The 57,671-nt window shown below is 30.4% G+C and carries 57 protein-coding genes (1 of these 57 running past the window's edge); 36 read left to right on the plus strand and 21 right to left on the minus strand.

The features are described 5' to 3' along the window. From CX675_RS20065 to CX675_RS01140, 4 genes are all read left to right on the plus strand, one after another. Positions 1 to 1,830 (plus strand): class I tRNA ligase family protein (locus CX675_RS20065; RefSeq protein ID WP_240723556.1); only part of this gene is annotated, 1,830 nt, incomplete at its 5' end. Between the two features lie 234 nt (positions 1,831 to 2,064). After that, complete coding sequence (locus CX675_RS01130; protein WP_130733375.1) at positions 2,065 to 2,664, plus strand: hypothetical protein; 600 nt, start codon at positions 2,065 to 2,067, stop codon at positions 2,662 to 2,664. An 82-nt stretch (positions 2,665 to 2,746) separates the two neighbouring features. After that, positions 2,747 to 3,160, plus strand: coding sequence for a hypothetical protein (locus CX675_RS01135; RefSeq protein ID WP_130733376.1), 414 nt, complete (start codon positions 2,747 to 2,749; stop codon positions 3,158 to 3,160). 226 nt (positions 3,161 to 3,386) lie between these two features. Next, positions 3,387 to 4,085: a zinc metallopeptidase gene (locus CX675_RS01140; RefSeq protein ID WP_130733377.1), complete on the plus strand. Its 699-nt coding sequence runs from the start codon at positions 3,387 to 3,389 to the stop codon at positions 4,083 to 4,085. Between the two features lie 77 nt (positions 4,086 to 4,162). On the opposite strand, the gene CX675_RS01145 is transcribed toward CX675_RS01140, so the two are convergent. The 3 genes from CX675_RS01145 to CX675_RS01155 form a co-directional block, all read right to left on the minus strand. Further along, on the minus strand, positions 4,163 to 4,633 hold the full coding sequence (locus tag CX675_RS01145) for an Lrp/AsnC family transcriptional regulator (protein WP_130733378.1): 471 nt from the start codon (positions 4,631 to 4,633) through the stop codon (positions 4,163 to 4,165). Positions 4,634 to 4,725: 92 nt separating this feature from the next. After that, positions 4,726 to 6,096 carry a saccharopine dehydrogenase family protein gene (locus CX675_RS01150; protein WP_130733379.1) on the minus strand — a complete coding sequence of 457 codons (1,371 nt, stop codon included), beginning with the start codon at positions 6,094 to 6,096 and terminating at the stop codon, positions 4,726 to 4,728. A gap of 177 nt (positions 6,097 to 6,273) precedes the next feature. Then, positions 6,274 to 8,874: a zinc-dependent metalloprotease gene (locus CX675_RS01155; RefSeq protein WP_130733380.1), complete on the minus strand. Its 2,601-nt coding sequence runs from the start codon at positions 8,872 to 8,874 to the stop codon at positions 6,274 to 6,276. 155 nt (positions 8,875 to 9,029) lie between these two features. Between CX675_RS01155 and CX675_RS01160 the strand changes: the two genes are divergently transcribed. Both CX675_RS01160 and pckA read left to right on the plus strand, forming a co-directional pair. Beyond that, positions 9,030 to 9,413, plus strand: a complete 384-nt coding sequence (locus CX675_RS01160) for a DUF423 domain-containing protein (RefSeq protein WP_130733381.1) — start codon at positions 9,030 to 9,032, stop codon at positions 9,411 to 9,413. Positions 9,414 to 9,486: 73 nt separating this feature from the next. Beyond that, positions 9,487 to 11,112 carry a phosphoenolpyruvate carboxykinase (ATP) gene (pckA, locus tag CX675_RS01165; RefSeq protein ID WP_130733382.1) on the plus strand — a complete coding sequence of 542 codons (1,626 nt, stop codon included), beginning with the start codon at positions 9,487 to 9,489 and terminating at the stop codon, positions 11,110 to 11,112. A 91-nt stretch (positions 11,113 to 11,203) separates the two neighbouring features. On the opposite strand, the gene CX675_RS01170 is transcribed toward pckA, so the two are convergent. Both CX675_RS01170 and CX675_RS01175 read right to left on the minus strand, forming a co-directional pair. Then, entirely contained in the window at positions 11,204 to 11,962 is a 759-nt protein-coding gene (locus CX675_RS01170; RefSeq protein WP_130733383.1) for a uroporphyrinogen-III synthase, read from the minus strand. Positions 11,963 to 11,972: 10 nt separating this feature from the next. Then, positions 11,973 to 12,641: a DUF4271 domain-containing protein gene (locus tag CX675_RS01175; protein ID WP_130733384.1), complete on the minus strand. Its 669-nt coding sequence runs from the start codon at positions 12,639 to 12,641 to the stop codon at positions 11,973 to 11,975. Positions 12,642 to 12,745: 104 nt separating this feature from the next. Here CX675_RS01175 and CX675_RS01180 point away from each other — a divergent pair, with 104 nt between their 5' ends. The 3 genes from CX675_RS01180 to CX675_RS01190 are packed head-to-tail and all read left to right on the plus strand — an operon-like array spanning position 12,746 to position 15,251. Then, complete coding sequence (locus tag CX675_RS01180) at positions 12,746 to 13,471, plus strand: polyprenol monophosphomannose synthase (protein ID WP_130733385.1); 726 nt, start codon at positions 12,746 to 12,748, stop codon at positions 13,469 to 13,471. Further along, the gene (locus CX675_RS01185; RefSeq protein WP_130733386.1) at positions 13,471 to 14,814 is read left to right on the plus strand and encodes a dihydroorotase; all 1,344 of its coding nucleotides are present in this window, start codon (positions 13,471 to 13,473) and stop codon (positions 14,812 to 14,814) included. Before CX675_RS01180 ends, CX675_RS01185 begins: the two co-directional genes overlap by 1 nt. A gap of 2 nt (positions 14,815 to 14,816) precedes the next feature. Next, positions 14,817 to 15,251 (plus strand): DUF4296 domain-containing protein, encoded by a 435-nt coding sequence (locus CX675_RS01190; protein ID WP_130733387.1) that lies wholly within the window; start codon positions 14,817 to 14,819, stop codon positions 15,249 to 15,251. Here the strand turns inward: CX675_RS01190 and CX675_RS01195 are convergent. Further along, the gene (locus tag CX675_RS01195; RefSeq protein WP_130733388.1) at positions 15,205 to 16,197 is read right to left on the minus strand and encodes an NAD-dependent epimerase/dehydratase family protein; all 993 of its coding nucleotides are present in this window, start codon (positions 16,195 to 16,197) and stop codon (positions 15,205 to 15,207) included. The genes CX675_RS01190 and CX675_RS01195 overlap by 47 nt on opposite strands. Before the next feature lie 138 nt (positions 16,198 to 16,335). On the opposite strand from CX675_RS01195, the gene tyrS reads away from it, so the two are divergent. After that, complete coding sequence (tyrS, locus tag CX675_RS01200; RefSeq protein ID WP_130733389.1) at positions 16,336 to 17,643, plus strand: tyrosine--tRNA ligase; 1,308 nt, start codon at positions 16,336 to 16,338, stop codon at positions 17,641 to 17,643. Here the strand turns inward: tyrS and CX675_RS01205 are convergent, their stop codons facing one another. The 5 genes from CX675_RS01205 to CX675_RS01225 all read right to left on the minus strand — a co-directional run bounded on the left by CX675_RS01205 (position 17,644) and on the right by CX675_RS01225 (position 25,176). Next, a complete protein-coding gene (locus tag CX675_RS01205; protein WP_130733390.1) occupies positions 17,644 to 18,624 on the minus strand; it encodes an acyl transferase in 981 nt (326 codons plus the stop codon). Between the two features lie 147 nt (positions 18,625 to 18,771). Next, entirely contained in the window at positions 18,772 to 20,508 is a 1,737-nt protein-coding gene (locus CX675_RS01210; RefSeq protein ID WP_130733391.1) for a T9SS type A sorting domain-containing protein, read from the minus strand. A 107-nt stretch (positions 20,509 to 20,615) separates the two neighbouring features. Next, positions 20,616 to 20,969, minus strand: a complete 354-nt coding sequence (locus CX675_RS01215) for a T9SS type A sorting domain-containing protein (RefSeq protein WP_130733392.1) — start codon at positions 20,967 to 20,969, stop codon at positions 20,616 to 20,618. 149 nt (positions 20,970 to 21,118) lie between these two features. Beyond that, complete coding sequence (locus CX675_RS01220; RefSeq protein WP_130733393.1) at positions 21,119 to 22,261, minus strand: hypothetical protein; 1,143 nt, start codon at positions 22,259 to 22,261, stop codon at positions 21,119 to 21,121. Between the two features lie 143 nt (positions 22,262 to 22,404). Beyond that, on the minus strand, positions 22,405 to 25,176 hold the full coding sequence (locus tag CX675_RS01225; protein WP_130733394.1) for a TonB-dependent receptor: 2,772 nt from the start codon (positions 25,174 to 25,176) through the stop codon (positions 22,405 to 22,407). A 176-nt stretch (positions 25,177 to 25,352) separates the two neighbouring features. Between CX675_RS01225 and CX675_RS01230 the strand changes: the two genes are divergently transcribed. Together CX675_RS01230 and CX675_RS01235 are read left to right on the plus strand one after the other, a co-directional pair. Continuing rightward, the gene (locus tag CX675_RS01230) at positions 25,353 to 26,036 is read left to right on the plus strand and encodes a response regulator transcription factor (protein WP_130733395.1); all 684 of its coding nucleotides are present in this window, start codon (positions 25,353 to 25,355) and stop codon (positions 26,034 to 26,036) included. Next, positions 26,036 to 27,076, plus strand: coding sequence for a cell wall metabolism sensor histidine kinase WalK (locus CX675_RS01235; RefSeq protein ID WP_130733396.1), 1,041 nt, complete (start codon positions 26,036 to 26,038; stop codon positions 27,074 to 27,076). The genes CX675_RS01230 and CX675_RS01235 overlap by 1 nt, the downstream gene beginning before the upstream one ends. Here the strand turns inward: CX675_RS01235 and CX675_RS01240 are convergent. Beyond that, on the minus strand, positions 27,059 to 28,105 hold the full coding sequence (locus CX675_RS01240; protein WP_130733397.1) for a glycosyltransferase: 1,047 nt from the start codon (positions 28,103 to 28,105) through the stop codon (positions 27,059 to 27,061). The two genes, CX675_RS01235 and CX675_RS01240, sit on opposite strands and share 18 nt — an antisense overlap. 12 nt (positions 28,106 to 28,117) lie before the next feature. Beyond that, positions 28,118 to 28,939 (minus strand): UDP-2,3-diacylglucosamine diphosphatase, encoded by an 822-nt coding sequence (locus CX675_RS01245; RefSeq protein ID WP_130733398.1) that lies wholly within the window; start codon positions 28,937 to 28,939, stop codon positions 28,118 to 28,120. Positions 28,940 to 29,093: 154 nt separating this feature from the next. On the opposite strand from CX675_RS01245, the gene trmB reads away from it, so the two are divergent. Genes trmB through CX675_RS01260 form a run of 3 tightly spaced genes read left to right on the plus strand, consistent with a single transcriptional unit; the run spans position 29,094 to position 30,750 of the window. After that, positions 29,094 to 29,771 (plus strand): tRNA (guanosine(46)-N7)-methyltransferase TrmB, encoded by a 678-nt coding sequence (trmB, locus tag CX675_RS01250; RefSeq protein WP_130733399.1) that lies wholly within the window; start codon positions 29,094 to 29,096, stop codon positions 29,769 to 29,771. Beyond that, entirely contained in the window at positions 29,772 to 30,401 is a 630-nt protein-coding gene (locus tag CX675_RS01255; RefSeq protein ID WP_130733400.1) for a LysE family transporter, read from the plus strand. Position 30,402: 1 nt separating this feature from the next. Then, positions 30,403 to 30,750, plus strand: a complete 348-nt coding sequence (locus CX675_RS01260) for an MGMT family protein (RefSeq protein WP_130733401.1) — start codon at positions 30,403 to 30,405, stop codon at positions 30,748 to 30,750. Here CX675_RS01260 and CX675_RS01265 read toward each other — a convergent pair whose 3' ends face one another. Continuing rightward, on the minus strand, positions 30,751 to 32,082 hold the full coding sequence (locus CX675_RS01265) for a PAS domain-containing sensor histidine kinase (protein WP_130733402.1): 1,332 nt from the start codon (positions 32,080 to 32,082) through the stop codon (positions 30,751 to 30,753). Positions 32,083 to 32,085: 3 nt separating this feature from the next. Continuing rightward, a complete protein-coding gene (locus CX675_RS01270; RefSeq protein WP_130733403.1) occupies positions 32,086 to 33,435 on the minus strand; it encodes a sigma-54 dependent transcriptional regulator in 1,350 nt (449 codons plus the stop codon). A gap of 227 nt (positions 33,436 to 33,662) precedes the next feature. On the opposite strand from CX675_RS01270, the gene CX675_RS01275 reads away from it, so the two are divergent. The 8 genes from CX675_RS01275 to CX675_RS01310 all read left to right on the plus strand — a co-directional run bounded on the left by CX675_RS01275 (position 33,663) and on the right by CX675_RS01310 (position 42,577). After that, a complete protein-coding gene (locus CX675_RS01275; protein ID WP_130733404.1) occupies positions 33,663 to 34,904 on the plus strand; it encodes an efflux RND transporter periplasmic adaptor subunit in 1,242 nt (413 codons plus the stop codon). 18 nt (positions 34,905 to 34,922) lie between these two features. Next, positions 34,923 to 35,624, plus strand: a complete 702-nt coding sequence (locus CX675_RS01280) for an ABC transporter ATP-binding protein (RefSeq protein ID WP_130733405.1) — start codon at positions 34,923 to 34,925, stop codon at positions 35,622 to 35,624. A 174-nt stretch (positions 35,625 to 35,798) separates the two neighbouring features. Next, positions 35,799 to 38,225, plus strand: a complete 2,427-nt coding sequence (locus CX675_RS01285) for an ABC transporter permease (RefSeq protein ID WP_130733406.1) — start codon at positions 35,799 to 35,801, stop codon at positions 38,223 to 38,225. Further along, complete coding sequence (locus tag CX675_RS01290) at positions 38,218 to 39,525, plus strand: TolC family protein (RefSeq protein ID WP_130733407.1); 1,308 nt, start codon at positions 38,218 to 38,220, stop codon at positions 39,523 to 39,525. The genes CX675_RS01285 and CX675_RS01290 overlap by 8 nt, the downstream gene beginning before the upstream one ends. Before the next feature lie 196 nt (positions 39,526 to 39,721). Next, on the plus strand, positions 39,722 to 40,864 hold the full coding sequence (locus CX675_RS01295) for an Mrp/NBP35 family ATP-binding protein (protein ID WP_130733408.1): 1,143 nt from the start codon (positions 39,722 to 39,724) through the stop codon (positions 40,862 to 40,864). Between the two features lies 1 nt (position 40,865). Continuing rightward, positions 40,866 to 41,105, plus strand: a complete 240-nt coding sequence (locus tag CX675_RS01300; protein WP_130733409.1) for a NifU family protein — start codon at positions 40,866 to 40,868, stop codon at positions 41,103 to 41,105. Between the two features lie 84 nt (positions 41,106 to 41,189). Then, on the plus strand, positions 41,190 to 42,248 hold the full coding sequence (locus CX675_RS01305) for an NAD(P)/FAD-dependent oxidoreductase (protein WP_130733410.1): 1,059 nt from the start codon (positions 41,190 to 41,192) through the stop codon (positions 42,246 to 42,248). After that, entirely contained in the window at positions 42,248 to 42,577 is a 330-nt protein-coding gene (locus CX675_RS01310; RefSeq protein ID WP_130733411.1) for a 2Fe-2S iron-sulfur cluster-binding protein, read from the plus strand. Before CX675_RS01305 ends, CX675_RS01310 begins: the two co-directional genes overlap by 1 nt. 32 nt (positions 42,578 to 42,609) lie before the next feature. Here the strand turns inward: CX675_RS01310 and CX675_RS01315 are convergent, their stop codons facing one another. Beyond that, the gene (locus tag CX675_RS01315; RefSeq protein WP_130733412.1) at positions 42,610 to 42,957 is read right to left on the minus strand and encodes a DUF6686 family protein; all 348 of its coding nucleotides are present in this window, start codon (positions 42,955 to 42,957) and stop codon (positions 42,610 to 42,612) included. Between the two features lie 5 nt (positions 42,958 to 42,962). Continuing rightward, the gene (locus CX675_RS01320) at positions 42,963 to 43,853 is read right to left on the minus strand and encodes a DUF6607 family protein (protein ID WP_130733413.1); all 891 of its coding nucleotides are present in this window, start codon (positions 43,851 to 43,853) and stop codon (positions 42,963 to 42,965) included. Positions 43,854 to 43,968: 115 nt separating this feature from the next. Here CX675_RS01320 and CX675_RS01325 point away from each other — a divergent pair, with 115 nt between their 5' ends. From CX675_RS01325 to CX675_RS01355, 7 genes are all read left to right on the plus strand, one after another. Continuing rightward, positions 43,969 to 46,038, plus strand: coding sequence for a TonB-dependent siderophore receptor (locus CX675_RS01325; protein ID WP_130733414.1), 2,070 nt, complete (start codon positions 43,969 to 43,971; stop codon positions 46,036 to 46,038). Between the two features lie 24 nt (positions 46,039 to 46,062). Then, positions 46,063 to 46,677, plus strand: coding sequence for an HmuY family protein (locus tag CX675_RS01330; protein WP_130733415.1), 615 nt, complete (start codon positions 46,063 to 46,065; stop codon positions 46,675 to 46,677). 405 nt (positions 46,678 to 47,082) lie between these two features. Then, positions 47,083 to 47,445 carry an S-adenosylmethionine decarboxylase family protein gene (locus CX675_RS01335; protein WP_130733416.1) on the plus strand — a complete coding sequence of 121 codons (363 nt, stop codon included), beginning with the start codon at positions 47,083 to 47,085 and terminating at the stop codon, positions 47,443 to 47,445. 2 nt (positions 47,446 to 47,447) lie between these two features. Next, positions 47,448 to 48,671, plus strand: coding sequence for a DUF4178 domain-containing protein (locus CX675_RS01340; RefSeq protein WP_130733417.1), 1,224 nt, complete (start codon positions 47,448 to 47,450; stop codon positions 48,669 to 48,671). Next, positions 48,668 to 48,853: a hypothetical protein gene (locus CX675_RS01345; RefSeq protein ID WP_130733418.1), complete on the plus strand. Its 186-nt coding sequence runs from the start codon at positions 48,668 to 48,670 to the stop codon at positions 48,851 to 48,853. The genes CX675_RS01340 and CX675_RS01345 overlap by 4 nt, the downstream gene beginning before the upstream one ends. A gap of 8 nt (positions 48,854 to 48,861) precedes the next feature. Continuing rightward, the gene (locus CX675_RS01350) at positions 48,862 to 49,074 is read left to right on the plus strand and encodes a DUF350 domain-containing protein (protein WP_130733419.1); all 213 of its coding nucleotides are present in this window, start codon (positions 48,862 to 48,864) and stop codon (positions 49,072 to 49,074) included. After that, positions 49,067 to 50,578 carry a polyamine aminopropyltransferase gene (locus CX675_RS01355; protein ID WP_130733420.1) on the plus strand — a complete coding sequence of 504 codons (1,512 nt, stop codon included), beginning with the start codon at positions 49,067 to 49,069 and terminating at the stop codon, positions 50,576 to 50,578. Before CX675_RS01350 ends, CX675_RS01355 begins: the two co-directional genes overlap by 8 nt. On the opposite strand, the gene CX675_RS01360 is transcribed toward CX675_RS01355, so the two are convergent. The 3 genes from CX675_RS01360 to CX675_RS01370 form a co-directional block, all read right to left on the minus strand. Further along, positions 50,575 to 51,477: a metallophosphoesterase gene (locus CX675_RS01360; protein WP_130733421.1), complete on the minus strand. Its 903-nt coding sequence runs from the start codon at positions 51,475 to 51,477 to the stop codon at positions 50,575 to 50,577. The genes CX675_RS01355 and CX675_RS01360 overlap by 4 nt on opposite strands. Positions 51,478 to 51,703: 226 nt before the next feature. Next, the gene (locus CX675_RS01365; protein WP_130733422.1) at positions 51,704 to 52,486 is read right to left on the minus strand and encodes a DUF3050 domain-containing protein; all 783 of its coding nucleotides are present in this window, start codon (positions 52,484 to 52,486) and stop codon (positions 51,704 to 51,706) included. A gap of 121 nt (positions 52,487 to 52,607) precedes the next feature. Then, positions 52,608 to 53,786 carry an acyl-CoA dehydrogenase family protein gene (locus tag CX675_RS01370; protein WP_130733423.1) on the minus strand — a complete coding sequence of 393 codons (1,179 nt, stop codon included), beginning with the start codon at positions 53,784 to 53,786 and terminating at the stop codon, positions 52,608 to 52,610. A 354-nt stretch (positions 53,787 to 54,140) separates the two neighbouring features. Here CX675_RS01370 and CX675_RS19675 point away from each other — a divergent pair, with 354 nt between their 5' ends. The 6 genes from CX675_RS19675 to CX675_RS19690 all read left to right on the plus strand — a co-directional run bounded on the left by CX675_RS19675 (position 54,141) and on the right by CX675_RS19690 (position 56,786). Continuing rightward, on the plus strand, positions 54,141 to 54,317 hold the full coding sequence (locus CX675_RS19675; protein ID WP_165395942.1) for a hypothetical protein: 177 nt from the start codon (positions 54,141 to 54,143) through the stop codon (positions 54,315 to 54,317). Positions 54,318 to 54,443: 126 nt separating this feature from the next. Next, entirely contained in the window at positions 54,444 to 55,508 is a 1,065-nt protein-coding gene (locus CX675_RS01375; protein WP_130733424.1) for an AraC family transcriptional regulator, read from the plus strand. 538 nt (positions 55,509 to 56,046) lie between these two features. Continuing rightward, positions 56,047 to 56,238 (plus strand): hypothetical protein, encoded by a 192-nt coding sequence (locus CX675_RS01380; RefSeq protein ID WP_130733425.1) that lies wholly within the window; start codon positions 56,047 to 56,049, stop codon positions 56,236 to 56,238. Positions 56,239 to 56,257: 19 nt separating this feature from the next. Beyond that, the gene (locus CX675_RS19680; RefSeq protein ID WP_165395943.1) at positions 56,258 to 56,404 is read left to right on the plus strand and encodes a hypothetical protein; all 147 of its coding nucleotides are present in this window, start codon (positions 56,258 to 56,260) and stop codon (positions 56,402 to 56,404) included. A 20-nt stretch (positions 56,405 to 56,424) separates the two neighbouring features. Beyond that, positions 56,425 to 56,580, plus strand: coding sequence for a hypothetical protein (locus tag CX675_RS19685; protein WP_165395944.1), 156 nt, complete (start codon positions 56,425 to 56,427; stop codon positions 56,578 to 56,580). Between the two features lie 56 nt (positions 56,581 to 56,636). After that, the gene (locus CX675_RS19690) at positions 56,637 to 56,786 is read left to right on the plus strand and encodes a hypothetical protein (protein ID WP_165395945.1); all 150 of its coding nucleotides are present in this window, start codon (positions 56,637 to 56,639) and stop codon (positions 56,784 to 56,786) included. Between the two features lie 29 nt (positions 56,787 to 56,815). On the opposite strand, the gene CX675_RS01385 is transcribed toward CX675_RS19690, so the two are convergent. Then, positions 56,816 to 57,671, minus strand: partial view of a hypothetical protein gene (locus CX675_RS01385; RefSeq protein ID WP_130733426.1) — the 3' portion only. 140 nt of this gene lie beyond the right edge of the window; the window shows 856 of its 996 coding nt (coding positions 141-996); its start codon lies beyond the right edge, outside the window; its stop codon occupies positions 56,816 to 56,818.

Below are 57,671 nucleotides of genomic sequence, written 5' to 3' on the forward strand. Positions count from 1 at the left end.
GTTGAAGCGTATATTGAAGCGACTTCAAAACGTTCAGAAAGAGAGCGTATGGCCGATGTAAAAACCATTTCTGGTGTGTTTACTGGAGCGTATGCTGAACATCCGTTTACTAAAGAACCCATTCCAGTTTGGATTGGGGATTATGTATTAGCAGGTTATGGGACAGGTGCAGTTATGGCGGTTCCTTGTGGAGACGAACGTGATTATGCGTTTGCTAATTTCTTTAAAGGCACGAAAGGTATGCCTGAAATTAAAAATATTTTCAATCAAGATATTTCGGAAGCTGCTTTTGGAGCCAAAGAAGGTTTTGAATTAGTGGATTCTGATTTTTTAAATGGTTTAGGCTATAAAGAAGGTACGAAAAAGATAATCGAAGCACTTGAAAAAATCGGTCAAGGAAAAGGGAAAACCAATTACCGTTTGCGCGATGCCGTTTTTTCAAGACAACGTTATTGGGGTGAACCTTTCCCTGTTTACTACGTTAATGGGTTACCACAAATGATCGATTTGAAACATTTACCTATTGTGTTGCCAGAAGTAGAAAAATATTTACCTACAGAAGACGGCCAACCGCCTTTAGGAAATGCAACTATTTGGGCTTGGGATACAGAAAAGTTGTCAGTTGTCAGTTGTGAGTTAATAGATAACGTTAAAGTTTTTCCATTAGAATTAAACACCATGCCAGGTTGGGCAGGTTCGTCTTGGTATTGGATGCGTTATATGGATGCACACAATGAAAACGAGTTTGCAAGTAAGGAAGCATTAGCGTATTGGGAAAATGTTGATTTATATATAGGAGGAAGTGAGCATGCCACCGGACATTTATTGTATTCTCGTTTTTGGAACAAATTCTTAAAAGATAGAGGTTTCGCACCAACCGAAGAACCGTTCAAAAAACTGATTAATCAGGGAATGATTTTGGGAATGAGTGCTTTTGTTTACAGAAGTGAAGATTCAAAAACATTATATTCTAAAGGATTAATTAAAGATAAAAATGTTCATCCAATTCACGTAGATTTATCATGTATCAATGATATTACCAATGAATTGGATATTGAAAAATTCAAAGCGCATCCTTTATATGCAGATTATAAAAACGCAGAATTTATCTTAGAAGATGGGAAATACATTGTTACTCGCGAAGTAGAAAAAATGTCGAAATCGAAATACAATGTAGTCAATCCAGATGATATTTGTGAAGAATATGGTGCAGATACGCTACGTTTGTATGAAATGTTCTTAGGGCCATTGGAACAAGCTAAACCTTGGAACACTGCTGGAATTACAGGGGTATATGGTTTTCTTAAAAAGTTATGGCGTTTGTATTTTGATGATAATGGTTTGATAGTAACCAACGACGAACCTACAACAGAAATGTACAAATCGCTACATAAAACGATTAAAAAAGCGACAGAAGATATCGAGAACTTCTCTTTTAATACTTCGGTTTCCCAATTTATGATTTGCGTGAATGAGTTGGCCCAACAAAAATGTCATCATCGTGCTATTTTGGAACCATTAGCAGTTGTGTTGTCGCCTTATGCGCCTCATATTGCAGAGGAATTATGGAGCGCTTTAGGTCACGAAGGTTCGATTGCCAAGGTGTCTTTTCCAATTTTTGAAGAAAAATATTTAGTGGAAAGCGAAAAGGAATATCCCGTTTCTTTTAATGGAAAAATGCGTTTTACGATGAAATTGCCATTGGATTTAACCAAGGAACAAATTGAAGAAATTGTAATGGCAGATGAAAGAACACAAAATCAATTGCAAGGAAGAACACCCAATAAAGTAATTATCGTTCCAGGGAAAATTATTAATTTAGTAGGATAGATTTTCTTTTTGGTTTAAAAATACAATCCCAAACAGACGAAAAACAGTTTGTTTGGGATTTTTTTATTGAAAATTCTTATAAAAACGCATGAAATATCTAAAAAAAACCTTAAAATTAGATTTTTGCACAATAAAAGCAGTTTTTTTTCATTATTTGTAGTAAAACAAACAATAATGGCCTTTTTCTATTAAAAACGAAAAGTCCTTTTTTTTAAATTTTCAAACCAATCTATCATGACTCAACTATCAAAAAGAATGTTGGTAGCACTATTGTTTTTTAGTGCTTCCTTAACGGTGTCCTTTGCTCAGGAAAACGAACCAAAAATTGCAACTGATTTAAACACTTTAATTACTAAATCATCGAGTTACCAAAACTATAAAGTAATTGAAAAAAATGCTATCTACGGATTTCAGAATTCTTTAAAAAGTTATATCAATCAACAGCAAGAAATTCAAACGGACTTAAATAAAGAAATTGCGGATAATAAAAAGAATATTATTGTACTGCAAAATCAAATTCAGGAATTAAAGCAAACCAATAATGTTTTAAATGAAGAAAAAGCAAGTATTTCTTTTTTAGGAATGCTGGTTAGTAAAGATAATTATTCAATTACCATGTGGACTTTATTTTTGGTAACATTGGCTGTAGCCGGAATTTTATTTTACCGATTTAAAACCGCTAATGCCGTAACGAGTCATTCTAAAGCTGTTTTAAGAGATTTAGAAGAAGAGTATGAATCTTACCGAAGAGTTTGTATTGAAAGAGAGCAAAGTTTACGCAGACAACTTTTTGAAGAGGCTAAAAAAAATAAAGAACTGAAAAACGTGTCGTAACTCTTGTTTTTCGTTTTTACGCTGTTTTTTTGTAACATTTTCCATTTTTTGCGTATAATAAGTAACTCAAAACTTTAAAAATATGGAAAGAAGAAATGCAGGAAAAGTAATTATAGGAGTACTATTTTTTATTTTTCTTTTTGTGGCTTTACTTATGTTTGGTTTGCCAAGATATAATGTTTGGCAACAAGAAATGGCAGGAAAAGCAGAAATGGCTAAAGCAGAACAAAACCGAAGAATTTTGGTAGAGGAAGCCAAGGCGAAATTAGAAGCGGAAAAGTTAAATGCACAAGCTGAAATTGAAAGAGCAAAAGGGATGGCTGAAGCAATGCGTGTAGAAAACGGAACATTGAGCGAAACGTATAATCAGTATTTGTTTATTCGTACTTTAGAAAAATTAGCAGACAAAGGCGATTTACCACAAATTATTTACGTGCCATCTAATGGGTTGTTGCCTGTTATGGATGTGAATAAAACGAAAATACCAACAAATTAATCAAAAAAGAGGCTTTAAGCTTCTTTTTTTGATTAACATCATGTTTCTTTATTTCAAATTTGTTTGATATATATTATAAATATGTCATAGTTTTTGTATTTACTATTGTTAAAATTTTGTTAACTTATTGTTTTTCAGTATTTTGAATGACAAACTGACGGTTTTTTAAAAATAGGAATATTATTTGTTATGGAAATAATAGTTTATTTTTAAAAAAAAGAATTGTATGGATTTTACCTATTTAATAGTAATTGGAGGAATTGCACTTTTTAGTTTTTTAGTAAGTGCGCGTTTGAAAAGTAAATTTGCTCATTACTCTAAGGTGCATTTGCAAAATGGAATGAGTGGTGCAGAAATTGCTGAAAAGATGTTATCAGATAACGGAATTTATGATGTAAAAGTAATATCAACACCAGGTCAGTTGACTGATCATTATAATCCTATGAACAAAACAGTGAACTTAAGTGAAGCAGTTTATAATCAAAGAAATGCAGCAGCAGCAGCTGTAGCAGCACATGAATGTGGACATGCTGTTCAACATGCACAAGCTTACAGTTGGTTAACCATGCGCTCCAAAATGGTACCTGTGGTTAATGTATCTTCTAGTTTATCACAATGGTTAATTATGGGAGGTTTAATTTTAGGATTTGCAGTAAAGACTAGTATTGGTTTTTATGTTGCTGTAGCGGGTTTATTATTAATGGCGATTGCAACATTGTTTAGTTTTATAACTTTACCAGTGGAATATGATGCAAGTAATAGAGCTTTAGCTTGGTTGAAAAACAAAAACATGCTTACACAACAAGAATATGTTGGGGCAGAAGATTCTCTAAAATGGGCAGCTAGAACATATGTAGTTGCGGCTTTAGGAGCTTTAGCTTCTCTTTTGTATTGGGGATTTCGTATTCTAGGTTCTAGAGATTAAATTTTTCAATAAATTGAAATAAAAAGGTCCAAATTCTGTTAAGAATTTGGACTTTATGTTTTTTGAGATTTCTATTTTTAGAACTGTATTTGTCGGTCTATTTGTTGTTCTAGTGAAATAAAAGTTTCTGTTCTTGACACACCCTTAATCGCTTGAATTTTTTTATTCAATAACTGCATTAAGTGCTCATTGTCTTTACAGATAATTTTAATTAGTATACTCCAATTTCCAGTTGTATAATGACATTCTAAAACTTCAGGAATTTTTTTAAGCTCTTTTACAGCATCAGCATTGCTAGATGCTTTTTCTAAATAGACACCTACAAAAGCCATTGTGGAGTAGCCTAACACTTTTATGTCAACCGTAAATTTGGAACCAGAAATAACACCCGCTTGTTCTAACTTTCGTAACCTTTGATGAATAGCAGCACCAGAGATGCCTATTTTTTTAGCAATTTGTAAAATAGGTTTTCTAGCATCTTCCATTAAATCACGCAAAATCTCTTTATCTATTCCGTCAATTTCAATTTGTAATTGATTTATCTTCATGTTTGTTTATTTGTAACTTTTATTATAGAAAAAACACTAAATTATATATAAAAAATGATTTTTATGTTTATAAATATAATATTTGTATTTAATTAACTGCTTACATTTAGTGGATTATAACCCATATAGTCGACATCTATTTCTTTAAAAATAACGCCATAGTCTTCTAGTTCTTTCAGTATAGGTGCATAAATTTCTTTAGAAATAGGTAGTTGAACACCAGGAGTTGTAATTTGACCATTTAAAATTTTTACCGTAGCAATTGCAACAGGAAGGCCTACTGTTTTTGCCATAGCAGTGTAGGTTTGATCGTCTCCAATACAAACCATAGTGGAGTCTATTTGATGTTTTCTTCCTTTTAATTCATAGCCAAATTTATGATACATAACAATCATGTCTTTGTCATTTGACTCTAATGTCCATTTTTCAGATAATATTTTTTCTAATATTTGAGCAGGAGTTGCTTTTTTTAGACCAATTTTTTTTACGCCATTAAATAAATCTAATTCTAATAGTTTGTCCCAAATAATATCGTCTTGATCTATTTTTTGGGCATGTCTCAATTTAATTTCTACCGTATCAGTTGGATGATAGGGTAAGAAAGAATTCGTAAATTCTCTGTAAGTCATTTCTTCCGAATTGTCTATGGTATACGAATCATCGGTCATGCCTAGTTGTACCAAAAGATCCCATGCTCTAGAATAGCCTACTCTTCTTATAGTACCACGATAAACGGTTAAGGCATCTTCTAAACCATACACTTCTCTATATTTTAATGAATCTCTGTTAGCATAGGCTTCAAATCGACCAAAACCTTCTACTTCTAAAAATTCAGTTCTTCTGAAGAGTTTGTTGTAAGGAATATATTTATAAGTGCCTTCTTGAATGAATTTTGCTGCGCCACCTTGGCCTGCTAAAACAACATTTCTAGGATTCCAAGTAAATTTATAATTCCAAAGATTAGTGTCGCTTTCAGGAGCTACTAATCCACCACAAAACGATTCAAATAAAATCATTTTTCCACCTTTTTCTCTTATTTCATCTATGATTTTCATGGCACTCATATGGTCAATACCTGGATCAAGGCCAATTTCATTCATGAACACCAATCCTTTTTCCCTAACTTCTTTATCTAGTTCTTGCATAGCAGGACTAATATAAGAGGCGGTAACCATGTGCTTATTGTAAAAAAGACAATCTTTAGCCACATCAATATGCATGAAAGCTGGTAGCATAGATACTACAATGTCAGCTTTCTGAATTTCAACTTTGCGTTGTTCTGCATTTAGAATATCGAAAGCTATAGGTTTAGCATTTGGATGATTGTTTGTTTTTTTCTGAGCTAATTCAAGTGATAAATCGGCTATAGTAATATGTAATTGTTCTTTTTCGGATTGGTCTAATAAATATTTGATTAGGGAAGATGCACTTCTTCCAGCACCAATAACTAATATGTTTCTCATGATTATGATTTGCAAAAATATCACACGAAGATAGTAAATTGTTATATTTATAAAAATTTTACATTAAAATATATTCTAAAATAAGATTGATTTAACACTTTATGTTTTTATACTACTATATGAAATAAAAAAGCACCTTTAATTTTAGGTGCTTCTTTTTAATTGATATGTGTGCTTTTATTTGATTTCTTTCAAATTGTTATCTATAAGTGTAACCAAATATTCTTTATGAGCTTTTGTAGAAATATCAACGTTAGTATTGGTTGACATCATTTTTCTAATGTTTTTTAAATTATGTAAAGCCATTGATTTAACTACATTTGAATTTCTGTTTTTCGAGTCATTTTTCGCTATTTCAATCAATCGATTCGTGTATTCTGCTTGTAAGTTTTGTCTGAAAGTATTAATATTAGTATAAGCGTCTGCTTTAAAAATAGCATTATTTAAATCGATCATGAAAGTAGCTAGTTTGTATTTGTTTCCATATAGTTCACTGTCTACAATTCTTTGTAAGGTATTGTAGTGTAAAATATGATCTAGAATGTTAGCTTGATAGCGTAATACTTGTAGGTGAATTTTTGGGTCTTCTGGTCCGTTAAAGAAATTATAGCCCCTTCTTTGCATCGCTAAAAAGTTATAAAGATCATGTGGAGCGCTAAAAGCATTTGGTGCAAAAACATATGTTTCAAGTGCATTCATGGCTCTTTTTTGATCTTCTAAGCTAACAGGAGTATATGGTTTTATTCCTGTTGCTTGGCCAGCCATTGCTCTGTCTACATATACACCTCCAATAAATCTTGAGATTACTCCAGCTGCTATACCTTTTTGGTTGCTTAATAAATAATAGATTCTTCTTAGTTCTTGATATGATTCACCGGTTTTTGTAAATTTAGTTTTAGCTTCTTTCATCATATTATCTACTAGTTTAAATCTATTTATCGAATAACTAATAGGATCGTTTGATAAATCACCAATCATTACTCTTGGGTCGATAGCTTTACCAGGAGCTCTCATATCATCTGCATCATTACCAAAAATTAATTCAGGTTGCGTAGATTTATTCAGTAAGGCTTTTTTCTCTAACTCTGATTTAAAAGGGGTGTAACCAAATTGTATAGCCCAAACGTCATAAGGGCCTACAGAAGTATCATAGTATTGTCCTTGTTTGGTTCGGTCTAAAGTAATATTAATGTCTGCATAATCCATTACCGATCCTGTTAGTGCTTTACCTTTTATGAAAGCAGGGTCGCTAAGTTGTTCTGGAGAAAAAATATGACTTGCTTTCATATTGTGATTTAAACCTAAAGTATGACCTACTTCGTGCATTACTAAAGCAAGCATAGCTTCTTTTTTCATACGAGCCATCTCTAAATCAGAGTTGGCTACATTGCTAAGAAGCGCTTGTCCAAACATAGTGTTTTCATGCATAATATGTCCTAATGAACATAATTTATGATTATTTTCGGTTGGAATTACATTATTATTGGTACTAGTTGCAGATAAATCAAATAGTTTGTCATATAAAACTCTATTTGTAAAATGCACATACTCTAACATGATATCGGCTCCTAATATTTCTCCTGTTAAAGGATTAACAAAGCTAGGTCCATATCCTCCAAAAGCGGGATCAGGAGAAGATGTCCATCGTAATACATTATAACGAATATCGCCAGCATCCCATGTAGCATCGTCAGGTTGTATTTTAACTACCATCGCATTTTTAAAACCTGCTTTTTCAAAAGCTTTATTCCATTCTAATACGCCTTCAGCAATAGTTTCTCTCCATTCTAAAGGAGTGGTATTTTCGATCCACCAAGTAATTGGGGTAACAGGTTCTGAAAGAGGTGCGTTTGGATCTTTTTTTACCAAATTCCAGCGATGAATTAAATCGCGATAAGGAGTTGAAGTTGTAGCAGTTTGATCGTCTACTTGTGTTGTGAAATAACCTACCCTAGGGTCGTCTAAACGAATTTCAAAATCATTTTCAGGAATAGCAATAAAACTATGATATACTTTTATACTTACGTTTCTTCCATCAGATAGAGAATTGGAACCATTATTTAAAATAGCTGGACTAGAATAAACGTATTCTACAGCAATATCAGTGTTTTCAGGATAATTTCTAATGGCATTTATTTTTGTTTTGTCTTTGTCCAAACTTCCTAAGGAAAAAGAAAAAGGCGACGCTGATGGTGATTTTGAAGGTTTAATTTGTGCCAATGTTTCCTTCAAGAAAAGATCATTTGCAGCAATTAAGTATAGTTTTTTTTCAGTATCAGAAGCCAGAATTTTTTCGCTAGCCATATTTCCTTTACTTAGGTTTGCATCTTGTGATTTTGAGATAGGATTATTAGGGTCAAAATAAAAAGAAGTATTTTGAGTAATAAACTCAATTTTATCAAAATATTTTTCAACTTTAAATACAACAGATTGTCCATAAGAACCTCTAAATTGACCAATATCTGCTGCTCCGTCTGCAATTTGATTGAAGTAAATAAATTCTTTTCCGATTTGATCTTCTTTCAAAAGCATTTGGATGCTTCCAGTAACTGTGTCTTGATAAATGGTAAAAAGACCTTCTATCTTTTTACTCTGTTTAATTAATTCTTCAATGGTTTTTTTTTCAGACTTTTTTGCCTTTGCAGCTAAAGCAGCTGCTTCTTTTTCTTTCCTTTTCTTTCTACTTTGTGCTTCTGAATGTTGCCCTTGTAAAAGAAAAAAGCAAAGTAGAAATGCAGATAAAACATTTCTGTTTAGTGTAAAGGTGCTTATTTTCATTTTGAATTATAAATTGGTTTATGATGATGCAAGATATAAAAATCGATTAGGGTTATTTGTTTACAATTAGTTAAAAAAAACTAAAAATGATAGTGCGTATAGTATTAAAGTGTAAGGATTAGCCAATTAGTTACTATTTTTACAAAAAAAATAGAATGGAAAAGAAAATTCTTTTAACGGCTTTATTATTAGGAGGAATAGCTATTGTCCTTGGAGCATTTGGAGCGCATGGATTAAAAAAAGTATTAACTGCTGAGCAGTTAGCTACTTTTGAAGTAGGAGTGCGTTATCAAATTTATCATGCTTTGTTTTTATTATTCATAGTTAATACCTCTTTTTTAACATTGAAAGAAAAAGAAGTGGTTTTTTATTTGGTTTTGGTAGGAGTGTTGTTATTTTCTGGTTCAATTTATCTTTTATCAACAAGTTCTATAACAGCCATGAAAACAAAGCTTATTGGACCAATAACTCCTGTAGGAGGATTATTCTTAATTGCTTCTTGGGGTCACTTGTTTTATTGTGTTTTTACTAAAAAATAAGAATTAGTAGCTCATTCTAAAATTAAATTTATAATTTTGCACTTTAAAACATACACAACATAACTCATTTTTTATGAATAGCTACGCCCAAATTACGAAAACGATTTCGTTGGAAAAATATGGAATTAGAAACGCTTCACAAATTATTTACAACCCATCGTATGAATTTTTGTACGAAGAAGAATTGAGTGAAGGTTTAAAAGGATTTGAAAGGGGTCAATTATCAGAACTTGGAGCTGTTAATGTTATGACAGGTGAATTCACTGGACGTTCCCCTAAAGATAAATATATCGTAAAAGATGAGGTAACCAAAGAAACAATTTGGTGGACTTCGGATAAAGCAGTAAATGATAATAAGCCAATTACTACAGAGACATGGAATGCATTAAAAGAAACTACTGTTAATCAATTATCAGGAAAAAAATTATATGTAGTAGATGCCTTTTGTGGTGCCAATGAGGATACCCGATTAAAAGTGCGTTTTATCATGGAAGTGGCTTGGCAAGCCCACTTCGTGAAGAACATGTTTATTCGACCAACGGAAGCAGAGTTAGAAAATTTTGGAGAACCAGATTTTATTGTAATGAATGCCTCTAAGGCTTCTTTTAAAGAATATAAAGACCATAATTTAAACTCAGAAGTTTATGTGGCTTTTAATCTAACAGAAAAAATTCAGTTAATCGGAGGTACTTGGTATGGTGGAGAAATGAAAAAAGGAATGTTTTCCATGATGAACTATTATTTGCCTTTGCAAGGAATAGCTTCAATGCACTGTTCAGCAAATAAAGGAAAAGATGGAGATGTTGCGGTTTTCTTCGGATTATCTGGTACTGGAAAAACAACACTTTCAACAGACCCTAAAAGAGAATTAATTGGTGACGATGAACATGGTTGGGATAATGATGGTGTTTTCAACTTTGAAGGGGGATGTTATGCAAAAACAATAGATTTAAGTGCTGAAAATGAACCAGATATTTATAAGGCAATTCGTAAAAACGCTTTGTTGGAAAATGTTACCCTTGATGAAAAAGGTAAAATTGATTTTACTGATGGTTCAGTAACACAAAATACCCGTGTTTCATATCCAATTGACCATATAGAAAATATTGTTAAGCCTATATCTAAAGCAGGACATGCTACTAAAGTTATATTTTTGACAGCGGATGCTTTCGGTGTGATGCCTCCAGTTTCTAAATTAACTCCTGAGCAAACAAAATATTATTTCTTATCAGGATTTACAGCAAAACTAGCAGGAACTGAAAGAGGAGTTACAGAGCCACAACCTACTTTTTCGGCTTGTTTTGGCAAAGCATTTCTTTCTTTACATCCAACAAAATATGGGGAAGAATTAGTGAAGAAAATGGAAGAGCATGATGCTACTGCATACATGGTAAATACAGGATGGAACGGAACAGGAAAAAGAATTTCAATAAAGGATACAAGAGCGATTATAGATGCTATTTTAGATGGTTCAATTGAAAAAGTTGATTCTAAAGTAATTCCAGTGTTTAATTTTAATGTTCCAATTTCTTTACATGATGTTAATCCTGCTATTTTAGATCCTAGAGATACTTATGAAAATGCAAATCAATGGGAAGTGAAAGCTAAAGATTTAGCATCTAGATTTGTTAAAAACTTTGAGCAGTATACAGATAATGAAGAAGGAAAGCAATTAATACATGCTGGTCCCGTATTATAAAAAGTGAACATATTTCATTTTTACAACTATTAAAAAAGGTTCTGATTATCAGAACCTTTTGTTTTTTTGTATGTAAAAGAAAATTGTAGTTTTATTTTCCTTTGTTTGCTTCTATAATATATTTTTCTAATGCTCCAGTCATAGAAGGCGTTCCAGGTGATGGAGCCATAATATCAACTCTTAAGCCACTATCAATCGCTTCTTTTTGTGTTGTTGTTCCAAATACAGCAATTCGTGTATTATTTTGTTTAAAATCTGGAAAATTTTTAAAAAGTGATTTTATTCCTGTAGGACTAAAAAAAGCAAGAACGTCATAGTACACATCTTTTAAGTCAGACAAATCACTCATTACAGTTTTGTAAAAAATAGCTGGAGTCCAAGCAATTTTTAAACTATCTAATGTTTGTGGAATATCATAGTTTAATTGATCAGATGCAGGAAGTAAAAATTTTTCATCTTTATACTTTTTAATTAACGGAGCTAAATCTCCAAAATCTTTTTGACCAACATAAATCTTTCTCTTTCTATATACAACATAACGTTGTAGGTAAAAAGCAACTGCTTCTGATTGACAAAAATACCTCATATCTTCAGGAACCTTAAAGCGCATTTCTTCAGCAACTCTAAAAAAATGATCCACAGAATTTCTACTGGTTAAAATAATAGCCGTAAAATGGTTTAAATCTATTTTTTGAGCTCTGATTTCTTTGGCCGGAACACCTTCTACATGGATAAAAGGTCTGAAGTCAACTTTAACTTTAAGTTTGTTTTGTAACTCAAAATAGGGAGAATTCTCTACTTTAGGCTCTGGTTGTGAAACCAAAATTGTTTTCACTTTTAAATTTGACATACGCTTTGTTCTAATTTTTTATAATAAAATAATAGATAAAATAGTAAGGTGCTATTTCAAGGGTGCAAAGATATAAAATAAAATAAAATATTTTACGCATTACCAAATTTTGATAGATTTTTAGGGTGACAATATAGGTAGTTAAATTCGCAAGAATCATTATTGTGATAAGTACAAAATAAATCCAGTTTTTATTTAAAATTGGATTATAAAAAAGGATAACATTAATTGGTAAAAGTAAAAAGCCAAAGTAAGTGCGATAACTTACCTTTAATAAGTTAAATTGTTCATTAAACTCTTCAATTTTAAATGAAGTAGCTATAATTTTTTCAATCAGATATTTCGATAAAATAAAGACAGCTAAAAAAGTGAAAATTTGAAGGAATAAAATACCTTCACTTGTTTTAGAATAATTGAAGTGTTTTAATAATAAAAGAATAAAAAAGGATAAAGAAAATAACTGAATACAAAACATGGAAATTGTAAAGCCACTCATAAGATTGCTAGTGTCTTTGTAAATCTTAGTGTATTTATCTGAAATAGCTAGTTTTATAAATTCACTAAAACGAGCTTGAAAAACATTTCTATTGATGGCAATAATAATGAAATTGAGGACAAATAAAATTGTTGCCCAATCTTTAAATTGTATTATTCTTTCCTGAAATTGTATTGTTAACATTTGCAACAAATTTACAAAAATTAACTTCAAATAATTATTATAAATTTATTAAGAGATAAACTTAATAAATAGTTTATTTTTGTAGCTGAAAATTAATTTAAATAATGTTTAAGGCAATAGTAGTCATACCTACCTATAATGAAATTGAAAATATAGACAATATACTTGATGCAGTGTTTTCTTTGTCGACTTCATTTCATGTTTTAATTGTAGATGATAACTCACCTGATGGTACCTCTAAAAGAGTAGAGGAATTACAAGAAATATATAAAAATAAGCTTTTCCTATCGGTTAGACCAAAAAAATCAGGACTGGGAACAGCTTATGTTCATGGATTTAAATGGGCTTTATCTCAAGATTATGATTATATTTTTGAAATGGACGCTGATTTTTCACACAATCCGAAAGATTTAGAACGTTTGTTATTGGCTTGTACAGATGAACAGGCCGATGTAGCCATTGGGTCAAGATATTCTACAGGTGTAAACGTTGTAAATTGGCCTTTAAATAGAGTGCTAATGTCTTATTTTGCATCGGTGTATGTTAAGTTAATTACGGGTATGAAAATTCATGATGCTACAGCGGGATTTATATGCTACAATAAAAAAGTTTTAGAAAAAATTAATTTAGATAGAATAAAATTCATTGGTTATGCGTTTCAGATAGAAATGAAATACAGAGCCTATGTTCAGCAATTTAAAATTGTAGAAGTACCCATCATTTTTACAGATAGGACTAAAGGACAATCAAAAATGAGTGGTTCAATTATTAGAGAAGCTGTTTTCGGAGTCATATTATTAAGAATAAGAAAAATTTTTAACCAACTATAATGAGTACTTTTTTAATTAAAAATGCTAAAATTGTTAATGAAGGTGTAGTCTTTGAAGGAGATGTATTAATTGAAAACGAATTCATCAAAGAAATTGCAGAACAAATCAGTTTAAAATCGTCTGATTGTATTATAATAGATGCAGAAGGAAGTTATTTAATTCCTGGGGCTATAGATGATCAAGTTCACTTTAGAGAGCCAGGATTAACGCATAAAGGGAATATTGCTTCCGAAAGTAAAGCGGCTATTGCTGGAGGTATAACTTCTTTTATAGAGCAACCAAATACAATACCGAATGCAGTTACACAAGAATTATTAGAACAAAAGTATGAGATTGCTGCAACAACTTCTTATGCTAATTATTCTTTTATGATGGGCGGAACGAATGATAACTTGGAAGAAGTACTTAAGACAAATCCAAGAAATGTAGCAGGAATTAAACTTTTTTTAGGATCGTCAACAGGGAACATGCTCGTAGATAATCAAGATGTTTTAGAAAAAATTTTCTCTTCAACTAAGATGCTAATTGCGGTTCATTGTGAAGATGAAGGAACTATTAAAGCTAATTTAGAAAAATACAAAGAAGAGTTTGGAGACGATATTCCTATGAAGTATCATCCGTTAATTAGGAGTGCAGAAGCGTGCTATATTTCTTCTTCTAAGGCAATTGAATTAGCAAAGAAAACAGGAGCTAGACTTCATGTGTTTCACTTGTCAACCGCTAAAGAAATGGAATTGTTTACTAATAAAATTCCTTTGGAACAAAAACAAATAACGGCTGAAGTGTGTGTACATCATCTTTGGTTTAGCGACGAAGACTATGAAAATAAAGGGGCATTAATAAAATGGAATCCTGCTGTTAAGACAAAAGACGATAGGGATGCTTTGTGGAAGGCATTACTAGAAGATAAAATTGATGTTATTGCAACAGATCATGCACCTCATACTCTAGAAGAAAAAATAAATACATATACGAGTTGTCCTTCTGGTGGGCCTTTAGTACAACATGCTGTTGTGGCCATGTTTGAAGCAGTTCATAGAGGGAAAATAACAATAGAAAAGGTGGTGGAAAAAATGTGTCATAATCCTGCAAAAATCTTTAAAATTGAAAAAAGAGGTTTTGTTAAAGAAGGGTATTATGCCGATTTAGCTATAGTTAATCCTCATTTGCCTTGGAATGTAAAAAAAGAAAATATTTTATATCATTGTGGCTGGTCTCCATTTGAAGGATCAACGTTTAAATCTAGAGTAACTCATACTTTTGTGAATGGTAAATTAGTCTATTCTAATGGGAAAGTTAAAGAAGTTAAAGCAGCTCAAAGATTATTGTTTGAAAGAGAATAATTATGAAAAAAATAATTTTTTTGGCATTGTTGGTTTGCTTTTCGTGTAATGAAAATCCAGTTTCAAAACCGGATCGATTATTAGATGAAGATATCATGGTGGATATTTTATACGATACGGCTTTGTTACAAGCGGCAGAATCCTATTTGCCAAATACACTAACGGAGAATAAAATAAGAATTAAGAATTACATTTATCTAAAGTATAATATCGATAGTGTTACTTATTATCAAAACCAGCGCTATTATGCTTCCGATTTTAAGAAATACAAAAATATGTTTGAGCAAGTTTCAGAAAGAATTGAACGTAATAAAACTGAAATTGATACTTTGTTAGCTCAAGAAAAAAGAAATAGACCTGATAAAAAAGATGAAAGAAATAGAGAATTTGCTAAAAGGTTTCCGCAAATAAAGAAAGATAGTGTTTCATCTCAATAAAAGTATAGTCTAGCGTTTTGATTATTTTTTCATTGCTATACTCATTTTTGTTATGAGAAGCAATGGCTACATTTTTTGTGAATTTTCTTTTTCTCCCTGTTAGTTTAGATAATAACCAATCTGCTTTCCAAGCAAGCCGAGTTACTGTTTTGTTGGCATTAATGAAAGGTCTTTTTAATTTCATGGCGTCAGCTATCCAAAACAAAATTGTTTCATATGTTCTGTTTTCAGCTACCAGAATATAACGTTCGTTTAAAATGTCCTTTTTCATTGCTAAATGCATTATGGCAACGACATCTTCAACCGCTACAATTCCAACTTTCCCTTTGGTATAAAATGTACTTCCTTTTTTTATAGTATTAAAAAAAGCGCTGCTTCCTTGTTGTGGAAAGCCATAACCAAAAATAATTCCTGGATTTACAATAACACAATTAAGTCCTTCTTGGAATCCTCTCCAAACTTCCATTTCTGCGCCATATTTTGAAATAGCATAATCACTGTGGTGTTTTTCTGGGTTCCATTCTGTTTCTTCTGTAATTATATGCTCGTTTTCTTTAGTATCTCCTAAAGCAGCAATCGAACTCACATAGCATAGTTTTTCCACCTTAAAATCGATGCAACAATTGACAATATTAGAAGTGCCTTCAATGTTTGTTTTTCTTAGTTTTTCTTCATCATTTGGATCAAATGAGATTAAAGCAGCGCAATGATATACTTGTGTTACTTCTTGAAATGCAATTTCTAATGAAGGAATGTCAGTAATATCTCCCTGAATCCAATTGATTTTTTCAAATACATTCAATTGATTTTTGTATTCGAAAACCTTTTTTACGGTTTGTATTTTTTTGGGTTCTCTATACAATGCTTTAACCGTTTCATTTTCCTGAAGCAGTTGCAATAACAAATAGGAACCTACTAAGCCTGTTGCACCAGTTACTAAAATCATAGGGTAAATATAAAGAGATTGTTTGACTTTTTATAAAATGCTTTTCAGAATATTTTTTAAAATTTTAATAAAATTTGGAATTTGGAATAGGAAGTTTGGTTTTTAAAATTGATATATTTGCGAAAATTTATTATAAAAATGAAGAATTTAGTAGAAGAATTAAGATGGAGAGGCCTTATCCATGATGTGATGCCTGGAACTGAAGAACAATTAGTTAAAGAGTCTACCACAGCTTATATTGGCTTTGATCCAACGTCTGATTCTTTACATATAGGAAGTTTAGTGCCTATTATTTTATTAATGCATTTGCGAAAGTTTGGTCACAAACCTATCGCTTTAGTTGGAGGTGCAACAGGAATGATAGGTGATCCATCTGGAAAATCAAATGAACGTAATTTATTAGATGAAACAACGCTAAATCATAATGTGGATGGAATTAAACGTGTGTTATCTCGTTTTTTAGATTTCAATGCGACAGATGCAGCTGCTCCTATATTAGTTAATAATTATGATTGGATGAAGGATTTTTCATTCATTAATTTTGCTAGAGATGTAGGAAAGCGTATTACAGTGAACTATATGATGGCGAAAGATTCTGTTAAGAAACGGTTAAGTGGTGATGAAGGAAGTGAAGGAATGAGTTTTACTGAATTTACATATCAATTAATTCAAGGGTATGATTTTTACCATTTAAATAAAGAATACAACTGCTTATTGCAAATGGGAGGAAGTGATCAATGGGGAAATATTACTACTGGTACAGAACTAGTTCGTAGAATGAATGTGGATAATGAAGAGCGATCTAAAGCGTATGCTATGACGTGTCCGTTGATAACAAAAGCCGATGGCACTAAGTTTGGAAAATCGGAAGGTGGGAATGTTTGGTTAGATGCCGATAAAACCACACCATATACTTTTTACCAATTTTGGTTAAATACTACTGATGTTGATGCAGAAAAATATATCAAAATTTTTACGTTTCTAGACCAAGATACAGTAGAAAAATTAATTGCTGAACATAACGAAGCACCACATTTAAGAATATTGCAAAAGCGTTTAGCGGAAGAATTAATGGTATTAGTTCATTCAAAAGAAGAACTTGATAGAGCTATTGTTGCATCAAATGCTTTTTTTAGTAAAGATATGGTTGAACTAAACAATATGTCTGAGGATGATTTATTGAATATTTTTAAAGGTATAAAAATGGCTTCTATTTCTAAAATTGATTTTGATGCAGGTTTAGATATGATATCGGCTTTAGCTACTAAAACTAATTTCTTGGCTTCAAATAGTGATGCCAGAAGAGAATTAAAGCAAAATTCAGTTTCTTTAAATAAAATAAAAGTAAAAGAAGATAAGATTATTACGGCAGTAGATTTAATTAATAATCAGTTTTTGTTATTGCAAAAAGGAAAGAAAAACTACTATGTAATAAGAGTGGTGTAATTATAAGACCATTAGATTACAACCTCTAATATCGGAATGATCAAAACGTCCCAACACTTCGAAAGAATGGTTGGGATATTTTTTTCCCAAATCTTGTGTGGCAATAAACGAACACGAATTAACATTGGCTAAATCAATAACGTTAATTCCGCCTGTTTTTCCATCAGAAACATAGGATAAAGCATCTTCTGTATCTCTAGTGAGAATTTGCATCCAAGGAGGACATTCAAAAATACCGTTACCAAGTGAATAGGCTTGTGATAAGAGCTCGGTCATGCCATATTCAGAATGTATGACCGGAACGCCAAAACCATGGCTTAAAATAGCGTGTAATTCCTCTCGAATCATTTCTTTTCTTTTACCTTTCATACCACCCGTTTCCATTATGATGGTGTTTTTTAGGTTAAATTGATAAAGTTCAACTAAATCTAATAGGGCATAGGTAACTCCAATTAAGAGAACATTTTGCCCTGATTGGTCTAATGCCATTAATTTGGTTATCAAATCTTGGTAATTATTTAAATAAAAACCAGAGTCTGGATGGTTGCTACTTTGAATTAAATCATCAACCATATAAATTAAGGAAGAACCTTCGCGATCTAAATAAGAAGGAAGTAATGCTAACACACAGTAATCTTCAATATTGCCATAAAATTCTGAAAACCCTTTGCGGTAGCTTTGTTCGTATAAAGAAATGTCGGTTACTAAATGCTTGCTAGTTTGCAAACCAGTAGTTCCGCTACTAGTAAAAATTTCTTCAATACGAGTTGTAGAACTTACAATTTCATGACTTTTAAAAAATTGTATGGGTAAAAAAGGAATGTCAACGATTGCTTTTACATTCGACTTGTCTTTTTTTAAAAAATTACAAAATTCTTGATAAACTTTATTGTTGTCATATTGGTAACGAAAAACTTTTAAGGTAAGTTTTTCAAAGTCTCTCTTGCTTGAAATTGTAAATATATCTTCTGTGTGAATCATGATAGGGTTCTGAAGCGATGCGCCATTAGAATAAGTACAAAAGTATAAAATAAAAAAAGCACCAATAAAATATTGGTGCTTTTAATTTTTTGAGATTCTGAAATCGAAGATTCAACGGAGTTAAATACATTCAGAATAACAATAGTATTATTTTACTACTAATTTTCTAGTAGCTGTTTTTCCTTCTTCAGTTATTTTTACAATGTAAATACCAGCATTTAAATTGCCTGTATTGAAAGTATTGTTACTTACATTTCCTTTTACTACTTCTTTTCCTAACACGTCAAAAACTTGAACAGTCATAGCTGCATTAGCATTTGAAGAGAAATTTAAGATGTTTCCAGTTAAAGGATTTGGATACATTTTTAATCCATCGATAGAATCAAAAGATTTTGTAGATAAAGTTAAATCTGTTAATGATCTAGAAACTAAATATACTTCATTTGTAGTTGGAACAATGGCAGCAGTGCTTTGACCTGCAAAACAAATAATATTTGTTGGGTTAGTTGGAATATTTTGACCAATATAATCTACTTCAGAGAAAATAGGTCTAAATGTAGTAGTTGTAGGTGCAGTTACAGGTACATTTGTATTCGTTGCAAATGTTGTGTTAGTTGCATCAAAAGTTACTCCATTAATTTGAAGTAATTCACTCTCATAATCTTCTGGTGTAGCTACAACATCTGCAATGGTAACCACTTGTGGAGTAATAGTAGCACCAGCAACTACAGATGCATCTTGAGTAGGTATAAATTCTAATAACCCATTAAAGTCATAAGCTTGACCTACTAATCCTGATAATCCATCTCCTTCGTTTCCTACTGTAATTGTACCAGCTGTATCATCAATTACAATAGCAGCAGTAGCATCTTGTATGTATTTTTGATTTCTTATTGATCTTTTGAAAGTAATGGTAGGGTTAGAATTAATTTGGTAATATCTTCCTGCTCCATTAGTAATTACGTCTGCTCTTAGAGAAGCAATGTCAGACATAACATATAAAATATCTACTGAAAATACCACATTATCTGTAACTGGTGTAGCTAATGGGTTGCCAGCATTGTCAACTAATTCTAAAGTAACGGCATAAGATTGTCCTTGCGCAACAGGAATGCTTATATCTGAAGTGTCAAATTTATCAACTGCAGTTCCACCATTTACAGTGTATTTAATATACCCGTCACCTGATCCATTAGCAACTGCAAAATTAGCAACTGAAAAAGAAACGTCTACGGATGTAGTTAATGGGTTAAAAAGTGTTGCGTTTGCAGGAGATGATATTGCTAAAGAAGGAGATGTTGAGCATCCGTTATGTGATCCAATTTGTGCCCATTCAGCATCAATAGCATATACGATCCATTCTGAAGTAGCATCGTCTGTTCCAAAAGAAGATAAGGCTACAGGATTAGGGCTACAAACCGAACTTTTTCTTACCAAAGTGTGATTCACAGTTCCGCCAGTTGTGCTGCCAACATTCCATGCTGTTCCAGGATCATTACCGATTTCTCCAATTACATCAATTACAATTCCTGATTTTAAAAGTGCTAATGCATCATCTCCGTTATAATTACAGGTAGAAGAACTAATATCTCCTGCACTTATTATTGTTGCGTTTGAAGATGAGTTATAAACAACATATACATCGCCTGATGCTAACATAGTTGATGCAGGGAATGTTAATGTATTGTTAGGTGTGCTAGCTCCATTTGCATATAGTTCTACCGAATAGCTAGCTAAATCAACTGCTGCTCCAGTTCCGTTATAAATCTCATAAAATTTATTGTTAGATGAGCCTTCAGCATACATGCTAAAATATAAATCGGTAGCTTGTCCAAATGATAAAGACGTTATAAATAAAGTAACTAAAAAGTAAAGTTTTTTCATTTTTTTTAAGTTTTTTAAATGTGAACAAATATAAGAACTATTTTCTGTTTTTTGAAAATAGGTAATGTAAAATAATAGTTAAATAAGGAAAGGTGTTGAAATGATAACTAATTGATAATTAGCTTTCTAGTTGCAGAGGTTTCGCCTTCTTTTACTTTTACAATGTAAACACCTGTGTTTAGTGCGCTAATGTTTACTTCTTTTGTAGTTACAACGGCTTCAAATACTTTTTTTCCTAATACATCAAAAATTTCAATCTTCTTTTCTAGACCTAATTTTGATGTAATATATATTTTTCCATTGTTTACTGGATTAGGATAAATAGTGAGACCCTCAATTGTAGGCTCTTGAGTGCTATTTGTACTTGAAACAATATTTTTACCATTCTGAGACCAAGAAGTTACAGAAAATAAAAGCGTACTAATAAGAATTATATAAAAGTATTTTTTTATCACTAGCATTTTGTTTAGATTGTAAATATAATATTTTTTTTTAATGCAATAACAATGCCAAATAAAAAATCCCTCATTATGAGGGATTTTTAACTTTTTATATAGAAAAACTCTATTCTCTTTTAGGGTTTTTTATATAGATTTTCTAACAAATCTGATTAGAAACCAATTGTCCATCCTGTAGACCATGTTGGTTGGTCTGCTCCATTACCAGCACCAGTATTAGAACTAACAGTTAAATAAGTAGTATTTGTTCCTGCATATTCAGACTGTGTTGTTATAGACGCACCAAAATAGATTGGATTGAATGTTACTAAACCATTATCAACATTTGTGTTTGAAGTTGGATCTTCAGCTGTAGTTTTTATCTTTAAGCCTTTATCGAAACCATCGATGTAGATGTTTTGGCAATTCCATTTACCAGTTCCTTCTTTTAAATACATACCTTGCTCAGAACCAGCTAAAGATCCTTTCAAGATAGTGAAGTTTTTTAATGTAGCATTTGTCATTGGAGTTTGAGCAAAGTTGTTTCCGTTATTTGAACCTTCAACACCAGCTTTAGCAACGTCTTTAATGTAAACATTTTCAATTGTACCGTAAAAACCATCAGCAAAATCAACTGAATCGTCTTCAGCATAAATAGATACTAAATTTTTTGCATGAACATTTCCACCGAAGAATTCGATACCATCATCACCACTGTAGTATGCTTGGATGTTTTCGAAAACTGTTCCAGAACCAACTCCAAATAATGAAACACCATTAAATTCTTTAGTTGTAGAGAAAGCAGCTCCAGTATATTCAACTCTTAAGTAAGTGATTGAACCAGAATTGTCATTATCGTCATTACCTCCATATGGTAAATCTCCAACTTCAGATAATACATTTGTTCCTAAATTTGTTTTAGCTTTTCCACAAATTACCAAACCACCCCAATCGCCAGTAGCTTTGTTTACTTTTCCACTTGTCATGATAACAGGTTGAGAAGCAGTACCATTGATGTAGATTTTTGCTCCTTGAGCTACTGCTATGTAAGAAGCAGTACCACCAGTAGCTTCAATTTTTGTTCCAGCAGGGATAGTTAATTTTCCACCTGATTTTACAACTAATGGACCTGATAATTTATAAGTTTGACTTGCATCAAGAGTAGCACTTTGATTGTTTAAAATAGATCCAGCCATATTTGTAGGGTCTATTGTTACAACAGCCGGTTCGTTTGATGTGTTGTTATCATCATCTGATGAACATGATGTGATGATTAAAGCCGAAACTGTTAATACCGATAAAAGTAATTTTTTCATTTTATTGTGTAATTTAATTGAGTTATGCAAATGTATAAGGTGCTTGTTATACCTTAATTAAGTGAATGTTATATAAATATTAAAAAAATAAGCCCTGATTTTGTTTCAGGGCTTTATTGGTAATGTTATGTTAACATGGGTTTTTAAAAAGTGTATTTCATTGAGAAACTAAATGTTCTTCCTTTTTTAAAAGAATCTACTATTATATTTTGATCTTCTTGTGTTCTTTTAATAGTTGGGTCAAGTAAGTTTTTTGCATTTAAGCCAAAACTAAGATTTTCATTTAGTTTATATTTTAAGATATAGTCTAAGCTAACAACTGAACTATCTACTAAATCTCCTTTTCCATATACTCCTAATGCATAAATACGATCTGAGAAGTAAGAAGCGGATAATGTTGTTGAAATAGATCTGTTTTTTGTGAAATCTTTATTGAAACTAAGATCGGCATTAATTAATAGGTCGGAAGCTCCACTTAGTGCAGACTTGTCATTTGTAAATTGAACTGCCATACTTGTTTCATTTGAAACTTTTTCATTACTTAGTTCTTGAGTAGTTTTTAAATACGATATGTTAAGTCCGCCTGAGAAAACTGTATTGTTCGATGTTGTAGGATTTTCTTTTGAGAAGATATTTTTTCTAACTTCTAACTCTGCTCCAAACCCTAAAGCATTATCTCCTGTATTAGCCCAAGAAATATCGTTTGTCGCTGAAGCAACGGTGATTTCGTTAATAGGATTTTGTATATACTTACCATAGCCTGTTAAAGAGATTACTTCACTTTTATTAGGAAAAAATTCCCATTTTAGATCTAAATTATAATTTGTTGAGTTGTATAAATCAGGATTTCCAATATAGTTTTGTCCAATTTCTTCAAATAAGAAAGGAGCTCTTTCTTTAAACTGAGGTAAAGTATATGTTTTACTTGCAGCTAATTTTAAATTTTGATTTTCTTTTAATTCATATTTAGCAGTCAATGATGGTAATACTTCTATTGTTTCAAATGAATTTTTGCCAATTTTAATCGAAGTATTGTAATCGATAAATTGCTTTATCATTTCGGTTCTTACTCCAGCTATAACAAACAACTTAGGTGAGAATTGATATTCAACGGCTCCAAAACCAGCTACAATATCTTGGGTTCCTCCATAAGTTTGAGGGTCTAATGCATTCGAATCGCTAGAGTTTCCTCTAAAAGTTCTAATTTCAAATAAACCAGCATTTAAGTTATTTTGATTGAAAGCATTGTCTATAAAGTTTAAATCAACTGGGTATTCAGAGCCAGGTGTTTGTGGAAATATCTTAAAATTAAATTGAGTTGCTTCAAAACTAATTTCTTTAGAACGAGCACTTCCGCCAACGATTACTTTGCCTTTAAAGTCATCTTCTTTTTTATTAAACTTGTAAGAAAATGATAAATTACCAGCAATTTCATCATCTGTTAAATCTTGATAATATCTATGACTATCAGATTGATTTAATTCTGAAAATGTCATTATTGAATTTGGGTCATTTTCATCAACTGGAACAAAAGTATTTTGCATTCTGTCTGGAATAACATTATTTAACATGTTGTAAGAAATACCCCAATCTAGTTTTGATCTTTCTCCAAAAGAGTGTTCTCCAAGTAATTGATTTATTAATAATGTAGTTCTGTCAAATGTTGAACGACGAATAAAACCTCTATCTCCTGTAGTGTTATCAAACAAACTTAATTCACCTCTATATTCTTCATGTTTTTGAGAAGATGTATTAATAAACATTGTGTTGAACTTAAGAGTATGGTTGTTGTTAATTTTATAATTAATATTACCCATTAAGTTTGTACTAGTTTGATAGCTGTATACGTTTTTGTTTAAATCTTGTAGAGCAATTCCCTGCGTTGTAACATTTCCTCTTTTAATACCCTCATAAAAGTTGAATCCATTATCGAAAGATGCGTTGAGAAAGAAACTAAGTTTGCTATTGCTTCCAATAGAATATGAGTTACCCGCTCTTAAAAATAAAGAACTATTTACTGGGGTTTCAGCATGTTTATCCCAGCTTGTAGTAAAATTGTAACCACCTAATGGATTGTTAGGTATGGATACTTTATTAAGGCCATGAAATTTTGGACCATCTTGTAGGTAGAATTTATCTTGAGAAACAGCATTACTATTTACTCCAAAACCAGTGCCAATTTCCAATAGTCCGCTACCTACATATCTTTTTGAATTAATGTTGATATTAGCACCTCCAAAATCACCATAATTTTTATAACTATAAGTTTTATCAATGCCTATATATTCTACAATGTCAGTAGAAAATAAATCTAAAGAGATATTTTTTGTAGAAGGATTGTTAGATGGTAATGGCAATCCGTTTAATGTTGTCATATTATAACGATCACCTAAACCACGCACGAAAATTCCTCCACTACCACTTCCTTCAGATTTAGAAATACCAGTAGTTTTTGCTACCGCAGCAGCTACATCGCTAATCCCTTTTTTAGAAATTTCTTCAGCACCAATAGCTTGTACAATTTCAACAGCTTTTTGTTGTTCTTGAAGTAAAGCTTGTTCACTTTCTTTAGTAACTGAATGCGTAATAACAACATCATTTAATTGTACACCACTAGCAGCTAATGTGTAATTAATTACCTTTTTTTCTCCTTTAGCTAAAGTGAAAGGAATCTCTACAGTTTCATATCCTAAATATCCAATTACTAATGTGTAATTTCCAGCCTCAAGACTTATTGAGTATTTTCCATCAAAATCAGTTGAGACACCTTTTTTCGTTCCTTTAATTATAACATTTGCATATGGCAAAGGTTCGTTGTTGTATTCTTTGTCTGAGATTACTCCGCTTACGGTTCCATTCTGAGAAAATGTTAACGTAGTTAATAGCAAAAAGCCTAGTAAAAATTTTAGTTTCATTGTGTTGTTGAATTTTGGTGCAAAGGAACTTGAAGTAGGTTACTAGACTGTTACTTAGAAATTATAAAAATGTTGCTATAAAGTTAATTAAATGTAAAGTCATTAAATTATTGTTAAGCACTTGAATCTTTTTATATTATCTTTACCTTTACGACAAAGAAACACGCATATTTTTTATGAAAAAAAAGGAAATTAAAATCTTATTAGTTGATGATGAGCCAGATATCTTAGAGATTGTAGGGTATAATTTATCACAAGAAGGCTATCAAATTATAACTGCGACTAATGGGAAAGAAGCGATAACCAAAGCTAAAAAAGAACTTCCTCAACTAATCATTATGGATGTTATGATGCCAGAAATGGATGGTATTGAAGCCTGTGAAAATATTCGAAAATTTCCAGAATTAGAAAATACCATAATTACTTTTCTAACTGCTCGTTCTGAAGACTACTCTCAAGTAGCGGGTTTTGATGCAGGAGCCGATGATTATATTGCTAAACCTATTAAACCAAAAATTCTAGTTAGTAAAGTAAAAGCGCTTTTAAGACGCTTAAAAGATGATTCAACTACCACAGACACCTTACGACTTGGAGATATAGAAATTAATAGAGAAGAATATAAAATAATTCGTCAAAACGAAGAAATTGTGTTGCCTAGAAAAGAATTTGAATTGTTCTATCTTTTGGCAACAAAACCAGGTAAGGTTTTTACCCGAGAAGAAATTTTAGATAAAGTTTGGGGTAATGAAGTGGTTGTAGGAGGAAGAACTATTGATGTGCATATTCGTAAATTAAGAGAAAAAATTGGAGACGATTTCTTTAAAACTATTAAAGGAGTAGGTTATAAGGTAGAATTTTAATGGTTATTAATTTTAAAAAATCTTACAAGTTTGCTGTTAAATCGGCTACCTATATTACTCTTTTTTCATCGGGAGTATTGTTTTTCTTTAATTATTTTTTGTTAAAAAGCAATCCATTATTTGTCTTAGGTTTTGCTTTAATCATTTATGTTTTTTCTTTTTTTGTTTTACAGTATAGGGTGGAGCGCTTTATATATAGGAGAGTAAAAAAGATTTACGATGACGTTTCACTACTTGAAAATGCTTCATTTAGAAATCAGCCAGTTACTACAGATATGGCTACACTTACTAGAGAAGTCCAAAAATTCGCTAGAGATAAAAAGTTAGAAATTGAAACCCTAAAAATTAGAGAAGAATATAGAAGAGAATTTTTAGGTAATGTTTCTCATGAGCTTAAAACACCTTTATTTACTGTTCAAGGTTATTTGTTAACCTTATTAGATGGTGCGATGGATGATAAAAATATTCGTAAGAAATATCTACAAAGAGCCGAAAAAGGTGTGGAAAGATTAATCTATATCGTAAAAGATTTAGATATGATTACTAAATTAGAAACGGGTGACCTTAATCTAGAATTATCTGAATTTAATATCGTTGAAGTGATACAAAATGTTTTTGAACTTTTAGAGATGAGAGCTTCAAAAAAGAATATTTCTTTAACTTTTGATGCAGTTTATAAGCCTATAAAAGTAATTGCCGATCAAGAAAAAATACAACAAGTAGTAACAAACCTTGTTATGAATTCCATAAAATACGGAAAACAAGGAGGAACAACGGAAGTGAGTATTGAAGATTTAGTGAATAATAAAGTGATTATCAGAATTACAGACAACGGAGAAGGGATTGAAAAACAACATATTTCCCGTCTTTTTGAAAGGTTTTACAGAGTAGATAAAAGTGGTGCTCGAAGTGAAGGTGGTTCTGGACTAGGACTGGCTATAGTAAAACATATTATTGAAGGACATAATGAGAAAATATATGTAGAAAGTCAATATGGAATAGGCTCTGAATTTTCATTTACTTTAGAAAAGACGAAATAATTTTTTCCAACTCACATCGGTAGTATAATTGCTGAAACCTCTATATAAATCTATTTTGTTTAGCTTCTCCATTTGAAAATTTTCTTGTTTACAACTTGGAGCAATACCTTCTTTTTTGAATTTTTTAGCTAAATATTCTTGCTCATATTGACCAGGAGTAGGAATAAAAAACGCTTTCTTCCCTAATTGAGCTAAGTCCATAACAGTGGTATATCCTGATCGAGAAAGAATTTTTTCACTTTCATTAAATGCAATTTCTATTTGTTCGCTATTCATAAAATTATAAAAAGTAACATTGTTCTTTTCTGTTATCTTTTGTTCATCTTCTACAATTCCTTGAATAAAAAGCGTTTTTTCTTTGTATCCTTTAAGTTCAGTTGTTAATTTTTTTTCCAATAAAGTCCTTTGTGGCTCAGGACCAGAAAGAATAATCATTAAATCATACTTTATAGGAGCGCTTTTCTTATAAAGTCGACTTAGAGGACCAATATATTTTATATTTTTAAAAGGTTCTTCCAAATGACCTAAATCTCCTGATAAATTGGGGCCTTTTTCTTTATCTGGAACCCAGCATTCAGTAAATTTTTTTACAAAGTAATGATGTAATTTTGTGGTTATCCAAGTCGTGTTACCCGTTAAAACATTTAATTGATGTGTAATAAATACAGAAGGAATGCTTTTAGAATAAACACCTAGTCTATTGTCAGAAATAATGCCTTCAATATTATATTTTGCAATAATTTTTTCGGTAACTCTTTTTTCTTGATTAATCGCTTTAACAATACTAGGTACCTGAGAAAATAATTTTAATTTAAAATTACTTCCTTTTTCAGCATAGGTTACATTATAAGAAGGGAGTTGTATATGGGTTAAATGAGGAAATTCTTTTTTTAATAAGGCAAGAGCTAAACCATCTGAAGCAATTATAGGTTCAAAATTATTTTTTTCAAGCGCTTTAATAATAGGAATGCATCTGGTAGCATGACCTAAACCCCAATTTAAAGGAGCAATAAGAATTTTTTTTGGCATCAGCGTGTAAAATTATTTTTTTAGTATCGATATAAATTGTTCGGCTAATTTATTTTCATAATCAAAATATAATTCGTCAGTATTATATTCTTGTTGTGGTTTGTATTTATAGAGTTTCCATTTTTTCTTGTTGTACTCTAAAGCAGTCAGGTTTTCTATCCAATCTCCAGAATTTAAATAAACTGTAGACCCTTTAGCTGTAGTTATGGTTTCGATTTTGGGCTCATGTATATGTCCGCAAATTACATAATCATATTGTTTTTCTATAGCTAGCTCAGTACAAACGTTTTCAAAGTTAGTTATAAATTTCACAGCCGATTTTACATTGTTTTTTATTTTTTTTGAAAGAGAATAAGGCTCTCTCTTAAATTGAACCAATACCCAGTTTAAAAAACGATTGATTAAAATTAATAAATCGTAACCCCAACCGCCTAGTTTGGCTAGCCATTTAGCATGAGTTATTGAAGAATCAAAAACATCTCCATGGAAAATCCAAGCTTTTTCATCATCTAATTCTAATACAAGTTTATTCAGTAAATGTAAGTTCCCAAGATGTAAATCGGTAAATTTTCTCAAAAATTCGTCATGGTTTCCAGTTAAATAGTACACTTTGGTCCCATTGGTACTCAAAGAAATAATTTTTTTTATCACTTTAAGATGACTTGCTGGAAAATAAGATTTTCTAAACTGCCAAATATCAATAATATCGCCATTTAAAATTAAAGTTTTTGGCTTTATAGACGATAAATATTCTAATAATTCTTTGGCATGACATCCATATGTTCCTAAATGAACATCTGAAATTACGACTAGCTCTACTTTCCTTTTTTTCATTTTGTACCAATAAAAAATATGCTTTATCTTATTGAATTAAAGTGTTTTAATAAGATAAATATCCTACAAAAGAATAAATTTTACCTTTAATTAAAGTTAATCAATCATTATCAAAACTTTATTTCATTAATTTTGTCAAAAATTAATTAGAAAAGTGGGAAGTAAAAATAAATTAAAGCGATTCAAGGAAAACGAAACTTTTGACAATGTTTTTCAGCCAACAAGAGAAGAAGTAGTTTCAAATAGTTTTGCTTTAAGAGGGAAATGGAATAGTGATTTTTTTAAAAATGAAAATCCAATTGTTTTAGAATTAGGTTGTGGTAAAGGAGAATATTCTGTTGGATTAGCTGAAAAATATCCTGATAAAAATTTTATTGGAATAGATATAAAAGGAGCGCGATTTTGGAGAGGAGCCAAAACAGCTGTAGAATCTGGGATGAAAAATGTTTGCTTCTTAAGAACTCAAATAGAATTAATAGAACATTGCTTCCATGAAAATGAAGTGGATGAAATATGGATTACTTTTCCAGACCCGCAAATAAAATATAAGCGGACAAAACATAGAATGACAAATTCTGAATTTCTACAACGCTATAAAAAAATATTAAAACCGAATGGATTAATGCATTTAAAAACAGATAGCGAATTTATGCATGGTTATACCTTAGGTTTGTTACATGGTGAAGGACATGAGGTAGTGTATGCTAATCATAATGTATATAAAAATGAAGGAGCTCCATATGAAGTAGTTAATATACAAACGTTTTATGAAAAACAGTATTTAGAAGTAAATAAACCAATTACATATATACAATTTAAGATTAAACCATAAATGGAATATTTGATCTCTTTATTATTAGGCTTTTTTATTGCTTTCATCGGGATTATTCCACCTGGAATGTTGAATATGATGGTTGCTAAGCTTAGTGTAAATGAAACAAAAAAATCAGGATTGCTTTTTGGTTATGGAGCGGCTCTAATTGTTGTTATACAATGTTTTTTAGGATTGTATTTTGCTAAATTTCTAGATAGTCATCCTGTTATTAGCGAAAACTTAAAGAAATTTGCGGTAGTAATTTTTATTGTATTAACGATTGTTTTTATTTACAATGGATTAAAAAAACCTAAGAAAGAAAAGGGGGAAGTAACCATCAAAAGCAAAAAAAATCGTTTTTTTTATGGAGTTGTATTATCCTCTTTTAATATGTTTGCGATACCCTATTATGTGTTTGCAAGTCTAACGTTGTCATCTAAGAATGTTTTTGATTTTTCCCCTTTATCTAATCTTTGTTTTATCATAGGTGCTGGGCTGGGAACCTTATTGGTTTTCTATATTTATGCGATGGTTTTTAGAAAAATAGAAGATAAAGTAGGGTTTCTAATTAAAAATATAAACTTCTTTATCGCAGCTATTACAGGTATAGTAGCAATCTCTTCTATTTATAAAATGGTAGCTTCTTAGTTTGAAAGATAGAGTTGCAAATAATGATAATTTTTTTGAAAGGGTATACGAGATTGTTCGTTTAATACCGGAAGGAAAAGTGACCTCTTATGGAGCTATTGCCAAAGCGTTAGGTGCAGCACGCTCTGCTCGAATGGTGGGTTGGGCAATGAATGCAAGTCATAATAAAGATGATGTTCCTGCCCATCGAGTGGTAAATAGAAAAGGATTGTTGTCTGGGAAACATCATTTTGATGGAACCAATTTAATGCAACAGCTTTTAGAAAACGAAGGTATACCAGTAAAAGATAATCAAATTGTAGACTTTGAGAAGTACTTTTGGGAACCTAAAATTCCAAATAATTTATAGTTAGGAAATTAGGCAAATAGTAAATGACGTTTTGTTTTCATTCTTTTGGTATACCAAATAACCACCATGTGCTTCAATGATGTTTTTGGATAAGGTTAATCCTATTCCAGCACCTTCTTTTCGGGTGGTAAAAAAAGGAAGGAAAATTTTATTCTCAATTTCAGAATCTATTCCATTCCCATTGTCAGTTATAGTAATGAAAAGTCTCTTTTCTTGAACATTGGCTGAAATAGTAATTTGTTTCTGAGTCTCATTTGTTAAAGCATACATGCTATTGGTTAATAAATTAATAATCACTTGTTCTATCTGTAATTTGTCTACCAAAAACCAATACCTGAAATCTATAGAGTTTACTACTTCAATTTTTTCTTTCTTAAATAAGGGAAGCATAATTTCTAATCCGTTATTTATAATTTCAGTCAGTTCCGTTTTTTCTTTTTTAGGAGTAGGTAGCATTGCTAATTTTCTATAACTTTCTACAAATTGCTGTAAATGATTACTTCGGTTTAACATGGTTTTGACACTTAACCTCATGTCTTCAATATCTTCTGTGGAAAGACTTTCTTGCTGAACTAGTTCTTGTAAGTTTTGAGAAAGAGAACGAATAGGTGTAAGCGAATTTAATAATTCATGAGAGATTACTTTCATTAAATTAATCCAAGCTTCTTTTTCCTTTTTGTCTACAACCTTTTGTATAGAATCTAATAGAACAATGTAATACTCTTGATTATAAGTTTTAGTTCTTGAAGTTTGCATTACAAATGTTTGTGTATCTTGATTGTTTACCCGTATTTGCAATGAAGTTTTAATTTCCGTAAAGTCATATTCTTCAATTAGTGAGCAAAGAGAAGGTAGTTGTTTTTTTAAATAGTGCCATCTAGATAATTTTGGAACTTCAAAATGAGAGGAAAAAAAATCGTTCATTAGAAAAATCACCCAATCCTGTTCTTCTTTTTGTAAAATTAAAATTCCAGTTTCAATATTGTTTAAAATGGAACGATAAATTATATCTTGGGAAAGTTGTTCTTTTTGTTTCTCTTTTAATCTCTTGTATAATTTAAAAAGAGAAGCATATTGATGATAAGATTTGTGTTTAGAAAAATCAGCTGAGAAATCATCTTGTAAGATGGCTTGAATGGTTTTATCATAAAAGAGAAATGTGTTTTTTAAATAGAGATAAAGTTCCACTAGTAATAAAAAGACAACTAGACCTGTAAAAATAGCAGTGTAGTATAGAGAAGTATATAATAGAAAAGCGGTACAACTTAAAATGATAAGAATTAGAACAATTCTAAAGAATAATTGTAGGTGTGTTTTTAATGGGGTAAACATAATTTATGTAGTGGTAATATTATATTTTTCAATTCTTCTGTATAAAGCAGCACGAGATAAGCCTAATTCTTCAGCCGATTTGCTAATGTTGTATTCATTTTTAAGTAATACCTTTTCAATAGTTATTTTTTCTATATCCGACAATTGCAAATCCTCTGTGCTTTCTTCATAAAAAGTAATTGTTTCTAAATCTAAATCAGCTGATGTAATACGGTTGTTTTCGCACAAAATTATAGCTCTTTCAATTCTATTTTCCATTTCTCTGATATTACCATTCCAAGCATGTTTCTCAATTTGTTCCAATGATTTTTCGTCAAAAGAAACGTGTTCTCTTTCATATTTAGTCATCATTTTCTCTAATAAAAATTGCGCTAATTGAATTTTGTCCTCTATTCTTTCTCGTAATGGAGGCAATATAATTTCCATAGTGTTAATACGATAAAACAAATCTTCTCTAAAGTGTTTTTCGGCAACTTCTTGTTTTAAATTTAAATTAGTTGCAGAAATAATTCTAACATCTACAGGTCTTGGTTTAGATTCACCTAATCTAGTAATGGTTTTGGTTTGAATAACTTGCAACAATTTGGCTTGCAGGTGAATAGGAACGTTTCCTATTTCATCTAAAAAAAGAGTTCCTTTTTGAGCCACTTCGAAACGACCAGGAGTATCCATTTTGGCATCCGTAAAGGCTCCTTTAGCATAACCAAATAATTCACTTTCAAAAATATTTTCATTTAAAGAGCCTAAATCAACATGAATAAAAGCGGCTTCTTTTCTCATCGAATGGGAATGAATATAACGCGCTAAAACATATTTTCCCGTGCCATTTTCTCCTAGAACAAGCACATTGGCATCTGTTTTTGCTACTTTCTCTGCTAACTCATATGCTTTTTTAATGGCATTAGAAGTACCCATAAAAAAAGAATCGGCGACGGTGTTTTGTGTTGCTTTTCTTTTATGCTTTCTCAATTCAGTAACCGCTTTTTTAACGGTTTCTAATAGCTTCTCATTATCCCAAGGTTTTAAAACATAATCGAAAGCGCCAGATTTTAATCCTTCTACTGCTGTTTCTACTTTTCCAAAAGCAGTCATTAGAATAACAATTGTTTCAGGAGATAGTTTTTTGATTTCTTTTAAAAAATACAATCCTTCTTTTCCATCTTCAAAACCGATTCGGTAATTCATATCTAATACCACTACATCTATTGTTTTGTTGGCTAGAAGTTCGATTACATTTTTTGGATTGTTCAAGGTATAAATATTTTCAAAATGCTTTTTTAAAAGCATTTTTGCTGAAATAAGAATGTCTTCTTGATCGTCTATAATTAAAATATTAGCTTGTGTTTTTTTCATTTTTCTTAGCTTACTTTGGAAAAAAGATTCAATAAAGGTACTGTTTTTTAGATTTTTCTTTTTTGATGCTGTTTTTTTAGATGTATTTGGTGTTCAGTTTCGGACAAATATTGTTCAGAAACGAACACTTTTGATTTGTTGTGTGTTTTTATATTACTGATAGATAGTGTTTTGTGATTTTTTGTTTTTTGGCATGAAATTCCATTCTTATTATATAAAAAAATAGAATGGACACTCTCATCAATCGTAAAAATAATAAAAAAAAGAAGCTACTATTAGTTATTCCTGCAATTTTGCTTTTAGGCTATTTTGTAATTACTGCCATGACAAAAAAGAAGAGTTTAAGTGTAAAAAGAGCCGAAATAACGATTAAGAAAGTTTCTTCAGATTTTTTTGAAGACTTTATTTTATTTCAAGCCAAAGCAATTCCTTTAAATTCGATGCTGGTAAATGTAATTGAAGGAGGTGCGGTACAAGAAATTTATGTTGAAAATGGTGATTTGGTCAAAGAAGGACAGCCTTTGGTACGTTTATATAATCCTAATACTGAATTAAACTATATGCAACAGGAAACAGCTATTATTGAACAAGTAAATAATTTAAATAAAGCCAAACTAGACTTACGTAATCAAGAATTGAGTTTAGCTAAAGATTTAATTAGTATCGAACACGATTTTCAAGATGCTAAAAATTTATATGAGTTGAATAAAAAACTCTTCGATCAAGAAATATTGGCTAAAAATGAATGGACCGTAACACAAGAAAATTATCGTTTTCAAAAAGAACGAATGGATATTATTAAGCAAAGTGTAACGAAAGAAAAACAAGCCAACCAAATTCAGATTCATCAGTTGAATCAGTCTATTGAAATTATGAATAAAAGTCTACGTATTTTAAGAGATAATAAAAATAATTTTTTAATTACTGCACCACTTTCAGGGAGATTATCGTCATTTGAGCCTATTTTAGGAAAAACATTTACACAAGGGAATAGTATAGGAACTATAGATGTTATGAAAGGATATAAACTAGTGGCAGATGTAGATGAGTTTTATTTAAGTAAAGTAGCTGAAGGTCAAAAGGGTTCGGTGGATTTTAAAGGTAAAATTATAAATGTTCAAATTTCAAAAATTATTCCTGAAGTTAAAAATGGAAGATTTATTGTAGAACTCGCGTTTACAGATAGTCAGGATTTAGAACTGAATCAAGGAATTTCATTTGGCGTAAAAATTAATCTCTCTGAAAAAACGAAAACCACCATACTACCTAAAGGAAGTTTCTATCAGGAAACAGCTGGAAAATGGATTTTTGTAGTAGCAGATGATAAAGCAGTAAGAAGAAAAATAACATTAGGGAGAGAAAACCCTTTATACTATGAGGTAATAGATGGTTTGAAACCAGGTGAAAATGTAATCACGTCAACCTATAAAGATTACCAAGAAATTCAAGTTTTAAATATTAAAGAATAAATCAAAAAACGAATCGTCATGATACAAATTACAAATCTTTCTAAGGTCTTTCAAACGGAAGAAGTAGAAACAAAAGCATTAAACGAGGTTTCAATTACCATTAATCAAGGTGAATTTATAACCATTATGGGACCGTCAGGAAGTGGTAAATCAACACTTCTAAACATTGTTGGACTTCTGGATAGTGCTTCAGGAGGAAGTTATCAATTGTTGCATCAGGAAATGATAGGAATTAAAGAACAAGAAAAAGCAAAAGTAAGAAAGCAAAATATAGGGTTTGTTTTTCAAAATTTTAACCTTATCGACGAACTTTCGGTATATGATAATATAGAATTACCACTTATTTACAACAATGTTCCAGCATCAGAAAGAAAAAAAAGAGTTGAAAATATAGCTGATCGTTTAGGTATTGCTCACCGTTTAAAACATTATCCCCAACAACTTTCTGGAGGACAACAACAACGTGTTGCAGTTGCCAGAGCGCTTATTAATGACCCTAAAATTATTTTAGCTGATGAACCAACAGGAAATTTAGATTCAAAAAACGGAAATGAAGTAATGGAATTGTTAACCGATTTGCATGCACAAGGAGCTACAATTTTAATGGTAACGCATTCTAATTATGACGCTTCTTTTTCACAAAGAACGATTATCATGAAAGACGGAATGATTCTCTCTGAAAAGAATAATAGTAAAAATGTAGATGTGTTCCTCTCTTAAATAAAGAAACAAGATAAAAATAATCACCTTAATAAGTACTTTTTTAGTAAGTATCTTGGCTGTAACTCAAATCTCGAAAAATAGAACGAGCAATAATTTGTGGCAAGTGGAGAAAATGTCGAGTCCCTTAAGTTCTATTACAAATAAATAAATCATCAATCAAAACGAATAGTTATGTTTAAAAATTGGATAAACCTTTTTATGTATCACATAAAGAATAATAAACTTTTTACAGCGCTTAATATCATAGGGTTAAGTATTGGTATTGCTGGTTTAATTTTTGCTATCTTATATTGGAATGATGAGCAAAGTTATAACGATTGGAATCCAGAGAGTGAAAATGTACATCAAGTAATTAGCGATTTAGGGAATGATATCATTTGGGGGTATACTTGTAGTCCTTTAGCTCAATATCTTACTCAAGTTCCTGAGGTATCTTCTTTTTGTTATTTTAACACATGGTATTATAATGAAATTATAACCTATAAAGGCAAAAAAGAATTAGTGGCTAAAATATTTGATGCTCAAAATAATTTTTTTGATTATTTTCCTTTCGAATTTATTAGCGGAGATGGAAAATCAGCCATACAAGACAATGGCAGTATTGCTCTTTCCCAAGCAGTAGCTCAAAGATTATTTGGGGATGAAAATCCAATGGGAAAACAACTTCAGTATTCAGGACGAACACTTGTTGTAAGAGGAATTTATAAAAACAATTCTAAATCATCTATTGCACCAGAAGCGGTAACCAATATTATCGATAAGCAATTAGAGGAAAACAAAGACCAATGGGGTAATTTTAATTTTGGATTACTATTAAAATTAAAAGATCCCTCTCAAAAGGTAAAAGTAGAAAAGATACTAAACAATCTTTTTTTTAAATACAAAGCGGAGAAAGAAGCTAAAGAAGAAGGGATTACGGTTGAAAAATATATTGAAAAGTATGGAAAGATTAATAATATTTTAGAACCTTTAAAAACGGCTAGATTGCATTCTAAAACAAACGGTTACCCTGAAGGTAGAGGAAATTATCAAATGCTCGTCATTTTAATGGGATTGTCTTTCTTAATTTTAATTCTATCTATCGTTAACTATGTTAATTTAGCTACTGCCAATGCTATAAAAAGAGCTAAAGAAGTAGGGGTGCGAAAAATTATTGGAGCATCCAAAGGCAATATTGTTAAACAGTTTGTTTTTGAAACTATTTTGATGGTTTTATTTTCAATTGTTCTTGCTTTAGTTTTTGTAGAATTGTCTTTGCCTTATTACAATGAGTTTTTATATAAAGAACTAATTATTCATGGCAATCAGTTTTATTTGCAAATTATTACCATTTTTATCGTAACAGTTATTGTTGCTGGGATTTTTCCAGCCATCTATGTATCCAATTTTGAAACACTGAAAGTGCTAAAAGGAAATTTTGGAAGAAGCAAACGAGGAGTTTGGTTGCGTAATAGTATGCTAATTCTTCAATTTGCTATTGCTACTTTTTTTATAGTTGGTTCCTACATAGTATATCAACAAGTACAATTCATGTTAGACAAAGATTTAGGTTTTCAAGGAGAACAGGTTTTAGCTATTTCTTATAGAAACCCTTCCGACGATAAAGACGAAAATTACCTTCAAAAGCTTTTTAATCGATATGAAACCATTAAGCAAGAATTGGGCAAAATAAAAGGAGTAAAACAAGTTTCAACAGGAGCGTTTAAATTTGGAAACGGAGCTACTTCTTCTTCTAGTTTTAATTATAATGGAATTAATATTCAAGGACAAAATATGGCTGTCGATTTTGGGATGTTACAAATGATGCAGATTCAACTAAAAGAAGGAAGACTCTTTGATGAAAAATTCGCGTCAGATACCATTAATTCTATGATGATTAATGAAACAGTTCAAAAAATGATGAATGAAAAAAATCCTATTGGAAAAGAAGTAAATTGGAATGGAAATAAACTTAAAATAATAGGTGTTGTTAAAGATTTTCATCTTTACGGACCTCAAGCAGAAATTCCACCTATGTCATTTTTTCATTTTAAAACGATACAGTGGATTATGCAGAATGTAAATACGATTTATGTTAAAGTAGAGGCCAAAGATATGGAACAAACGATAGAAGGAATTGAAAAATTTTGGGTAAAAAATGTAGATACAGAATATCCTTTTGATTATGATTTTGTAGATAAAAATTATGCGAGAACATTTGATAAGTTTGTCAGACAAAAGAATTTATTTTCACTACTTAATATCGTTGTTATTCTTATTGCACTTTTTGGGTTATTCGCTTTAGCTAGTTATTCTATTCAAAGACGCATGAAAGAGATTGCTATAAGAAAAACATTAGGTGCCGAAACCAATGTTTTGTTAAAAGAACTCTCTAAACAATATATCGTTTTCTGTGTCATAGGTTTTTTAATTGCTGTGTTTCCAGCGTATTATTTGTTAAGTCTATGGTTAGAGGATTTTGCTTACAGAATTACAATTTCTTTTCTGCCTTTTCTTATTGGATTTATCATTTTATTAATATTAACACTTGTAGTGGTACTTTCTAGAGCATATCAGGCGACTAAAGTTGATGTTTTAAAATATTTAAAATATGAATAAAAAGATAAACATATTTCTACTTATTTTTTGCTTAACCAATGTTTTTGCAAATGGCCAAGAATTAGCTTGGTCATTGCAAAAATGTATCGCTATTGCTATGGAAAACAATCTTGAAATACAGATACAACAGTTGGAAATAAAAAGAACGCAAAAAAGCAACCCTTCCCTTTTAAATGAAATGATGCCTAGTATTAATTTTACAGCTAGTCAAAGTTATAATTTCGGTTCAACTATTGATCCTGCAACTAATGGAAGAGTAAGTTCAAATATTCAGTATGACAATTTTTATTTAAATGCTCAGATGAATTTATTCGATTTTAATACCTTGGCCACTATTCAAAAAAACAAACTAAATCTAGCGATTACTAAAGCAGAAAAAGAGGTGATTGAAAATGAATACAAGCTTCAGGTATTAGAAAGTTTTTATCAAGCATTATTTATGCAAGAGTTATTTAAAATTCAACAGCAACAATTGCAAAACTCTAAAGAAAACTTGAATAGGATTGAAAAAGAAGTTGCAATTGGAAATAAACCTAAAAGCGATTTATATGATATTCGATTTCTCTTTTCTCAAGATGAAAAAAGACTTTTGGAAACAGAGCAAGCCTATGTAATTCAAAAAATACAATTGTTCCAGTTAATTAATTTTTCTGTAATAGATACTGTAGAAATGATAACATTAGAAATTCCTTTAGCTTCCTTATCTACTAATAATACTGATGAAAACATAAATCCTAAAATAAAAGTAGCCGAATTGAATTATGAAAAAAGCCTAAAAGAAATCCATTTTCAAAGAGCCGCTAATTTACCTGTTTTGTCAGCGTATTACCAAATTTCTTCCTTTTATTATAAACCGTTAAACCAGCCAAGTAGTATGGTGGATAGTTTTAATAATCAAATTGGGAATAATAAAAACCAACAAATAGGGTTGCAATTAAATATACCTGTTTTTAACGGATTTAAAAATTCAAAAAAGGTACATGCTGCAAAAATTGAAACAGAAAAATCGAAATTAAAAATTGAAACAGAAAATCAAAAGAGGGATAAACAATTAGAACTGGAAAGATATAATCAAAGGAACTATATTTCTTTACAGGAAAAACTAAATAATGTTTTACTTCATGCCACTAATTCTTTCCAGACCACTCAGGCAAAATATACATCTGGAAAAATTGATACGAATTCTTTTGCTTTGTCTAAAAATAATTTGCTGACCTCTGAATATGAGCTACTAAAAAATGAATTAATGATTCAATTTAGTGTCTTTAAAATACATTTAATACAAGTAAATGCCTTGTAAATAGAAAGTATAAAATATTCCTATGATATTATAAAAACTTTAATCTGTAATATTTTCAAACTTTTAAACTTCTGACTATCTTTGCAATTCAAATTCAGTCTTAATAAGAATTTGAATTAAAAATAATAAAAGCATGTTATTTCAAAGTTGTTTTGTCTTCAATTGCTTTGGAATACCAAAATAAACGCTTAACGAGATGAAATTAGATAGAAAAGAAATTCTTAAAGCTCTTGAAACGATAACAGTAGCAGGGGAAGGTAAGAATATGGTTGAAAGTGGAGCCATTCAAAATGTCATTACTTTTGGAGATGAAGTTGTAGTTGATGTTGTATTAAGTACACCAGCATTACATATCAAGAAAAGAACTGAAGTAGATATTATGAAAGTCATTCATGAAAAAGTATATGAAAAAGCTAAAATAAAAGTAAATATCAAAGTTGAAACTCCTAAAAAAGAAGATCAACCGAATGAAATCAAAGGAAAAGCCATACCAGGAATTAGTAATATTATTGCAGTATCTTCAGGCAAAGGTGGTGTAGGAAAATCTACTATTACAGCTAATTTAGCGGTTACTTTAGCGAATATGGGTTTCAAAGTAGGTGTTTTAGATGCTGATATTTACGGACCTTCCATGCCTATCATGTTTGATGTGGAAAATGCAAAACCCATTTCCATTGAAGTGGATGGGAAATCTAAAATGCAACCCGTACAAAGTTACGGTGTGGAGTTACTTTCCATAGGTTTTTTTACCAAGCCTGACCAAGCCGTTATCTGGAGGGGTCCAATGGCAGCCAAAGCTTTAAATCAAATGATTTTTGATGCCAATTGGGGAGAAATCGACTTTATGTTAATTGATTTGCCACCTGGTACAGGAGATATTCATTTGTCTATTATGCAATCGTTGCCTATTACAGGTGCGGTTGTGGTAAGTACACCTCAAGCAGTAGCTTTAGCAGATGCTAAAAAAGGAGTTTCCATGTTTACCAATGAAAGTATTAATGTTCCTGTTTTAGGAATTATTGAAAACATGTCTTACTTTACTCCTGAAGAATTGCCAAACAATAAATATTATATCTTTGGAAAAGAAGGTGCTAGAAATTTAGCAGAAGACTTGAATGTGCCTTTCTTAGGTGAAATTCCTTTGGTACAAAGTATTAGAGAAGCTGGAGATTATGGCCGTCCTGCGGCTCTACAAACAGCAACACCATTAGAAAAAGCTTTTGAAGAATTAGCAAGAAACGTGGTTCAGGAGACTGTTACTAGAAATGAAAATTTACCAGCAACTGAAGCAATAAAAATAACGACAATGGCAGGTTGTGCTGCTGTTAAAGGAAAATAAGATGAATAAAGAAGAAATCATAGAAAACATCGAAAAAGCATTAAATGAAATTCGTCCTTTTTTAAATTCAGATGGAGGTGACATTTCATTAGTGGATATTGTAGATGATAAGCATGTTAAAGTTCGTTTAGAAGGAGCTTGTACCAGTTGTAGTTTAAGTATTAGTACCATGAAAGCAGGTGTAGAAACTACGATTAAAAAGTATGTTCCGCAAATTGAAACGGTAGAAAATATTGCTTAATAAGATGATAAAAATCATAGAATATGTAGTTTAAATCATAGAAATTTGGACTTATATATTGTTTGATTTTAAACTTTTGAATACATGATAGAAACAGATATATTAATCATAGGAGCTGGTCCTACAGGACTTTTTGCGGTCTTTGAAGCAGGATTACTTAAATTAAAATGTCATATTATTGATGCTTTGCCTCAACCAGGAGGACAATTAGCAGAATTGTATCCTAAAAAACCAATTTTCGATATTCCAGGTTATCCAGAAGTTTTGGCGGGAGATTTAGTGACTAATTTAATGGAACAAATTAAACAGTTTCAACCTGGTTTTACTTTAGGTGAAACAGCAGAAACTATTGAAAAACAAGAAGACGGAACTTTTATTGTTACCACAAAAGAAGGAACACAACATAAAGCCAAAGCCATTGCAATTGCGGGTGGATTAGGTACTTTTGAACCTAGAAAACCACTTTTAAAAGACATTGAGTTTTATGAGCAAGAAGATCGAGGTGTGGATTATTTTGTAAAAGATCCTGAAAAATATCGAGATAAAAACATTGTAATTGCTGGTGGAGGAGATTCTGCTTTAGATTGGAGTATTTTCCTTTCAAATGTTGCTAAATCTGTTACTTTGGTACACCGAAGAAATGAATTTAGAGGTGCTTTAGACTCAGTTGAAAAGGTACAGGAATTAAAATCAGAAGGGAAAATTAAACTAATTACTCCAGCTGAGGTAGTAGGTTTTAAAGGAAGTGAACGTATCGAATCTTTAGATATTGAAATCAATGGGGCACGTATGCATGTTGAAACCGATTATTTTATCCCTTTATTTGGGTTAACCCCAAAATTAGGACCTATTGCTAATTGGGGCTTGGAAATCGAAAAAAATGCCATTAAAGTCAATAATGCGCTAGATTATCAAACGAATGTTGAAGGTATTTATGCCATTGGTGATGTAAATACTTATCCAGGTAAGTTAAAACTGATTTTATGTGGTTTTCATGAAGCCACTTTAATGTGTCAAAGTGTGTATAATCGTTTAAATCCTGGGAAAAGATATGTATTAAAATATACGACTGTATCTGGTGTAGATGGTTTTGATGGAACCCGAAAAGAAGCTGAGAAAGCAGTTGTAAAATCGATAGATTAATGACAGACATTACCATAAAAATTACAGATAGAAAGGGAGTACTTCATGAAGTGCAAGCTCCTACCGATATGAATATGAATGTGATGGAGTTAATTCGTTCTTATGAATTAGCGGAAGAAGGAACTATCGGTATTTGTGGCGGAATGGCCATGTGTGCTTCCTGTCAATGTTATGTTTTAAATGATGTTTTAAAAACAGAACGTAATGATGATGAAGAAGCCATGCTTTCAGAAGCGTATCATGTAAAAGAAAATAGCCGTTTGGGCTGTCAAATACATCTAACAGAAGATTTGGATGGCTTGGAAATAGAAATTGCACCAGAACAATAAAAAATAAAAAGCGAGATTCAATCTCGCTTTTTTTAATTTAAATTCATGGGATAATTAATATCATTGTAGGAAAGAAATCCAGATTTTCTATTAAAATCGAGTAAGGATACTAATTCCACAACTTCGTGACGTTCTAAAAGAATCATGAAATTATTTTGCAAGGTAGGAATAGGAATTTTTTTCTCATAAATCGAATTTTCATATTCCTTTTCCCAATAGGCGCAATCGATATCTTTTAAATACCTAGCCAAACTGTTTAATTCATAATCTGATAGATTAAAATTTAAGTTTTTATACGATAACTGATAGGCTTTCGATTTATAACAGTAAATCAAAAAACCATTTTTATTTTTGGTTAGGTATTTAAAATGATGGCACATACTATTTATTTTACAAATGAATCAATAATTTTATCTGTTTCTTCTTTAGTGGCTGTTGGTTCTAAATCAAATAAATGTGAAAATAAAGGTTTGTTATCAACCGTGTTTTCTAATTGGATATCTTGTTTTTTATTAAAAACAGTTTGCCATTTATCTCTTACATTTTTCCAAAGTTTTTGGTTCACTTTCCACCAGTTTTGTGCTGCTAAACATTTTGAATTGTCTACTTTAACATATAAATCTAAACCTTTTTCTTGAGCAATTTCAGTATCATTTCCTTTGTTATCGCGTACGAGTTTTCTATTGTCTTGTTCGTGTAGCCAGCCATAGGATGTTATTTCATGAATGTTTCTACGTTCTAATACATTATAATCTTTACGAATAGTATGTTCTCTTCTTGGGAGTGGAGCATCTGTTGTATTCATCCAATAGTCTTTACCATCTTTATGTATCCAAGAAGCAGTGCCTTCATAACGCGGACTATCATCTACTTGATATACTTTTTGCGTCCACTGTCCTTTTACCTCTTTTGGTTGTAAAGCAACATATTTCCATGTTTTGTCTTTGTAAAACTGATAAAAATCGGTGTTTTCATATAACCAATCTTGTCTCCAATGTTTGATAATCATTTGATCATTTACAAGTAACAAATGTTGTAAGACTAATTTGTTAGGTGTTTCTTCTACTAATTCTACCCATTCTAAACCATAATCTTTTTTAGTAGGTGATGGCTTATGTGTAGAATCTGATACGGTTTGAAATGTCTCTGTAAAATTAAATTTTACTTCATAACAACCACACATTTTTTTTATTGATTCGATGTCTTTTTGTTTTTCTTGAGCATAACTAATTGTGTATAAGATACTTAAAATTAAAATGCTAACTGCTTTTCTCATGATTATATAAGGTTTTAGTATAAATTTCTTAGGCAAAAATATTAAATTAATTTAGAATAAATAAAAATAAGAGATATATTTGCAGAAATAATTTTATTAAGTCTAAATTTAAATAATGAAAAAGATTCTTTTTTTCATACTATTCATACCAAGTGTAAATCTTGTTTATTCACAAGAAATTGAAGCAGATTCTTTACAATCAAGAGCATTAGAAGAAGTAATAGTTACTGCAACAAGAACAGAAAGGAGTTTATCTTCGCTGCCTTTACCTAGTGCTATTATTACTGCAGATGCTATTTCTAAAGCAGGAGTTACCCGTTTGAGTGATATTATTGCTGAACAAACTGGATTAATTACGATACCTGATTTTGGAGGCGCAGAAGGAATTCAAGTACAAGGTTTAGATGCTGCCTATACACTTATTTTATTAGATGGTGTACCATTAATAGGTAGAAGTGCAGGAACTTTAGATTTGTCTCGAATTAGTGTAGGAAATATTAGCAGTATAGAAATCGTTAAAGGCGCCTCTTCTTCTCTATATGGTTCAGATGCATTAGCTGGTGTGATTAATATAATTACTAAAAAACCAAAAGAGGATGTGTTTTCAGGAACCAGTGCTTATCGCTTTGCTACTTTTGAAACGCAAGATGCTAATCTTGATTTTGTATGGAAGAAAAAAGCTTTTTCTGGCAGTGTTTTTACCAATTACTTTGCAACTGCTGGTTATGATTTAAATGAAGCTACTCCAGAAAAAACGGTCGAACCGTATCAAAATGTAACCGTTCAACCTAAACTCTATTATGATTTTTCAAAAACATTACAATTGGTTTTAGGTACGCGATTTTATCATCAAGAACAAGATTATAAAGCCACAATAGATTCGGAAAACTACAAGGGAATTTCGAAAATAAAGGAATGGGATACTCAAATAAAGTTATCCCAAAAATGGAATGTGTCTATTGATTCAGAATATGAATTCTATGCTACAAATTATAAAACAGACGAATTTTTAAATGATTCTCAGGGTTTTGTTTTCGAAAGTAGCTTTTATAACCAATGGCTTTTTAGACCTGAAATACGAACCACTTTTTCTTTGCCAAAAAGTAAAATAACAACTGGTTTTGGTTTAAATCATGAAACATTGGATAGAACCTACTTTGCTTCACAAGTCATTTTTAATTCACAATATGTTTTTTTGCAATACGATTATAATCCTAGTAAAAAATGGAATATTTTGACAGGATTCCGATTTGATAATCACAATCAGTATCAATCACAATGGAGTCCTAAAATAGCAGCAAATTATAAATTGAACACTCATTTATCATTAAAATCTTCTATTGGTTATGGTTATAAAGCTCCAGATTTTAGACAATTGTATTTCGATTTTACCAATTCGGCTATTGGTTATGCCGTTTTTGGGTATAATGTGGCTGAAGAAAGGTTGAATGAATTAGACAATCAAGGACAAATTTTATTTCGAACCAATGGAATTGATTTTTCAAGTGAATTAAAACCTGAAAGTTCAGTGAACATCAATGTGGGAAGTTTTTATGAGAAAAATAATTTTAAATGGGATACCAATGTGTTTTATAATGCTATTTCTAATTTAATTGATACGAAAGTAATAGCCCAGAAAACAAACGGTCAAAATGTATTTAGTTATTTTAATATAGATGAAATTTTTACGTATGGTTTAGAAAATAACTTCCATTATTCTTTTCATTCCAATTTGAAATTTTCTTTGGGTTACCAATACCTTATTGCAAAAGACAAATCGGTTTTACGTGATCTAGATAACGGAACTGTTTTTGCTAGAGATGCCAATACCTTAGAATCCTTTCAACTTAAAAAAACGGACTATTTCGGACTTTTTAATCGATCAAAACACACTGCAAACCTTAAAGTTTTATATACGATTCCAAAACTAAAAACCACTTTTAATTTAAGAATTTTCTACAGAAGTAAATATGGAATTGTAGATTCAAATAACAATCAAATTCTAGATAAATATGATGTCTTTGTCAAAGATTATTTTTTAACAAATCTTTCTATAACCAAAGAAATAAAGCAAAAAATGACTTTACAAATAGGAAGTAATAATCTATTCGATTTTAAAAACCCAGATCAAATTAGTGCTATTTCTGGTAGACAATTGTTTGCTAGAATGCAATTTAACTTTTAACAAATTAACTTAAATACATATATTATGAATACCAAAGTAATTCAATTATCCATTTTTTCTTTATTCCTTTTCTTTACGTCTTGTAATAATGATGATGATGCTGTAACTAACACACCTGCTAGCTTAGAAACAAAAACAGTAGCTAATTTATACGCACCACAAACAGGAGGACAGGGGCAACCTACGGCTGGAGCTTTTACAAAATTTAGTTTTTCTGAAAATGAAATTGTAACTTCTGATAATTGGGATATTGCTTTTCGAGGCACAACGCTTATCGTTAATGGAGGAGAAGCAATAGGTTTAACCGATGAACCAACCCGAACAGGTGATGGCGCAGTAAGTACTTTAGCCGCTACCTTTAATGCGGTTACAGTGATACCAGAAGCCACTACTTTTGCTCAAGATGGCTCGGGAACTTATGCTTTTTCTGAACCTTGGTATGATTATAACCCAACAACACATGTTATTACTCCAAAAGCAGGTAAAGTATATGTTGTAAAAACACATGATGGCAAATATGCAAAATTTGAAATATTAAGTTATTATCAAGATGCTCCTGCTAACCCAGATATGACATCAGCTTCTCGATATTATACATTCAAATTTGTATATCAACCTAATAGTGCTACGCATTTTTAATAGGAAAACGTTAAATATCCATTAGAAATAGACACTATTCATTTAGATTTTTTGTTATTTTTTTAGTCAGAAACTGCTCTTTTTCCCTTAGAGCAGTTTTTTTATTACAAACTAATTAAAAAGAAAAGACTTGTTATTGAACAAGTCTTTTCTTTTCGATTAAGATACAATTAAAGCTATAAGTTCTAAATTGTTCTTTCATTATTTTATAACTTTTTGAATCTCCGTTTGAATGGGTAATTTTTACAATGTAAATTCCTTTAGGACAATTTTTTAATGTTATCTTTTATGAAATAACTCAAAAGTTTGATATTTAGTGGTTTGCTTCAATTTTTAGATAAGTAAATTTTTAAGAATGTAACATTTTAAAAAAAGCTTCGTATAAGTACTATATAAATTAATGAAATGGAACAACAAAATTCTATTCTAGGATTGCATATTTTACAAACCTTACAATCTAATAATGAAAATAAGTTATTAAATTATAATTCATGCGCTCAGTACATAGATGATTTGTTATTAGAATTCCAACTAGAAAAAGTGGGAGCGTCATTTTTTATTTTTGAAAATAAAAGTTTTACTACAGCCATTTGTTTAAAAGAATCGCATATTTGTATCCACACTTGGCCAGAAATAAATAGGATAACCATGGATGTTTATTTATGTAATTATTCGTGTGATAATACCCATAAAGTAAAAGCTATTGCTCATAAGATGGCAACTTTCTTTGAAGCAAGTATTGTTTCTTCTAATGAAATTGTAAGGTAATTATGGAGATAACATGTGTTCGTTGTAGTGCTTCTTTTGAACTAATAGATAACTTCAATTTTAAATATTATACTTGCCCGTCTTGCAATAGTAATTATAAATATAAATCAGGAGAATTCGTTTTCTTAGACACAACTTCTCAATCATCCTATGTGCCCAAAATAAAAATAGGTGCAAAAGGTATCATAGATACGATTGCTTACACTGTGGTTAATTATGTGCATAAAAAGAATGAGAAGGGAGAATCATGGTTTGAATATCAGTTGGTGTCTAAGTCTGGTGAAATAATTTATTTGACAGAAGAAGCAGGTCATTGGTCTCTTGAAAAAAGCATTACCATAAATAGCGCTACAAACAAAGAAACTATACTGTATAATGCGATTGAATTTAAAAAATATGAAGTTGGTAAATCTAAAGAGTATTATAGGGTTGGTTTTTTTGAAGACAAATTAGATACAGGTTTTAGTCATTATGAAGAATTTATTGCCCCTCCGTTTGGTATTTCTATAGAAACAAATGGAAAACATAAAGACTTTTATTTAGGAGAATATATTTCTCAAAAAGAAATAAAAAAGATACTTGCAACAACTGATTTAAAACCTAAAAACGGAATAGGAGCTTTACAGCCTTTTTATTATAATCTTTCTCAAGTATATACTATTTTTATAATTGGTATTTTACTTACAACGTTGTTACATATTGTTTTTTATACACAGAGTAAAGAACAATTAATTTTTGAAAATGTTATCGATTTAGATAAAGGAAACAATAAAGAAAAGTATACCAATGTTTTTACTTTGAATGGTCCTATTGCACCTTTAAACATAACCGTCGCTTCTGATGTAGATAATTCATGGATTACTACCGATTTTGTTTTGATCAATGAAGAGACAGGAGAACAGGTTTATTTTGCCAAAGATTTAGAATACTATTATGGTAATTCTGAAGGAGAAAATTGGAATGAAGGGAGCAAACAAGAAGAATTTAATATCTGTGGAGTTAGTTCAGGAAAATATAAGATTATGGTTTTGCCAAGCAAAGAAGAAAACTCAAAAAATTCTTATTTAAGGCTTAAAATATATTGGGGAAAACCAGATAATTGGAATTTATATGTTTCCATTTTTATCTTTTTAGCTTTAGGAGTTATTTTATTTATTATTAAAAATAATTTTGAAAATAAAAGATGGGAAGACAATTATTATTCACCTTATAAAAAAGACAAATGATTCAATTTAAAAAAGACATTTTTAATAATAAAATACCTATACTAATAGTAGTTGCTATTCTTGTAATTTATTTGAGCAGTACTTTTTCTGGAAATAGAATATGTAATTGTGAAAAAGTAGAAAAAGAAAAGCGAACGCGTTCAAGCAGAATTTACAATTCAAATAGTTATCATCATAAATAATTTTATAAATGGAAGAGTTTTTTAAACCTGTTGTAGCTTCAATAATCTATTCTTTATTAGGATTTGTCATTCTATTATTGTGTTATTTTATTATTGAAAAAATTACCCCAGAAAAATCATGGAAAGAAATTGTTGAAAACAAGAATACAGCTTTAGCTATTGTTTTAGCAGCTTTTATTTTAGGTATTTCATTTATTATAGGAATGGCAATTCATGGTTAAGATTAAATATGAATATCTTTTTTTAATAACTATTTTTATCATATCTACCTGCGGATTAATTTATGAATTAATTGCTGGTACTTTGGCTAGTTATCTTTTAGGAGATTCAATCACACAATTTTCTTTAATCATTGGAATTTACCTATTCTCTATGGGTATAGGTTCCTATTTGTCTAAATTTTTTCAAAGTGACAATTTGATAAAGCGTTTTATTGAAATCGAAATTTTAATTGGATTAATAGGTGGTTTGAGTGCTCCATTATTATTCTTGATTTTTAACAGAGTAGATTTTTTTGAGTTTTATTTGTATTTTATAGTATTTGTTATTGGATGTTTAGTCGGATTAGAAATTCCTTTATTAATGAATATTTTAAAAGATAAATTCCAATTTAGTACTTTGGTTTCAAACGTATTTACTTTTGATTATATAGGCGCTTTAATTGCGTCCATTCTTTTTCCTGTGTTTTTTATTCCATATTTAGGTTTAATAGAAACCTCAATAGTTTTTGGGATTGTTAATATTTCAACGGGCTTATTGATGTGTTTTTTACTTGAAAAGGAGATAAGAGGGAGTTATTTTTTAAAGTTTAAAGGCTTTTTTTCTTTGCTCATTTTAATAGTAACCTTGTGGTTTGCCTCAAAAATATTATCCTTTTCGGAAAAAAATTTATATGGTGAGAATATAGTGTTTTCAAAAACAACTAAACACCAGCGGATTGTTTTAACCCATGAAAGAAAGAATTTCAATCTTTATTTAAATAATAATCTTCAGTTTAGCACTTTTGATGAATACCGTTATCATGAAATGTTAGTGCACCCTACCATGTCTTTGGCGAATAAGATTGACCATGTTTTAATTTTAGGTGGTGGTGATGGTTTGGCAGCCAGAGAAATTTTAAAGTATCAGGAAGTAAAAACCATTACATTAGTAGATTTAGATGAAGAAATGACCCGTTTGTTTCAGAAGAATCAACTCTTTGTTAAAATGAATAATGCTTCTTTACAACATCAAAAAGTAAAGATTATTAATAAAGATGCTTTTGCATGGCTTAATGAAAGAAATCATAAAAAATATGATGTTGTTATTATAGATTTTCCCGATCCTTCAAATTTTAGTTTAGGAAAGTTATATACCAATAGTTTTTATGCGAGTCTTCAAAAAGTATTGAGTAAAGAAGCTGTTGTGGTTGTACAATCTACTTCACCATTTTTTGCTCCAAAATCTTTTTGGTGCATTCATAAGACCATTCAATCCGAATTTGTTACTGCGGTTCCATATCATGTCTATTTGCCTTCTTTTGGAGAATGGGGATTCACTTTAACAGCAAATTATGACTATGATAATAAGATTAAGAGAAAAATCCCCAATTTAAAATTCTATAATTATAATTTAGACAATTTCACCTATTTTTCTAAAGACATGCTAATAAATGAGGTTGAGATTAATAAACTAAATAATCAAAAATTAGTTGCTTATTTCAATGCAGAATGGAGCAACTATTAATTTTTATAATCTTCTAATCTGCAAGGTCCTTCTAAGCATTCTTTTTTAATTTGGAGGGTGCCGTCTTCTTTGGTGTCAATAGACCATTTGATTAAAGCAATGGTGCCGTTTACAATTTCAATACCTGTAATACTTCTAGGGTGCACACAACTGCCATCATTAAAATAATATAATGCATTTTCAATAGGACTAGGAAATCGAGGTCGGTGGGTGTGACCAGTAATGGTTATTTTGTTGTTATTGTCAGCAATCCATTTTTTAATTCTTTTTTCTACTTTAATTAATTCAACATAATTTTTGGCAGGACTTGTAGGGTCTTTAATACCCCAAACTTGAAGCGGTTTCCATAAAATTCGTACTAGAAAACGATTAATTTTCCAGCCTACATAATTCATAAAATCGGCTTGATGACCGTGTGTTAAAAACAATTCTTGATTGTAATTGTCTTTGTTCTCTAATACAATCGCTTCATGAAATTGAATGTTTGGAAATAATGGTACGTTTTCCCCTTTTCGTTGATCAAAGTATTCGTATAAATTTTTCTTAACTACATTTTCATTGCGATATACCATATCATGATTGCCGTAAATGAGATGCAAGCGATTAGAAAAATAAAATTTTTGAAGTAATTGATAGACATTTTTATTCGCTTCAAAAATAGTTTTAAAGAATATATTTTCCCACAATTCATCGCCATCACCGAGTTCTATATAAGTATAATTTTCTTTAAAATAATGATCTAACGCATGGTAGTAAATGTTCCTGTTGTTAGCAAAATCATCAGCAAAACTACTATCGCCTCGGTGGCAATCGCTAAATAAAATAAACTTATCGGTGTTTGTAAAAGCAATTCTTTTTGCTTCTTTATAGGCTTTATTTAATCGATCTTGAGAAGACATGTTTTTTATGCTTTAATGAATTTATTTGTCCTTATCAAAAATAGGCTATTTTTAGTGGAATTGCTATTTTGAATGGGGTCTAATTTAGCCGTGATAGTAGGGGAAAGCAAATCGTTTCCAAATGGTAGCTTTACTTATAAAAAAAGAGCAACTGTAAAGAAGCTCCTTTTTTTATTTAGTAATGTAATTTGGAAACGATTTCTTGAATCGGATAGCGCGAAAAGCTTTAAATGAATTCCATTTTTTTAGTGATAGCTTCTTCAATAGCATTCCATAGGCCAATTCTTTTTTGAAGGGCTATAATTGATACTTCTTCCACTTCTTGCCATTTTTTTGCATCGTTATTGCATAATTCTTCAATCATTTTCATAGCCATTGGTCCGTGTTCATCGGCATCTAATTCGATGTGTCTTTCGAAATAATAAATTAATTTTGACAAATCTTTATCTGGAAAATTGGCTTGAAATTTTTTCAATATTGCGGTAAACATTTCAGGGATTAAATCTTCTCTTCCAAAAGTGAATGCAGCGGCAATTTGATGCGAGTCTCCTTCTTCAATAACTCGGAATGTAAAATCTAGAAAGGCTTTTACATTAGGATGTAAATCGCTATGTTTAATTGATACAAAAATGTTTTTTGTTGCTTCTACATCGGTTAAAAAGTTTTGAATAGGAAGTGTATCGGCACCTAAAGCTTCCATAGCATCTAAATATAATTCATAATGGCTTTTTCTATTGCCATTCTGATCCACGTCGGTTTCTTCTGCCACTACAATTTCATTAATTAAATAGCGAATTTCTGGATTGCCAACAGGTAACCAAGGGGTTGTAGTGCAGGTTAACTTAGCTTGTAATGCTTTTAGAAGAGACATGAAGTCCCACACAGCAAAAACATGATGTTCTAAAAAACAATTTAAATCTTCAACCGTTTTAATTTCATTGTATAATGAATGTTGCAGTAATTGTTCTTTATAAGCTAAAATTTTTTGGTTAATAATTTGGGTATTCATAATGCTGATTTTTAAATTATATACGTAACCTATTACATAATAGATTGCAAATAATGTTCCAAAATTAAAAATGCTTCACTAAAAAGCGAAGCATTTTTGATTTTTTTTATCTATTATGCTATTATTTAAATGCATTTAATCCTGTGATGTCTAGTCCAGTGATTAATAAATGTATGTCGTGAGTACCTTCGTAAGTAACTACAGATTCTAAATTCATCATATGTCTCATGATAGAATATTCTCCTGTAATTCCCATTCCGCCTAGCATTTGACGTGCTTCTCTAGCAATAGTTAGAGCCATGTCTACATTGTTTCTTTTAGCCATAGAAATTTGTGCAGAAGTCGCTCTTCCTTCATTTCGTAAAACCCCCAATCTCCAAGTTAATAATTGTGCTTTTGTGATTTCGGTAATCATTTCGGCTAATTTTTTTTGTTGTAATTGGGTAGCACCAATAGGTTTGTCAAACTGAATACGCTCTTTAGAATAACGTAAAGCTGTGTCATAACAATCCATAGCAGCACCAATTGCACCCCAAGCAATTCCATAACGAGCAGAATCCAAACAACCAAGAGGAGCTCCTAAACCAGATTTATTAGGTAGTAAGTTTTCTTTTGGTACTTTAACATTATCAAAAATTAACTCTCCTGTAGCAGAAGCACGAAGTGACCATTTATTATGAGTTTCAGGAGTGGTAAATCCATCCATGCCTCTTTCTACTATTAAACCATGAATTCTTCCTTCTTCATTTTTTGCCCAAACCACAGCGATATCAGCAAAAGGCGCATTAGAAATCCACATTTTCGCACCATTTAATAGATAATGGTCACCCATATCTTTAAAATTGGTTACCATACCAGCTGGGTTTGAACCATGATCTGGTTCTGTAAGACCAAAACAACCAATGAATTCACCTGTAGCTAATTTTGGTAAATATTTCATACGTTGCTCTTCATTTCCATATTTCCAAATAGGGTACATAACTAATGAAGATTGTACAGATGAAGTAGAGCGAACGCCACTATCTCCTCTTTCTATTTCTTGCATGATTAAACCATACGAAATTTGGTCTAAACCAGCTCCACCATATTCTACTGGAATATATGGTCCAAAACCACCTATTTCTGCTAAACCTTTTACAATTTGTTTTGGAAATTCAGCTTTTTGAGCGTATTCTTCAATAATTGGAGAAACTTCTCTTTTTACCCAAGCACGTGCTGAATCACGTACCAGTTTGTGTTCGTCATTTAATAAATCATCCAATTGATAATAATCTGGAGCCTGAAATAAGTCTGGTTTCATATATAAGTTATTAAGAGATAGTTTGCCTTACAGCTTTGTTAAATTAATAAAACAAAAGTAAATAAAGATTTTTAACAAATCAACGAACAATTGTTATATTTTTCAAACAAGTAAAATGGAAACCACCAGCATTAAAAAATATTTTTGTATTTCAAAAAATAATATTACTTTAGAACTCGATACGATTAAAATTTGTATCTGGTCTTCTCGAGACTTTTACTTCTATAAACCACTTTATAATTACTTATCGATATAATTCAAAAAATCGATGGTTAATTTTTTATATTGAAGACAAGTGTTCAAGTGTCTTAAACAATTGAATAAACAAGTATAAATTATTTAAAACTTTTAATTATGTTAAAAAAGATCTTAAAATTAAGTGGTGCACAAGAATTGTCAAAAAAAGAACAAAAAGAAATTAATGGCGGAGCAATTATTACAAAACGCTGTGGAGGAGATGGGAGTTTTATTTATGTAAATGGAGAAAAGGTATGTTGTTATATTCCTGCTCAAAATAATTATATCTGCTAATTAAAACAGATATATCTAAAATTTGCAAAAGCTACTTATAATCTTATAAGTGGCTTTTTTTCTAAAAAAAATAAAATTCTAAAATTTTATGTGCTATTATCTAAATACATTTTTTAATCAAATACAATGATTTATATTTTAGGTGCCTTCTTTTCAGTTTTTTTAATAGTTATTTTATTGCATAAGAAAAAATCTAAATCTGACTATATTTTAATTCTTTGGTTACTCATACTAGGTTTAGATTTGTCTTTATTTTATGGTAAAAAAGAGAACTTGATATTAAATATTTTAAACGTGCCTTTCCCTTTTTTTCATGGTCTTTTATTGTTTCTTTATACAAAAACGTTATTACACTTTAAAACAAGTAAAATAATTTTTGTTGTTTTAGTCATGCCACTGTTTATTTGTATGATTGGTTTGTTTTATTTGTTTTATAATCAAAATTTTAGTCTTTTCGTTTCTGTTGAGCAAACCACAATATGGGGAATAGTTTATTTTGTTTTAGTTCTTCTATCAGGTTTTTTGGGAGTTTATTATTCTTTTAAAACAATTAAAGAGTATGAGTTGAAACAAGATGAGAATAATGTTCTAAGAAAGCTTAATTTAAAATGGTTACGTTTTTTAATTATAGGAATTGGGATAACATGGGGAACAATTTTTTTTAATATATCGGAAATAACACTTTTCTTTTTATCTCTTTTTGTAATGAGTATTGGATATTATGGTATTATCAAAGCTCCAATATTTTATGAATTTCAAATTTCCAAAAATAGCAATGCCTTTAGTGTAATAGAGAAAGTTGCATTAAAAAAAGAATCTCTACTCTTGAGTGAAGAGAGTGAAAGGCAAATACTAAATCGATTAGAAAAATTGATTGATAAAAAAATGTATCTTAAGAATGATTTTACACAACAATTTGTAGCTAAAAAAATAAAAACAAACACGTCTTACTTATCACATGTGGTAAATAAATACTATCAGCAATCTTTTAGTAGTTATCTTAATGAATTAAGAATTAATTATGCAATAGAGCAGATAAAAAATAATTCCATATTTAGAGAATATACCACACAAGCTATAGCTGAAACTGTTGGTTTTAAAAATGCAGATTCTTTTACTACGTCTTTTAAAAAGAAAATGGGAGTTACTCCGTTTCAATTCATTAATGCAGTTAAAAAAGAAAAGAGATAATTGTAAGTAATGTCTCTTTTAAAATTTATGAAATTTGTCGATTTTCTATTCAAGGTTATCAATGAACATTCTTTTCTGGATATTTCTTTATTCTTCTGAATCTTTAGGAACTATTTTTTCTGTAATCAGTTATTATTCTTATTCTCTTTGAAAGTTTTCAAGTACTACTTGTGAAAGTCTCAATTACAGAATTATAACTCAATTATAGTGTTAGATGATTGTTTTTATTTCATTAGTTCTTAAAATGTTTAAAAATCAAAATTTTATATCGTTGAAAAGATGTTTTTGTTTGTTTAGTGGTCCTCAATGTTAAAGTAGTAAGTGCTATAATTTAAAAAATACAGGCCTTTTTTTTATAAATCCTATGTTTTACTTTTTTTAAAAACCTTTTTTTTACTACAAATTTGTTTTGAAGTTATGTTTCAAAAGAATTGGTTGCTGATTTTAAGAATATAATATCAAAAAAAATATAATGGCCATTATACTGTCAAAAGTTTCAATTGACATTAAATGTTTGAAACAATTAAAAAGAGTAAACATGAAGAAATCAATTTTAAGTTTGAAAGGTGTTCACGAGTTAACATTAGTTGATAAAAAGAAAATTAATGGTGGAGCAAATGCGTGTTGGCAACAAATTTGCGGAATAACTAGAGAACAATGTATTGAAGAATTACAAGGTATTTATAATAAATCTACTGGATGTTGTGGGTATGTTCCATCTAATTGTTAATGTTAATCTATTTATAGTCATGAAAAAATCAATTTTAAGTATTCAAGGGATTAGAGTTTTAAATAAAAATGAACAAAAAATAGTAGCTGGTGGTCATCATGATCCTTGTCAAATTCAACAAGCTTGTTGTGGTAAACCTGGTTATCCACCTTGTATGGAAAAATAAAAATTATGAAAATAAAAATTATGAAATTCGAAAAAGTGCAATTGCTTTCTAAAAATGAATTGAAAGCAATTGGCGGTGGTAAAACAGAAGATTGGGATTTATGTTGTTTAAAAGAAAACTCGCCACCATTACCTCCTTTTGGTTGTGAATCTTGGGTAATTTGTGCAGAATTCTAGTTGTAAGAGCTTAATTTCAATTGGCTTTATATATGAATCAAATAAATATAATAATTATGAAAAACTCAATTTTAAGTATTCAAGGTGTTCAAATTTTAAGTAAAAATGAACAAAAGGAAGTATCGGGAGGTACGTTTAATGATCCTTGTAGTATTCAAGAGGCTTGTTGTGGCAAACCTGGATATCCAAAGTGTAAATTAAAATAATTATCTTAATATTAAAACCACTAATAGTTTTATTGGTGGTTTTTTATTATAGCTTTAATGCATAAAATATTGAGAGGAAACTCCATAACAACATGTAATAAACTTAAAAATAATAATACCGCAAGTCCAGTAGCATAATCATAAAAATACAGACTTACAGCGAGTACCCAGAAAATACAAATTAGAATAGATTTTTTTTTGGTTATTTTTTTGTGCCACCCGATAACAGTTGTTTTTGAAAACCAATTTAAGTAATGATAGGTATAAGCGAAAGCAATAAAAATCTGAATTTTTAAATTCGCCATTTCATTAAAAAATAAAAAATTGTTGTATTCAATTCCGAAAAAATTTAAAACGGTGACATTTAATTTATAAAAATTAGTACTAATTATAGTTTTAATAGTTTCAGAAAAATGGTAGCTGGTATTGTCAATGTCAATTACTATTAAGATTAATGGTATGGCAAGCATTAGAAAAATATTAAAGTAATTTATCGTGCTTTTATCTTTTAAATTACCATACCACATAAATAAAATAGTAAAAAGATAGACATGTATTAATGTGGGAAGTAAAATACCTATAATAACATGGTATGTTTTAAATTGATGCAGTAAAAAAGCAATTAAAAACCCAATAGCAATAACAATTAATTGTTGTTTTTTTTGTTTCCAAAACAATAAACTAAAGGCAATTACCAGTGATAAAAAAAAGATGTGATTCGTATATTTAGGTAATTGATAACGTAGTATTTTGAAGATAGCTATGTCTTTTAAAGAGTCTAAGAATGAAATTCTTAAAATACCAGGGATAGCTATTATTAGGGTAAAAAAAAGAATAAAATAAATCCATTTTTTACTATTAATAAAGTAATTTTTATCTTTTATC

The sequence above is a fragment of the Flavobacterium sp. J27 genome (genome assembly GCF_004303025.1).
Classification (GTDB): Bacteria; Bacteroidota; Bacteroidia; order Flavobacteriales; family Flavobacteriaceae; genus Flavobacterium.

Bases quoted from the DNA above. Each gene is read 5' to 3' on its own strand.
- CX675_RS01370 (WP_130733423.1), bottom strand. From the start codon at position 53,786: ATGAAACCAGACTTATTTCAGGCTCCAGATTATTATCAATTGGATGAT.
- CX675_RS01140 (WP_130733377.1), top strand. From the start codon at position 3,387: ATGGATTTTACCTATTTAATAGTAATTGGAGGAATTGCACTTTTTAGT.
- CX675_RS01185 (WP_130733386.1), top strand. From the start codon at position 13,471: ATGAGTACTTTTTTAATTAAAAATGCTAAAATTGTTAATGAAGGTGTA.
- CX675_RS01220 (WP_130733393.1), bottom strand. From the start codon at position 22,261: ATGAAAAAATTACTTTTATCGGTATTAACAGTTTCGGCTTTAATCATC.
- CX675_RS01160 (WP_130733381.1), top strand. From the start codon at position 9,030: ATGGAAAAGAAAATTCTTTTAACGGCTTTATTATTAGGAGGAATAGCT.
- tyrS (WP_130733389.1), top strand. From the start codon at position 16,336: ATGAAGAATTTAGTAGAAGAATTAAGATGGAGAGGCCTTATCCATGAT.
- CX675_RS01215 (WP_130733392.1), bottom strand. From the start codon at position 20,969: ATGCTAGTGATAAAAAAATACTTTTATATAATTCTTATTAGTACGCTT.
- CX675_RS19690 (WP_165395945.1), top strand. From the start codon at position 56,637: ATGAAAAACTCAATTTTAAGTATTCAAGGTGTTCAAATTTTAAGTAAA.
- CX675_RS01225 (WP_130733394.1), bottom strand. From the start codon at position 25,176: ATGAAACTAAAATTTTTACTAGGCTTTTTGCTATTAACTACGTTAACA.
- CX675_RS01130 (WP_130733375.1), top strand. From the start codon at position 2,065: ATGACTCAACTATCAAAAAGAATGTTGGTAGCACTATTGTTTTTTAGT.
- CX675_RS01270 (WP_130733403.1), bottom strand. From the start codon at position 33,435: ATGAAAAAAACACAAGCTAATATTTTAATTATAGACGATCAAGAAGAC.
- CX675_RS01290 (WP_130733407.1), top strand. From the start codon at position 38,218: ATGAATAAAAAGATAAACATATTTCTACTTATTTTTTGCTTAACCAAT.
- CX675_RS19685 (WP_165395944.1), top strand. From the start codon at position 56,425: ATGAAATTCGAAAAAGTGCAATTGCTTTCTAAAAATGAATTGAAAGCA.
- CX675_RS01230 (WP_130733395.1), top strand. From the start codon at position 25,353: ATGAAAAAAAAGGAAATTAAAATCTTATTAGTTGATGATGAGCCAGAT.
- CX675_RS01305 (WP_130733410.1), top strand. From the start codon at position 41,190: ATGATAGAAACAGATATATTAATCATAGGAGCTGGTCCTACAGGACTT.
- CX675_RS01300 (WP_130733409.1), top strand. From the start codon at position 40,866: ATGAATAAAGAAGAAATCATAGAAAACATCGAAAAAGCATTAAATGAA.
- CX675_RS01180 (WP_130733385.1), top strand. From the start codon at position 12,746: ATGTTTAAGGCAATAGTAGTCATACCTACCTATAATGAAATTGAAAAT.
- CX675_RS01375 (WP_130733424.1), top strand. From the start codon at position 54,444: ATGATTTATATTTTAGGTGCCTTCTTTTCAGTTTTTTTAATAGTTATT.
- CX675_RS01355 (WP_130733420.1), top strand. From the start codon at position 49,067: ATGGTTAAGATTAAATATGAATATCTTTTTTTAATAACTATTTTTATC.
- CX675_RS01235 (WP_130733396.1), top strand. From the start codon at position 26,036: ATGGTTATTAATTTTAAAAAATCTTACAAGTTTGCTGTTAAATCGGCT.
- CX675_RS01340 (WP_130733417.1), top strand. From the start codon at position 47,448: ATGGAGATAACATGTGTTCGTTGTAGTGCTTCTTTTGAACTAATAGAT.
- CX675_RS01190 (WP_130733387.1), top strand. From the start codon at position 14,817: ATGAAAAAAATAATTTTTTTGGCATTGTTGGTTTGCTTTTCGTGTAAT.
- CX675_RS01150 (WP_130733379.1), bottom strand. From the start codon at position 6,096: ATGAGAAACATATTAGTTATTGGTGCTGGAAGAAGTGCATCTTCCCTA.
- CX675_RS01135 (WP_130733376.1), top strand. From the start codon at position 2,747: ATGGAAAGAAGAAATGCAGGAAAAGTAATTATAGGAGTACTATTTTTT.
- CX675_RS01310 (WP_130733411.1), top strand. From the start codon at position 42,248: ATGACAGACATTACCATAAAAATTACAGATAGAAAGGGAGTACTTCAT.
- CX675_RS01175 (WP_130733384.1), bottom strand. From the start codon at position 12,641: ATGTTAACAATACAATTTCAGGAAAGAATAATACAATTTAAAGATTGG.
- CX675_RS01380 (WP_130733425.1), top strand. From the start codon at position 56,047: ATGAAGAAATCAATTTTAAGTTTGAAAGGTGTTCACGAGTTAACATTA.
- CX675_RS01330 (WP_130733415.1), top strand. From the start codon at position 46,063: ATGAATACCAAAGTAATTCAATTATCCATTTTTTCTTTATTCCTTTTC.
- CX675_RS01320 (WP_130733413.1), bottom strand. From the start codon at position 43,853: ATGAGAAAAGCAGTTAGCATTTTAATTTTAAGTATCTTATACACAATT.
- CX675_RS01295 (WP_130733408.1), top strand. From the start codon at position 39,722: ATGAAATTAGATAGAAAAGAAATTCTTAAAGCTCTTGAAACGATAACA.
- CX675_RS01240 (WP_130733397.1), bottom strand. From the start codon at position 28,105: ATGCCAAAAAAAATTCTTATTGCTCCTTTAAATTGGGGTTTAGGTCAT.
- CX675_RS19680 (WP_165395943.1), top strand. From the start codon at position 56,258: ATGAAAAAATCAATTTTAAGTATTCAAGGGATTAGAGTTTTAAATAAA.
- CX675_RS01210 (WP_130733391.1), bottom strand. From the start codon at position 20,508: ATGAAAAAACTTTACTTTTTAGTTACTTTATTTATAACGTCTTTATCA.
- CX675_RS01365 (WP_130733422.1), bottom strand. From the start codon at position 52,486: ATGAATACCCAAATTATTAACCAAAAAATTTTAGCTTATAAAGAACAA.
- CX675_RS19675 (WP_165395942.1), top strand. From the start codon at position 54,141: ATGTTAAAAAAGATCTTAAAATTAAGTGGTGCACAAGAATTGTCAAAA.
- CX675_RS01170 (WP_130733383.1), bottom strand. From the start codon at position 11,962: ATGTCAAATTTAAAAGTGAAAACAATTTTGGTTTCACAACCAGAGCCT.
- CX675_RS01360 (WP_130733421.1), bottom strand. From the start codon at position 51,477: ATGTCTTCTCAAGATCGATTAAATAAAGCCTATAAAGAAGCAAAAAGA.
- CX675_RS01285 (WP_130733406.1), top strand. From the start codon at position 35,799: ATGTTTAAAAATTGGATAAACCTTTTTATGTATCACATAAAGAATAAT.
- CX675_RS01325 (WP_130733414.1), top strand. From the start codon at position 43,969: ATGAAAAAGATTCTTTTTTTCATACTATTCATACCAAGTGTAAATCTT.
- pckA (WP_130733382.1), top strand. From the start codon at position 9,487: ATGAATAGCTACGCCCAAATTACGAAAACGATTTCGTTGGAAAAATAT.
- CX675_RS01345 (WP_130733418.1), top strand. From the start codon at position 48,668: ATGATTCAATTTAAAAAAGACATTTTTAATAATAAAATACCTATACTA.
- CX675_RS01315 (WP_130733412.1), bottom strand. From the start codon at position 42,957: ATGTGCCATCATTTTAAATACCTAACCAAAAATAAAAATGGTTTTTTG.
- CX675_RS01280 (WP_130733405.1), top strand. From the start codon at position 34,923: ATGATACAAATTACAAATCTTTCTAAGGTCTTTCAAACGGAAGAAGTA.
- CX675_RS01145 (WP_130733378.1), bottom strand. From the start codon at position 4,633: ATGAAGATAAATCAATTACAAATTGAAATTGACGGAATAGATAAAGAG.
- CX675_RS01265 (WP_130733402.1), bottom strand. From the start codon at position 32,082: ATGTTTACCCCATTAAAAACACACCTACAATTATTCTTTAGAATTGTT.
- CX675_RS01335 (WP_130733416.1), top strand. From the start codon at position 47,083: ATGGAACAACAAAATTCTATTCTAGGATTGCATATTTTACAAACCTTA.
- CX675_RS01195 (WP_130733388.1), bottom strand. From the start codon at position 16,197: ATGATTTTAGTAACTGGTGCAACAGGCTTAGTAGGTTCCTATTTGTTA.
- CX675_RS01205 (WP_130733390.1), bottom strand. From the start codon at position 18,624: ATGATTCACACAGAAGATATATTTACAATTTCAAGCAAGAGAGACTTT.
- CX675_RS01245 (WP_130733398.1), bottom strand. From the start codon at position 28,939: ATGAAAAAAAGGAAAGTAGAGCTAGTCGTAATTTCAGATGTTCATTTA.
- CX675_RS01350 (WP_130733419.1), top strand. From the start codon at position 48,862: ATGGAAGAGTTTTTTAAACCTGTTGTAGCTTCAATAATCTATTCTTTA.
- CX675_RS01155 (WP_130733380.1), bottom strand. From the start codon at position 8,874: ATGAAAATAAGCACCTTTACACTAAACAGAAATGTTTTATCTGCATTT.
- CX675_RS01275 (WP_130733404.1), top strand. From the start codon at position 33,663: ATGGACACTCTCATCAATCGTAAAAATAATAAAAAAAAGAAGCTACTA.
- CX675_RS01255 (WP_130733400.1), top strand. From the start codon at position 29,772: ATGGAATATTTGATCTCTTTATTATTAGGCTTTTTTATTGCTTTCATC.